Origin of the sequence: Microbacterium sp. WCS2018Hpa-23 (genome assembly GCF_031843845.1) — a bacterium.
In the GTDB taxonomy this organism is placed as follows: Bacteria; Actinomycetota; Actinomycetes; order Actinomycetales; family Microbacteriaceae; genus Microbacterium.
In genome coordinates this window covers 1-55,854 of sequence record NZ_JAVTIZ010000002.1, presented here as the reverse complement: position 1 = coordinate 55,854, position 55,854 = coordinate 1, and the positions used below count along the sequence as shown (strand labels likewise).

At 68.4% G+C, this 55,854-nt stretch carries 57 protein-coding genes (1 of these 57 only partly in view); 31 read left to right on the top strand and 26 right to left on the bottom strand.

Annotated elements, in window-relative coordinates; translation table 11 throughout:
• Positions 1–1,328, top strand: the 3' portion of a protein-coding gene (locus tag RQG77_RS03810) for an FAD-dependent oxidoreductase (RefSeq protein ID WP_311243517.1). The gene continues 55 nt to the left of window position 1, outside the view; only the last 1,328 of its 1,383 coding nucleotides appear in the window; its start codon lies beyond the left edge, outside the window; it ends in the stop codon at positions 1,326–1,328.
• A 174-nt stretch (positions 1,329–1,502) separates the two neighbouring features.
• Here RQG77_RS03810 and RQG77_RS03805 read toward each other — a convergent pair whose 3' ends face one another.
• Positions 1,503–1,814: a thioredoxin family protein gene (locus RQG77_RS03805; RefSeq protein WP_120230188.1), complete on the bottom strand. Its 312-nt coding sequence runs from the start codon at positions 1,812–1,814 to the stop codon at positions 1,503–1,505.
• Positions 1,815–1,960: 146 nt separating this feature from the next.
• Between RQG77_RS03805 and RQG77_RS03800 the strand changes: the two genes are divergently transcribed.
• Positions 1,961–2,320, top strand: coding sequence for a helix-turn-helix transcriptional regulator (locus RQG77_RS03800; RefSeq protein ID WP_201468909.1), 360 nt, complete (start codon positions 1,961–1,963; stop codon positions 2,318–2,320).
• Positions 2,317–2,964 (top strand): cation diffusion facilitator family transporter, encoded by a 648-nt coding sequence (locus RQG77_RS03795; RefSeq protein WP_120227539.1) that lies wholly within the window; start codon positions 2,317–2,319, stop codon positions 2,962–2,964. Before RQG77_RS03800 ends, RQG77_RS03795 begins: the two co-directional genes overlap by 4 nt.
• Before the next feature lie 202 nt (positions 2,965–3,166).
• Here the strand turns inward: RQG77_RS03795 and RQG77_RS03790 are convergent, their stop codons facing one another.
• Positions 3,167–3,736 (bottom strand): TetR/AcrR family transcriptional regulator, encoded by a 570-nt coding sequence (locus RQG77_RS03790; protein WP_311243516.1) that lies wholly within the window; start codon positions 3,734–3,736, stop codon positions 3,167–3,169.
• A 146-nt stretch (positions 3,737–3,882) separates the two neighbouring features.
• Between RQG77_RS03790 and RQG77_RS03785 the strand changes: the two genes are divergently transcribed.
• The 10 genes from RQG77_RS03785 (at position 3,883) to RQG77_RS03740 (ending at position 15,257) form a co-directional block, all read left to right on the top strand.
• The gene (locus RQG77_RS03785; RefSeq protein WP_311243515.1) at positions 3,883–5,541 is read left to right on the top strand and encodes a CocE/NonD family hydrolase; all 1,659 of its coding nucleotides are present in this window, start codon (positions 3,883–3,885) and stop codon (positions 5,539–5,541) included.
• The gene (locus RQG77_RS03780) at positions 5,538–5,972 is read left to right on the top strand and encodes a DUF3237 domain-containing protein (RefSeq protein WP_311243514.1); all 435 of its coding nucleotides are present in this window, start codon (positions 5,538–5,540) and stop codon (positions 5,970–5,972) included. The genes RQG77_RS03785 and RQG77_RS03780 overlap by 4 nt, the downstream gene beginning before the upstream one ends.
• A gap of 145 nt (positions 5,973–6,117) precedes the next feature.
• Positions 6,118–7,767 (top strand): ABC transporter substrate-binding protein, encoded by a 1,650-nt coding sequence (locus RQG77_RS03775; protein ID WP_311243513.1) that lies wholly within the window; start codon positions 6,118–6,120, stop codon positions 7,765–7,767.
• Between the two features lie 30 nt (positions 7,768–7,797).
• Positions 7,798–8,745: an ABC transporter permease gene (locus tag RQG77_RS03770; protein ID WP_311243512.1), complete on the top strand. Its 948-nt coding sequence runs from the start codon at positions 7,798–7,800 to the stop codon at positions 8,743–8,745.
• The gene (locus tag RQG77_RS03765) at positions 8,742–9,605 is read left to right on the top strand and encodes an ABC transporter permease (protein ID WP_311243511.1); all 864 of its coding nucleotides are present in this window, start codon (positions 8,742–8,744) and stop codon (positions 9,603–9,605) included. The genes RQG77_RS03770 and RQG77_RS03765 overlap by 4 nt, the downstream gene beginning before the upstream one ends.
• A complete protein-coding gene (gene nikE / locus RQG77_RS03760; RefSeq protein ID WP_311243510.1) occupies positions 9,602–11,302 on the top strand; it encodes an ABC transporter ATP-binding protein in 1,701 nt (566 codons plus the stop codon). Before RQG77_RS03765 ends, nikE begins: the two co-directional genes overlap by 4 nt.
• On the top strand, positions 11,299–11,766 hold the full coding sequence (locus RQG77_RS03755) for a DUF3237 domain-containing protein (protein ID WP_311243509.1): 468 nt from the start codon (positions 11,299–11,301) through the stop codon (positions 11,764–11,766). Before nikE ends, RQG77_RS03755 begins: the two co-directional genes overlap by 4 nt.
• 58 nt (positions 11,767–11,824) lie before the next feature.
• The gene (locus tag RQG77_RS03750) at positions 11,825–13,447 is read left to right on the top strand and encodes an amidohydrolase (protein WP_311243508.1); all 1,623 of its coding nucleotides are present in this window, start codon (positions 11,825–11,827) and stop codon (positions 13,445–13,447) included.
• A 71-nt stretch (positions 13,448–13,518) separates the two neighbouring features.
• Entirely contained in the window at positions 13,519–14,763 is a 1,245-nt protein-coding gene (locus RQG77_RS03745; protein ID WP_311243507.1) for a flavin-dependent oxidoreductase, read from the top strand.
• Entirely contained in the window at positions 14,760–15,257 is a 498-nt protein-coding gene (locus RQG77_RS03740; protein WP_311243506.1) for a DUF3237 domain-containing protein, read from the top strand. Before RQG77_RS03745 ends, RQG77_RS03740 begins: the two co-directional genes overlap by 4 nt.
• A 31-nt stretch (positions 15,258–15,288) precedes the next feature.
• Here RQG77_RS03740 and RQG77_RS03735 read toward each other — a convergent pair whose 3' ends face one another.
• Positions 15,289–16,755, bottom strand: coding sequence for a carboxylesterase family protein (locus RQG77_RS03735; protein WP_311243505.1), 1,467 nt, complete (start codon positions 16,753–16,755; stop codon positions 15,289–15,291).
• Positions 16,756–16,931: 176 nt separating this feature from the next.
• On the opposite strand from RQG77_RS03735, the gene RQG77_RS03730 reads away from it, so the two are divergent.
• Both RQG77_RS03730 and RQG77_RS03725 read left to right on the top strand, forming a co-directional pair.
• Positions 16,932–18,389, top strand: coding sequence for an MFS transporter (locus RQG77_RS03730; protein ID WP_311243504.1), 1,458 nt, complete (start codon positions 16,932–16,934; stop codon positions 18,387–18,389).
• Positions 18,390–18,402: 13 nt separating this feature from the next.
• Entirely contained in the window at positions 18,403–19,281 is an 879-nt protein-coding gene (locus RQG77_RS03725; protein ID WP_311243503.1) for an NAD(P)-binding domain-containing protein, read from the top strand.
• Positions 19,282–19,391: 110 nt separating this feature from the next.
• Here the strand turns inward: RQG77_RS03725 and RQG77_RS03720 are convergent, their stop codons facing one another.
• The 3 genes from RQG77_RS03720 to RQG77_RS03710 form a co-directional block, all read right to left on the bottom strand.
• Positions 19,392–19,970, bottom strand: a complete 579-nt coding sequence (locus RQG77_RS03720) for a helix-turn-helix domain-containing protein (protein WP_311243502.1) — start codon at positions 19,968–19,970, stop codon at positions 19,392–19,394.
• Positions 19,970–20,851, bottom strand: a complete 882-nt coding sequence (locus RQG77_RS03715; RefSeq protein WP_311243501.1) for an alpha/beta hydrolase — start codon at positions 20,849–20,851, stop codon at positions 19,970–19,972. Before RQG77_RS03715 ends, RQG77_RS03720 begins: the two co-directional genes overlap by 1 nt.
• Before the next feature lie 91 nt (positions 20,852–20,942).
• Entirely contained in the window at positions 20,943–21,338 is a 396-nt protein-coding gene (locus RQG77_RS03710) for a hypothetical protein (protein ID WP_311243500.1), read from the bottom strand.
• 70 nt (positions 21,339–21,408) lie between these two features.
• Here RQG77_RS03710 and RQG77_RS03705 point away from each other — a divergent pair, with 70 nt between their 5' ends.
• Both RQG77_RS03705 and RQG77_RS03700 read left to right on the top strand, forming a co-directional pair.
• Positions 21,409–21,870, top strand: coding sequence for a MarR family transcriptional regulator (locus RQG77_RS03705; protein ID WP_311243499.1), 462 nt, complete (start codon positions 21,409–21,411; stop codon positions 21,868–21,870).
• A 10-nt stretch (positions 21,871–21,880) separates the two neighbouring features.
• A complete protein-coding gene (locus RQG77_RS03700; RefSeq protein ID WP_311243498.1) occupies positions 21,881–22,426 on the top strand; it encodes a hypothetical protein in 546 nt (181 codons plus the stop codon).
• 32 nt (positions 22,427–22,458) lie between these two features.
• Here RQG77_RS03700 and RQG77_RS03695 read toward each other — a convergent pair whose 3' ends face one another.
• From RQG77_RS03695 to RQG77_RS03665, 7 genes are all read right to left on the bottom strand, one after another.
• The gene (locus RQG77_RS03695; RefSeq protein WP_311243497.1) at positions 22,459–22,803 is read right to left on the bottom strand and encodes a type II toxin-antitoxin system PemK/MazF family toxin; all 345 of its coding nucleotides are present in this window, start codon (positions 22,801–22,803) and stop codon (positions 22,459–22,461) included.
• Positions 22,800–23,045 carry a CopG family transcriptional regulator gene (locus tag RQG77_RS03690; protein WP_311243496.1) on the bottom strand — a complete coding sequence of 82 codons (246 nt, stop codon included), beginning with the start codon at positions 23,043–23,045 and terminating at the stop codon, positions 22,800–22,802. Before RQG77_RS03690 ends, RQG77_RS03695 begins: the two co-directional genes overlap by 4 nt.
• 76 nt (positions 23,046–23,121) lie before the next feature.
• Positions 23,122–24,138, bottom strand: coding sequence for a DNA-methyltransferase (locus RQG77_RS03685; RefSeq protein WP_396653385.1), 1,017 nt, complete (start codon positions 24,136–24,138; stop codon positions 23,122–23,124).
• On the bottom strand, positions 24,135–25,184 hold the full coding sequence (locus tag RQG77_RS03680) for a lipoyl protein ligase domain-containing protein (protein WP_056517615.1): 1,050 nt from the start codon (positions 25,182–25,184) through the stop codon (positions 24,135–24,137). Before RQG77_RS03680 ends, RQG77_RS03685 begins: the two co-directional genes overlap by 4 nt.
• A 50-nt stretch (positions 25,185–25,234) precedes the next feature.
• Positions 25,235–25,972, bottom strand: a complete 738-nt coding sequence (locus RQG77_RS03675; RefSeq protein WP_311243495.1) for a DUF1684 domain-containing protein — start codon at positions 25,970–25,972, stop codon at positions 25,235–25,237.
• 134 nt (positions 25,973–26,106) lie between these two features.
• Entirely contained in the window at positions 26,107–26,961 is an 855-nt protein-coding gene (locus RQG77_RS03670) for an alpha/beta hydrolase (protein ID WP_311243494.1), read from the bottom strand.
• A gap of 102 nt (positions 26,962–27,063) precedes the next feature.
• A complete protein-coding gene (locus RQG77_RS03665; RefSeq protein ID WP_311243493.1) occupies positions 27,064–27,801 on the bottom strand; it encodes a copper homeostasis protein CutC in 738 nt (245 codons plus the stop codon).
• A gap of 82 nt (positions 27,802–27,883) precedes the next feature.
• Between RQG77_RS03665 and RQG77_RS03660 the strand changes: the two genes are divergently transcribed.
• The 3 genes from RQG77_RS03660 (at position 27,884) to RQG77_RS03650 (ending at position 30,178) form a co-directional block, all read left to right on the top strand.
• Positions 27,884–28,324, top strand: coding sequence for a MarR family winged helix-turn-helix transcriptional regulator (locus RQG77_RS03660; protein ID WP_056517626.1), 441 nt, complete (start codon positions 27,884–27,886; stop codon positions 28,322–28,324).
• A 5-nt stretch (positions 28,325–28,329) separates the two neighbouring features.
• Positions 28,330–29,676, top strand: a complete 1,347-nt coding sequence (locus tag RQG77_RS03655) for an MFS transporter (protein ID WP_311243807.1) — start codon at positions 28,330–28,332, stop codon at positions 29,674–29,676.
• 73 nt (positions 29,677–29,749) lie between these two features.
• Positions 29,750–30,178, top strand: a complete 429-nt coding sequence (locus RQG77_RS03650) for a hypothetical protein (protein WP_311243492.1) — start codon at positions 29,750–29,752, stop codon at positions 30,176–30,178.
• Between the two features lie 69 nt (positions 30,179–30,247).
• Here RQG77_RS03650 and nrdF read toward each other — a convergent pair whose 3' ends face one another.
• From nrdF to nrdH, 4 genes are read right to left on the bottom strand one after another with little or no spacing between them, the layout of a single operon-like run.
• Positions 30,248–31,228: a class 1b ribonucleoside-diphosphate reductase subunit beta gene (gene nrdF, locus RQG77_RS03645; protein ID WP_311243491.1), complete on the bottom strand. Its 981-nt coding sequence runs from the start codon at positions 31,226–31,228 to the stop codon at positions 30,248–30,250.
• Between the two features lie 32 nt (positions 31,229–31,260).
• Positions 31,261–33,381, bottom strand: a complete 2,121-nt coding sequence (gene nrdE, locus RQG77_RS03640) for a class 1b ribonucleoside-diphosphate reductase subunit alpha (RefSeq protein WP_311243806.1) — start codon at positions 33,379–33,381, stop codon at positions 31,261–31,263.
• Between the two features lie 20 nt (positions 33,382–33,401).
• Entirely contained in the window at positions 33,402–33,863 is a 462-nt protein-coding gene (nrdI, locus tag RQG77_RS03635) for a class Ib ribonucleoside-diphosphate reductase assembly flavoprotein NrdI (RefSeq protein WP_056517635.1), read from the bottom strand.
• Between the two features lie 6 nt (positions 33,864–33,869).
• Complete coding sequence (gene nrdH, locus RQG77_RS03630; protein WP_042537838.1) at positions 33,870–34,103, bottom strand: glutaredoxin-like protein NrdH; 234 nt, start codon at positions 34,101–34,103, stop codon at positions 33,870–33,872.
• 389 nt (positions 34,104–34,492) lie between these two features.
• Between nrdH and RQG77_RS03625 the strand changes: the two genes are divergently transcribed.
• From RQG77_RS03625 to RQG77_RS03600, 6 genes are all read left to right on the top strand, one after another.
• Positions 34,493–35,701 (top strand): MFS transporter, encoded by a 1,209-nt coding sequence (locus RQG77_RS03625; RefSeq protein WP_311243490.1) that lies wholly within the window; start codon positions 34,493–34,495, stop codon positions 35,699–35,701.
• On the top strand, positions 35,698–36,612 hold the full coding sequence (locus RQG77_RS03620) for a sugar kinase (RefSeq protein ID WP_311243489.1): 915 nt from the start codon (positions 35,698–35,700) through the stop codon (positions 36,610–36,612). The genes RQG77_RS03625 and RQG77_RS03620 overlap by 4 nt, the downstream gene beginning before the upstream one ends.
• Positions 36,613–36,666: 54 nt before the next feature.
• Entirely contained in the window at positions 36,667–37,425 is a 759-nt protein-coding gene (locus RQG77_RS03615; RefSeq protein WP_311243488.1) for an alpha/beta hydrolase, read from the top strand.
• Positions 37,422–38,582 (top strand): acyl-CoA dehydrogenase family protein, encoded by a 1,161-nt coding sequence (locus tag RQG77_RS03610; RefSeq protein ID WP_311243487.1) that lies wholly within the window; start codon positions 37,422–37,424, stop codon positions 38,580–38,582. Before RQG77_RS03615 ends, RQG77_RS03610 begins: the two co-directional genes overlap by 4 nt.
• An 89-nt stretch (positions 38,583–38,671) precedes the next feature.
• A complete protein-coding gene (locus RQG77_RS03605; protein ID WP_311243486.1) occupies positions 38,672–39,139 on the top strand; it encodes an Lrp/AsnC family transcriptional regulator in 468 nt (155 codons plus the stop codon).
• On the top strand, positions 39,136–40,530 hold the full coding sequence (locus RQG77_RS03600; protein ID WP_311243485.1) for an aspartate aminotransferase family protein: 1,395 nt from the start codon (positions 39,136–39,138) through the stop codon (positions 40,528–40,530). The genes RQG77_RS03605 and RQG77_RS03600 overlap by 4 nt, the downstream gene beginning before the upstream one ends.
• Before the next feature lie 15 nt (positions 40,531–40,545).
• Here the strand turns inward: RQG77_RS03600 and RQG77_RS03595 are convergent, their stop codons facing one another.
• Complete coding sequence (locus RQG77_RS03595) at positions 40,546–42,084, bottom strand: PucR family transcriptional regulator ligand-binding domain-containing protein (protein ID WP_311243484.1); 1,539 nt, start codon at positions 42,082–42,084, stop codon at positions 40,546–40,548.
• A gap of 98 nt (positions 42,085–42,182) precedes the next feature.
• On the opposite strand from RQG77_RS03595, the gene RQG77_RS03590 reads away from it, so the two are divergent.
• Complete coding sequence (locus RQG77_RS03590; RefSeq protein WP_311243483.1) at positions 42,183–43,667, top strand: CoA-acylating methylmalonate-semialdehyde dehydrogenase; 1,485 nt, start codon at positions 42,183–42,185, stop codon at positions 43,665–43,667.
• A 23-nt stretch (positions 43,668–43,690) separates the two neighbouring features.
• Positions 43,691–45,079, top strand: coding sequence for an aspartate aminotransferase family protein (locus RQG77_RS03585; RefSeq protein ID WP_311243482.1), 1,389 nt, complete (start codon positions 43,691–43,693; stop codon positions 45,077–45,079).
• A 611-nt stretch (positions 45,080–45,690) separates the two neighbouring features.
• Here the strand turns inward: RQG77_RS03585 and RQG77_RS03580 are convergent.
• The 3 genes from RQG77_RS03580 to RQG77_RS03570 are packed head-to-tail and all read right to left on the bottom strand — an operon-like array spanning position 45,691 to position 46,682.
• Positions 45,691–45,963, bottom strand: coding sequence for a metal-sensitive transcriptional regulator (locus RQG77_RS03580; RefSeq protein WP_056517673.1), 273 nt, complete (start codon positions 45,961–45,963; stop codon positions 45,691–45,693).
• Positions 45,964–45,992: 29 nt separating this feature from the next.
• Positions 45,993–46,403 (bottom strand): type II toxin-antitoxin system VapC family toxin, encoded by a 411-nt coding sequence (locus RQG77_RS03575; RefSeq protein ID WP_311243481.1) that lies wholly within the window; start codon positions 46,401–46,403, stop codon positions 45,993–45,995.
• A 3-nt stretch (positions 46,404–46,406) separates the two neighbouring features.
• Positions 46,407–46,682 carry a type II toxin-antitoxin system prevent-host-death family antitoxin gene (locus RQG77_RS03570; protein ID WP_311243480.1) on the bottom strand — a complete coding sequence of 92 codons (276 nt, stop codon included), beginning with the start codon at positions 46,680–46,682 and terminating at the stop codon, positions 46,407–46,409.
• A gap of 127 nt (positions 46,683–46,809) precedes the next feature.
• Here RQG77_RS03570 and RQG77_RS03565 point away from each other — a divergent pair, with 127 nt between their 5' ends.
• Positions 46,810–48,087 carry a DUF445 family protein gene (locus tag RQG77_RS03565; RefSeq protein WP_311243479.1) on the top strand — a complete coding sequence of 426 codons (1,278 nt, stop codon included), beginning with the start codon at positions 46,810–46,812 and terminating at the stop codon, positions 48,085–48,087.
• Positions 48,088–48,232: 145 nt separating this feature from the next.
• Complete coding sequence (locus RQG77_RS03560; protein WP_311243478.1) at positions 48,233–48,892, top strand: hypothetical protein; 660 nt, start codon at positions 48,233–48,235, stop codon at positions 48,890–48,892.
• 66 nt (positions 48,893–48,958) lie between these two features.
• Here the strand turns inward: RQG77_RS03560 and RQG77_RS03555 are convergent, their stop codons facing one another.
• From RQG77_RS03555 to hutH, 5 genes are all read right to left on the bottom strand, one after another.
• On the bottom strand, positions 48,959–49,348 hold the full coding sequence (locus RQG77_RS03555; RefSeq protein ID WP_311243477.1) for a hypothetical protein: 390 nt from the start codon (positions 49,346–49,348) through the stop codon (positions 48,959–48,961).
• A 129-nt stretch (positions 49,349–49,477) separates the two neighbouring features.
• On the bottom strand, positions 49,478–50,383 hold the full coding sequence (locus RQG77_RS03550) for an arginase family protein (RefSeq protein WP_311243476.1): 906 nt from the start codon (positions 50,381–50,383) through the stop codon (positions 49,478–49,480).
• On the bottom strand, positions 50,364–51,602 hold the full coding sequence (gene hutI, locus RQG77_RS03545) for an imidazolonepropionase (RefSeq protein WP_311243475.1): 1,239 nt from the start codon (positions 51,600–51,602) through the stop codon (positions 50,364–50,366). Before hutI ends, RQG77_RS03550 begins: the two co-directional genes overlap by 20 nt.
• Complete coding sequence (gene hutU / locus RQG77_RS03540) at positions 51,599–53,299, bottom strand: urocanate hydratase (protein WP_311243474.1); 1,701 nt, start codon at positions 53,297–53,299, stop codon at positions 51,599–51,601. The genes hutI and hutU overlap by 4 nt, the downstream gene beginning before the upstream one ends.
• On the bottom strand, positions 53,292–54,833 hold the full coding sequence (gene hutH, locus RQG77_RS03535; RefSeq protein ID WP_311243473.1) for a histidine ammonia-lyase: 1,542 nt from the start codon (positions 54,831–54,833) through the stop codon (positions 53,292–53,294). The genes hutU and hutH overlap by 8 nt, the downstream gene beginning before the upstream one ends.
• Before the next feature lie 52 nt (positions 54,834–54,885).
• On the opposite strand from hutH, the gene RQG77_RS03530 reads away from it, so the two are divergent.
• On the top strand, positions 54,886–55,662 hold the full coding sequence (locus RQG77_RS03530) for an IclR family transcriptional regulator (RefSeq protein WP_396653384.1): 777 nt from the start codon (positions 54,886–54,888) through the stop codon (positions 55,660–55,662).
• Positions 55,663–55,854: the final 192 nt, after the last annotated feature.

Here is a 55,854-nt window from a genome sequence, read left to right as displayed (position 1 = left end):
CCCGTGAACTCGACCCGTCCGTCGATGTCACAGTCGTCGTGGCCGACGCCTACCCGAACTTCTCGATCTGCGGCATCCCGTACTACTTCTCCCGGGAGGTGCAGCCCTGGCAGTCGCTCGCCCACCGCACCCACGCGGATCTCGAAGCCACCGGCATGAACCTCCGGCTTGACACCCTCGCCACCAGCATCGACGTCGACAGCCGCCGGCTCACCGTCCGCGACGCCGACGGCACGGAATCGACCATCCCGTACGACGAGCTCATGGTCGGCACGGGGGCAGCGCCGTCGACAGCCGGAATATCAGGGCTTGACCAGCTCGGCCCCGACGACGGCGTGCACCTGCTGCACTCGATGGGCGACACGTTCGCGCTCGAGAAGTACCTCGACGAGCATCAGCCCGAGACGGCGATCATCGTCGGAGCTAGCTACGTCGGCCTCGAGATGGCCGAAGCCCTCACTGTGCGCGGCCTCCAGGTCACCCAACTCCAGCGCGGCCCCGAAGTCCTCTCCACCCTCGATCCCGAACTCGGTTCCCTCGTACACGACGGACTCACCCGCCACGGCGTCGACGTCCTCACCGATACCCGCGTCGAAGCTGTCACACGCGACGCAGGACGAATCACTGTTGCAGGAACCCGAGACGGTGACCCGTTCTCCCGCACCGCTGACGTGGTGCTCGTCGTCGTCGGCGTACGGCCCAACACCAGCCTTCTCACCGCAGCCGGTGCAACCACGGGCGCGGGCGGCGCTGTGGTCGTCGACGATCGGATGCGCACCGGCCTGCCGCACGTTTGGGCGGCCGGCGACGGAGTGGTCACTCATCACCGCCTCCTCGGTGTCACGTATCTCCCGCTCGGCACGACCGCCCACAAGCAAGGCCGCGTCGCGGGCGAGAACGCGATCGGCGGCGACGCGCAGTTCGCCGGGAGCCTCGGCACGCAGGTCGTGAAGGTCTTCGACCTCGTTGCAGCTCGCACGGGCCTCCGCGACCACGAAGCAGCTGCCGCAGGCTTCGCACCACACAGTCACACCGCGATCGCGGATGACCACAAGCGGTACTACCCGGGAGCGACGCCCATCAGCATCCGCATCACCGGAGACACCCGAGATGGCCGTCTGCTCGGCGCGCAGCTCGTCGGTACCCGCGGTGCGGAGATCTCGAAGCGCGTCGACACCTATGCCACAGCGCTGCATCACGGGATGACGGTCGCGGCGATGAGTGATCTCGACCTCTCCTACACCCCTCCGCTCGGCTCCCCGTGGGACGCCGTCCAGGTCGCAACCCAGGCGTGGGAGCGCGAAACTCGGACGAGCGCTTTGGTCTAAGTCGCCCTGAGGCCGGCTCCCGCGCCGAGAGCCTAGCTAGGCAGGTGGTCCCGGCGGAGGCGCAGTGCTACCCACCAACCGCATCGTCGACAGATGAAAGCACCCCCGTCGCCTAGGGCGTGCAGTTTCTTTCGTGGCAGATGCCGGCCGCAGCACGTGCAGGCGGTATTGAGTTCAGTCGACATGAGCGTCGATCGCCTCTCGGATCTGTTCAACCGTCGGCATTCCCGCTAGCCCAGTGGGTGTGCTGTAGATACGGCAGGCCAAATCGCTGCTGCGATCCGAACCCGGGAAAAGATCGTTCCCATTCAGGGTGATCGTCGGGGAGCCTGCAAACGGGACTGCTGCGGCGTCTTCTTCGGTTCGTATGAGCCGGTAATGCAGAGTTGATTCGTCGCGCCCTGTCGCTCGGAGCGCCTCCGAAACGCGACGGCCAGCCTCAACCCAACTGGGGCAATCAGCGATGTGTAGCAGCTCGATCTTCATGGTTCCAGGATCCTCTTTTTCGATGCTCAATCTCGGTAGGTAGGTGCCCCTGCTGGAAACGATGAGCATGTGTCTCCGTTCACAGGTGCCCGGCGGCTGACGAGTATGCTTTGAGCATAGGTCACTGATGACTGTATAGTCATCGTATGCTGACTATTGCCTCTCGGCTCGACGTGATGAACCGTCTCGGTCGGGCCATGGCTGATCCCACCCGTTCCCGCATCTTGATGTCGCTGCTCGATGCACCGAGCTACCCGGTGGTCTTGTCCCGGTCCCTTGAGCTGTCCCGGTCGAATGTCTCGAATCACCTGACATGCCTCCGTGATTGCGGCATCGTAGTCGCGGAGCCCGAGGGGCGGCAGACGCGCTACGAGATCGCAGACCCGCACCTTGCAGCGGCTCTGAAGGCACTGGTCGACGTAACGCTGGCCGTGGATGAGAACGCACCATGCGTTGATGCCTCTTGCGCCGTTCCCGGATGCTGCGCTGTCGGAGCAGACGCATGAGCGCGCCGATGACGGCAGCACGGCGATCGACACTGCACCGTCGGGTGCGCTTCATCGTCGGGTTCACGATCTCGTACAACGTCATTGAGGCGATCGTCGCGATCTGGGCGGGAACCCTGGCATCGTCAGCCGCGCTGATCGGCTTCGGACTCGACTCGGTTGTCGAGGTGCTATCCGCCGCGGCGATCGCTTGGCAGTTCACCCGGAAGGACCCCGAGCGCTGGGAGAAAGTCACCGTTCGAGCGATCGGACTGGCGTTCTTTGCTCTCGCTGCTTACGTCACCGTCGACGCGGTGATGAGTCTGATTAGCCAGGAAGGCCCGGAACACAGCCCCCTCGGACTGGGCATCACCGCCCTGAGCCTAATCGTCATGCCGCTGCTGGCATGGTTCGAAGTACGCACCGGACGTGAACTCGAATCCAAGAGCGTGATGGCCGACGCGAAGCAACTGATCCTGTGCATCTATCTCTCAGGCGCAGTGTTCATCGGCCTCATCCTGAACACGCTGTTCGGCTGGTGGTGGGCCGACTCCGTCGCTGCACTCGTCGTCGCCGTTCTCGCGATCCGTGAAGGCATCGAAGCATGGCGCGGGGACGTCGAGTCTCCGTTCGAGGTACTCGAAGATCTCGACAACGACGACTGACACCAGGCTGAACCTCTGCCCGCCGCAAACGATCGTTTGCGGCGCACCAGTCTGATCGGCGGTATCCCCGTGCGACACGCCGACAGTCGCCAGCCGGAACTCCCCGCCGAAACCTGATCCGCCGGAACGTCGGCATCTGCGTTTTCGGCAGGCCACCACGATCACCATCGGCAGAGAACGGCGACCACCTCGCCACCGAACCTCAGAGCGCGGCGAGCAGCGTCTCGACGGCCCGGCGCACCCGGGCGGTGCGGACCTCGTCGGGGTCGAAGTCGCCCATGAAGACGTTGCCGAGCGCGGCCGAGAGGGTGCCGTCGGCGACGAGCTCGCAGGTCGCCGCATCCGCCTTCGGGTACTCCGCGGCGGCGAGCTCGGCGAGGGTGGTTCGCGTGTGACCGTACGCCTCGGTGAGCACCTCGGCGATCGGCGGGTTGGTGCGCGAGAGCTCGACGAACCCGAGGACGACCGCGTTCTCGGTATCTGATCGGGTGAACTCCTCGCCGAACAGGTAGTCGAGCGCGTCGGTGAACGTCACCAGCGTCGACGGCAGGATCGTCAGGGTGCCCGTCTCGTCGGCGAAGACGTGCCGCGCGGTGTCGGCGAGCAGCTGATCGCGATTGCCGACGAAGTGGCGCACGTGTCCGCGCGACATTCCGGCGGCCTCCGCGATGCGGTCGAGCGAGGTGCCGGCGATGCCGTGCTCCGCCACGGTCTGCAACGTGGCCTCGATGATCTGGTCGCGGCGTTCTGCGGCCACGGTCGGACGTGCCATCGGTCCCCCTTTTCCCTGCATCAGCAGGATACATAGATGTTACAAGTTTTTAGTCTAGTCAGACTTGACTATTAACTTCCACGGACTTACGTTGTGATTCATCGAGCACCGCGGCCTCCCCGGCGCCGAGGTCCAGAAGGAGAGTCATGACCAGCTTCATCCGCATCCCCGCGGCTCCCGAGAGCGATCTGGCACGCCCCGCCCGCGTCCGGATGCGCGACGGAGTGCTGCTCGCGGCCGACGTCTACCTCCCCGCCGACGGAGGCGACGCGGCCGGCGACACCATCCTCATCCGCCTCCCCTACGACAAGAGCGGCAGCTACACCTACATCCCCCTCATCGCCGAGTACCTGATGGCGCACGGCTACCGCGTGGTCGCTCAGGACGTGCGGGGCAAGTTCCGCTCCGAGGGTGAGGCACTGCTCTTCGTGAACGAGGTGCGCGACGGCGAGGACACCCTCGACTGGATCGTGCAGCAGCCCTGGTCGAACGGCCGGGTGGCGATGTGGGGCGACAGCTACTACGGCTACACGCAGTGGGCTGCGGCCGCGACCGGCCACCCCGCGCTCAAGGCGATCGCACCCCGCGTCACGGGAACCGGCCTCGGCGAGCCCGTGCATCGCGCACCCGGCGAGCGCACCTCGAACGTCGAGTGGACCATCACCTACCTGTATCCGGTCAGCCACTTCCACGGCAACGACACCTACATGTGGGAGCCCGACTGGACGCGACGCGACTTCGCGGCACAGGTCGAGGAGTTCCTCGCCGAAGCCGGCGAGCGCTCGATCTCGTACGACCAGTGGTACCCGCGCCCGGTGCACCTGCCCCGGTTCCCCCTCGGCTCACCCTTCGCCGCGCGCTCGGTTCCGGCGCTGCACACGATCGGCTGGTGGGACAACTGCTCGCCCCTGTCGTGGGCCGACGTCGCGGACATCACGAAGAACCCGGCGTGGGCCGCGCACCATCACCTCCGCATCGAGTCGATCGATCACGAGGGCTACGAACTGCAGAGCGACCCCGCCGACCGCGTCGCCGAGCGCACCGACGAGCAGATCCGCGCCCTGCTCCCCCGCACCCTCGACCCCACGCTCGAGTTCTTCGAGGTGTACGTGCGCGGCAACGGCACCCCCGCCGACATCCCCGCCGTGCGGTGGAACCTCGCCGGCACAGACGAAGAGCGGACGGATGCGGCGTGGCCGCCCGCCGGCATCCGCACCGTCGCGCTGCAGGCGACAGCCGAGGGAGGGCTCACGACGGATGCCGCGGCGCAGCCGACCGAGGCGACGTGGACGCACGACCCCGACGACCTCGTGCCGTCGAGTGCAGAGGACGCCTTCTCGTTCCTGCTCGAGCTGCCCGACGAGGCACCGATCGGCGCCCGCGACGACGTGCTCGTCTTCACCTCCGCTGCGGTCGAGGCCGATGTCGACCTCGCCGGCCCCGTGACCGCCACCGCGACCGTCCGCTCGGACGGCCCCGTGATGGATCTGTTCGTCCGACTGCTCGATGTCTCACCAGACGGCACGGCACTGCGCATCGCCCGCGGGCAACGCCAGGTCACCGGCGCCACAGAACCCGCGGCCCTCGACCTCGATCTCGGTCAGGTCGGGTACCGGCTGCGCGCCGGACACCGCCTGCGCGTGCACGTGTCGAGCAGCGACTACCCCGAGTTCGTGCCGCAGACCGGCACGGGCGCCGACCCCTGGGCCTGGGGTCCGACGGCGACGAACCTGCAGCACCTCACGATCGGTGGATCCGACGGCCTCACGATCCACCTTCCCGTCCTGGATGGAGAACTGTCATGACTGCTCCCGCCGCTCTGCCCGAGCCGATCCTCGAGTACGCCTTCGAGATCCGCGTCGACGTCGACACCGACATCCACCTGGGTCGTGGCCCGCACGAGGTACTCGCCTTCACCCCCATCACCGGCGGCACCGTCGACGGCCCGCTGCTGCGCGGCACCGTGATCGCCGGCGGCGGCGACTGGTCGGTCGAGCGCGACGGCACCTTCCAACTCGAAGCGCGCTACCTGCTGCGAGCCGACGACGGTGCGGCGATCGACATCCTCAACCGCGGCTACTACCGCGAAGAACCAGACGGCACGTCGTACTTCCGCACCGCTCCCGTCTTCCAGACCGACGCACCGGCGCACAGCTGGCTGAGCCGCAATCAGTTCATCGGCCTGGCCCGCGACGAAGACGAGCAGATCTGCATCCGCGTCTACGTCGTCAGATGAGTCGCAGCACCCGCACTGACCGCACCACCTGCACTGCCTGAACCACCCGCACTCCCTGCACCACCCGCTCCACCAGCACTGCCTGCACCACCACTCCTGGCGGGGTCGACGACGCCCCCGCTGCACGCACCTGAGAGGACCCGACATGACCCGCACCACCCGACGCCGACTCGTCGCCGCCGCCGCCCTGGCGACAGTGACCGTTCTCGCCGCCACCGCCTGCGCTCCGCGCACCGGCACGACCGACTCCTCACCGGAGAAGATCGACGCCTCCTCCCTCGTCACCGCGCTGCCCGCAGCCACCACCGCCGTCGATGAGGTCACCTGGGCGGTCGTCGAGGGCGAGCCTCAGACGCTCGATCCCTCGTCATCGGCCAACATCATCATCCCGAACCTCTGCGACAGCCTGCTCACGGTCGAACCCGACTTCACTCTGGAGTCCGGCATCGCCGAGAAGGCCGAGTGGGTCGATCCGGTGACCTTCGAGATCACCGTCCGAGACGGCGTCACTTTCTGGGACGGCACCCCCGTCACCGCGGCGGATGTCGCCTACAGCCTCGAGCGCAACCGCACTCCCGCGTCGCAGTGGTACGCCGCCTTCGCACTGATCTCGAGCATCGAGATCTCGGGCGACGACACCGTGATCGTGCACTTCACGGCACCCGACACCACGTTCCGCGACGCGCTCGGAGGCGGAGGCGGCGCCGTCATGAGCAAGGCCTTCGGCGACACCGTCGGTCAGGATCTGGGCACCTCCGGCGGCGGCCTGATGTGCGCGGGTCCGTACCAGCTCGAAGACTGGACGCCCGGAACCGAGATCTCGGTCACGGCGAACCCGGACTACTGGAACGGTGCGCCGCTCACCGAGCGCATCCGCTTCGTCTTCGTGACCGACGGCGCCACTCTCACCTCGGCCCTCACGGCCGGAGAGATCGACGGAGCATTCAACGTGCCCCCGGGGTCGCGTCAGAGCTTCGAAGCAGAGGACGGCGAGGGTCGTCTGATCGCCGGACCCTCCACAGCCTCGTACAGCTTCGGTCCGACCTCCGCCGACAGCGCAGCCGCCGACCCGCGGGTGCGCCAGGCGCTGAGCCTCGCGATCGACCGCAGCGTCTACATCGACACCGTGCTGCAGGGCCTCGGCGAGGTGCAGAAGACGATCGTCCCGCCGTTCGTGTGGAGCGGCATGGAGGCGAAGGACACCTACCAGGATGCCTACGACGCTCTCCCCTCCCCCGAGGTCGACCTCGATGCGGCCAAGGAGCTGATCGCCGAATCCGGCATCGACACCTCGGTGCCGCTGGTGCTGGCTGTTCCTGCCGGGGCCAAGGAGTTCTCGCAGACGGCATCCATCGTCCAGAGCGCGGCGAAGGACATCGGCCTCACGATCACGATCGACGAGCGTCAGCCGGCCGACTTCGGGGCGCTCTTCTACACTCCCGAGCTGCGCGAGGGCATCGACTTCGTCGCCACCACCGGCTACCTCGAGGTTCCCGGCGTGCTCGGCTACCCGCAGCTGTTCATGCTGCCGGCCGAGATCGGCGGCATCTTCAACTGGTCCGGCTACGCGAACGACGAGGTGACGGCCGACCTCCAGGCGGCACGCACCGCGACGGATGCCACGACCGCGGCCGACGCGTTCGTGAGCGCTCAGGAGATCTTCGCCCCCGATCAGCTGCAGGTCACCCTCGCCGGGGCGTACCAGCTCACCTACCTGTCTGACGACCTCACCGGCATCACCACCTCTGTCGCGATCTACAGCTCCCCCTGGGCGCTGCACCTCGGCGGCGAGTGAGTCGTCAGAGACCACGGAACGGACCACATCATGATCAGGACGTTGCTCGGCAAGCTGGGCGGTCTCACGCTCACGCTCTTCCTCGCCAGCGTCGTCATCTTCTCGGCGCTGCTGCTCACGCCGGGAGACCCGGTGACGGCACTGGCGGGCGGAGCACGTCCGACCCCGGAGCTCATCGCGGCGATCCGCGCGGAGTACCGGCTGGATGACCCGGTGTGGCTGCAGTACGTCCACTGGCTCGGCGGCGTCATCACCGGCGACTTCGGTCGATCGTTCGTCTACAAGACCGATGTCGCCGAGCTCGTGGGCGCACGGTTCGGGGTGACGTTCCAGCTGGTGCTGCTGACCACCGCCCTCATCGCGGTGTTCGGCCTCGGCTCCGGCATCCTCGCCGCGATCAGCAGCCGCCGCACCGACATGGTGGTCTCGGTCAGCACCTCGCTCGGCATGGCCCTGCCGACGTTCATCGTCGCGATCCTGCTGATCTGGATCTTCGCCACCTCGCTCGGCTGGTTCCCCACGTTCGGCGCCGGTGAGGAAGGCCTCGATCGGCTCTGGCACCTGGTACTGCCTGCGGTCTCGCTCGCGCTGATGTTCATCGCGTACATCAGCCGGGTGACCCGCAGCGCCCTGGTCGCCCAGCTGCACTCCGAGCACGTCGAGACGGCCCGCGTCCGAGGGATCCCGTGGGGGCGGGTCTTCCGCCGGCACGTCTTCCACAACGCGGCTCCGCAGATCCTCGCGATCTCCGGCACGACGATCGCCGGCCTCTTCGCCGCCTCGGCCATCGCCGAGCAGGCCTTCGGGCTCGGCGGCATCGGATCGCTGCTCACCGAAGCTGCCGCCCGCAAGGATCTGCCGGTCGTGCAGGTCGTCTCCCTGCTGCTCGTCGCCCTGTTCGTCGTGCTCAACGCGATCGCCGACCTGTTGGCCGCCGCCATCGACCCCGACTCCGCAGGAACCAGGAGGAACGCATGAGCGTCGGTCAGCTCGCCGCGGGGCGCATCCCCGCAGCCACTCGTCGGCTCGCCCGCCGAGACCCCCTCGTGGTCGTGGCCGTCGTCGTGCTCGCCGCCGTCGCCGTGATCGCGATCGCCGGCCGATGGCTCGCCCCGTACTCACCCGACCAGCTGTATGCCGGGCCGACGAACGGCCCCGCCTCACTCGACCACCTGTTCGGCACCGACGACCTCGGCCGCGACATCCTGTCGAGGGTGCTGGTCGGCGCATCCGCGAGCGTCGTCGCCCCGGTGATCGTCGTGCTGCTGTCCACCACCCTCGGCCTCACGCTCGCCATCACCTCGGCCTGGTTCGGCGGCGTCGTGCGCGGCACGATCGCCCGGCTGATCGATGTGATCTTCGCGATCCCCGGCCTGGTGCTCGCCGTGCTCGCGGTCGCGATGTTCGGCAAGGGACTGGTCGCCCCCGTCGCCGCTCTCTCGATCGCGTACATCCCGGTCGTCGCCCGATTGGCCCAGACGGCGGCATCCCGAGAGCTCGGCCGCCCCTACATCGCCGCGCTACGGGTGCAGGGCGTCTCGAGCGCCGCGATCTGCTTCCGCCATCTGATCCCCGCGCTGATCCCGGTCGTCGCGGCTCAGGCGACCATCGGATTCGGCTACGCGATGCTCGACCTCGCGGCGATCTCGTTCCTCGGCCTCGGCGAGCAGCCGCCCGCCGCCGACTGGGGTTCGATGATCGCCGGCGGCCAGGCCGCGATCCTCGCCGGGGCACCCGAGCAGTCGCTGTTCCCCGCCCTGTTGATCGTCATCACGGTGCTCTCGGTCGGCATCATCGGCGCCCGCACCACCACCTGGGCAGAGGAGAAGGAACGATGACGACACCCGTGTTGGAACTGCAGGGTCTCGAGATCGGGATGCCGACGCCCGAAGGCCCCCGCACCCTCGTGCACGACTGCACGCTCGACGTCGCCCTCGGCGAATCGGTGGGCCTGGTCGGCGAGTCCGGCTCGGGAAAGACGCTCAGCGTGCGAGCGATCGCCGGCCTCCTGCCTGAGACCTTCACCACCGGAGGCACGATCCGCGTCGAAGGTCAGGACCTCGCGGCCCTCGATGAGAGAGGACGCCGCGAGCTGCGGGCGCTGCACATCGGCATGGCCTTCCAGACGCCGCGTGCACACCTGAATCCGCTCCGGACGATCGGCGACTTCCTCACCGAAGCGCTGGTCACGGTCGCCGGGTTCACTCCCGATGCGGCCGAGCGGCGAGCCGTCGAGCTGCTCGACGAGGTGGGAGTCCCCTCTCCCGCCCGGCGGCTGCGACAGCGACCGGCCGAGCTGTCGGGCGGACTCCTGCAGCGCGTGATGATCGCGTCGACCCTGGCGATGGACCCTCGGCTGCTGCTCGCCGACGAGATCACCACCGCCCTCGACGTCACGACGCAGGAAGAGGTCATGGCCGTGATCGGCGACCTGCGCCGCCACCGCGACCTGTCGCTGCTGTTCATCACGCACGATCTCGCTCTCGCCGGAGCGGTGTGCGATCGAGTGGTCGTCATGAAGCAGGGCCGCACGATCGAGACGCTGCGCGGATCGAGCATGCGCGCGGATGCCACCGAGGACTACACCCGCATCCTGATGTCGGCCTCGCTCGACGCCGTGCCCCTGGCGCCCCCTGCTCCCGTGGCCGAACCCGCATCCGAGCCGCTGCTGCGTGTCGACGGGCTGAAGAAGTCGTTCCGGGTGCGCGCGGCGCACGGTCGAGGGCACGACATCCTCACCGCAGTCGACGACGTGTCGTTCGCCCTCGCGGCCGGTGGGTCGCTGGGCATCGTCGGGGAGTCCGGATCGGGCAAGTCGACCACCGCCCGCGTGATCTGCGGCCTCGAGCGCGCCGACGCCGGCACCGTGCGCGTCGCCGGGCACGACTGGAGCGCACCGGCAGCATCCGGCGCCGAACGCCGCACCCGCGCGAAGACCGCCCAGATGGTGTTCCAGGATCCGTACCAGTCGCTCGATCGACGCCAGACCGTGCGGCAGTGCCTCACCGAGGCGATCCGCGTGCACCGCCGCGACGACGACCGCGCGGCACTCGCGGCACGGGTATCGGCGCTGATGGAGTCGGTGCACCTCGACACCGCCCTGCTCGATGCGCGACCCCGGTCACTCTCGGGCGGGCAGCGCCAGCGCGTCGCGATCGCGAGGGCCCTCGCCGCCGAACCGCGCATCCTCGTGCTCGATGAGGCCGTGTCGGCGCTCGACGTCACCACGCAGGTCGAGATCCTGTCGCTGCTCGAACGCATCCGTCTCGACACGGGCGTCGCCCTGCTGATGATCACCCACGACCTCACCGTCATCCGCCGCCTGTGCGACGAGGTCGTCGTCATGCGCGACGGTCGCATCGAGGAACGCGGCGATACCGGAACCGTGCTCGACGACCCCCAGGCTGAGTACACACGTCTGCTGCTGGACTCGATTCCGGGCGACGGCTGGGTACCGCAGCGGCGCATTCCCGTGCGCACGACCCCGATCCCCACGATCGGGCTCGACCGACCGACGAAGAGGAGACGGCGATGACCGACACCGAGCTGATGACCCCCGCGTTCGAGTACTGCTTCGAGCTGCAGGTCGAAGTGACCCCACCCCAGCGGATCGGCCGAGGCGAGGGCGGCGAGTTGCACTTCACCGCGATCACCGGCGGGCGACTCTCCGGACCCCGCGCCGAGGGGCGAGTGGTGCCCGGCGGCGGCGACTGGTGGGTCGATCACGGCGTGACGACCCAGCTCGACGCGCACTATCTGATCGAGATCGACGGACACCTCGTCGATGTCGTGAACCGCGGCTACTGGCGGGCGAACGAGGCGGCCATCGCCCAGTTCCAGGCCGGCGGCCAGCCCTCCGAGCAGGATCTGTACTACCGCACGGCGTTCGTCTTCCAGACGGATGCCGAGCCGCTGCGCTGGCTCGCCGAGTCGCAGTTCGTCGGCTACGCACGACCCGGAGACGACCAGGTCGTCATCCGCGTGTTCCGAGTGGTGTGACGAGATGATCGACGAGCAGGACCCGAGCGGCGAGGCCGCAACGACGAGAGGCACGACCATGACCCGCACTTCATCCGCCGACGTGTGCATCGTCGACGGCCGCGTCTTCGACGGCCGGATCGGCACCGCCGACACGGCCATCGCGATCCGCGGCGAGCGCATCATCGCGATCGGGACCGACGACGAGATCCGTGCCCTCGCAGGGCCCGACACCCGCGTGATCGACGCGGCAGGCGGCGGCATCCTGCCCGGGTTCGTCGACGCGCACATCCATGCGGCGTTCGCCGGTGTCGAGCGGCTCAGCTGCGACCTGACCTCGGCGACGAGCGTCGACGAGACGCTGTCGCTGATCGCGGCTGCGGCCGCGACGACGGATGCCGAGTGGATCACCGGCGGCGGCTGGAGCCACGAGCTGTTCCCCCACCCGACGAGGCAGATGCTCGATGCGATCGTGCCGGACCGCCCTGTGGCGCTGAGCGATGCGGGGCACCACACGCTGTGGGTCAACTCGCGCGCACTGGAGCTCGCCGGGGTCGACCGTGACACTCCCGCACCCCCGAACGGACACATCCATCACGACGAGCAGGGCGCCCCCACCGGCTACCTCAACGAGACGGCGGCAGAGCTCGTGGGGCGGATCGTGCCGCCGAGCACGGATGCCGAGATCGCGGCCGGTCTTCTCAACGCGCAGGAGTTCCTGTGGACTCTCGGAATCACCGGATGGCATGAGGCGATCCTCGGCGAGTACAACGGCAAGGCCGACTGCACGGGCGCATACCTGGCGACCATCGCCGACGGCAGTCTGCGCAGCCGCACCTCGGGTGCGCTCTGGGTGCCCCCTGGCACGACGGCCGTGCAGGTGCCGGCGCTGGTCGAGCGCTTCGTCGCGCTGCGTGCAGCGAACGCCGCGGCGGGCTTCGACACGTCGACCGCGAAGGCGATGGTCGACGGCGTGCCCCACGGCGAGACCGCGGCGCTGCTCGAGCCCTACTGCAGCCACGCGGGCAGCGGGGAGCTGCACATCGATGCCGAAGCACTCGAGGCGCTCGTCGTCTCGCTCGATGCCGAGGGCTTCGCGATGCACCTGCACATCATGGGCGACCGTGGAGTGCGCGTCGCGCTGGCCGCGGTCGAGGCTGCTCGCCGCGCCAACGGCACCGGTCAGCGCCACCACTTCGCGCACCTGTCGATGGTGCACCCCGACGACGCCCGCCGCTTCGGACCGCTCGGCATCACCGCGAACATCCAGGGACTGTGGGCAGCCGTCGATCCGGCCGTCGTGCCGATGATCGGCGATGCCCGCATGCGCGCCGGCTATCCGTTCCGCGCGATCGCCGACAGCGGGGCCGCGATCGCCATGGGATCGGACTGGCCGGTGTCGCCCGCCGACCCGTGGCTCGCGATCCACGTGGCCGTCAACCGCACGCTCCCCGGCCCCGACGGCACGCCGAGCGAACCGCTCGACGCCACCCAGCGACTCTCGCTCACCGAGGCCCTCGCCGCCTACACGAGCGGATCCGCCGAACTCGTGCTGGGCGGAGGAGGGATGCTCCGCGTCGGCGCCCGCGCCGACATCGCGGTGTCGACCGTCGACCCGTTCGCGATCCCGACCGAGGCGCTCATCAGCGTGGGCACCGCCGTCACGGTCGTCGGCGGTGACGTCGTGCACGTTCGCGACTGAGAGCCGCACCGCCCATCCACCCGCTGCGGCACACCGCCGCAGATCACACGCAGCATACACAGGAGAGATCGATGAAGATCATCATCATCGGCGCAGGGATCGGCGGACTCGCCGCAGCGATCAGCCTGCACGAGGCCGGACTGCACGACGTCACCGTCTACGAGCGCAGCACCGCGATCCGCGGACTCGGCGTGGGCATCAATCTGCTGCCGCACGCCCTGCGCGAGCTGACCGAGCTCGGCATCGCCGACACCATCGCCGAGTTGGGTGTCGAACCCCGCACGCTGGCGTACTACAACCGCTTCGGGCAGCCGATCTGGCATGAGCCGCGCGGCCTCGACGCCGGGTACCGCTGGCCGCAGCTCTCGGTGCACCGCGGCCGTCTGCAGCTCACCCTGCGCGACCTCGCCGAGGCGCGTCTCGCCGAGCCCATCCGCCTCGATCACCGCCTCGCCGGCGTCGCCGCGAACGACGACGGCACCGAGACGGCGACCTTCGAGACGTCCTCCGGCACGGTCGAGGCGACCGCCGACGTGATCATCGGCGCCGACGGCATCCACTCGGCATTGCGCGCACTGCGGTACCCGAGCGAGGGTGCGCCGCCCTGGGGCGGGCTGACGCTGTGGCGTGGAGTGACGCGCATCCCCGCGTTCCTCGACGGCCGCACCATGATCATGGCGGGCGACGCCGACCAGAAGTTCGTCGCCTACCCCCTCGCCCCGGTCGAAGCAGACGGGCAGATGCTGGTCAACTTCATCGCCGAACGCCGCGTGGAGGGCACGGGCGACGCCGACTGGAACCGGGCGAGCGATCCCGCCCCGATCGCCGAGCTGTTCCGCGAGTGGAGCTTCGACTGGCTCGACGTGCCGACAGCGATCGCCACGGCCGACGAGATCCTCGAATACCCCATGGTCGACCGCGACGCCCTGCCGCAGTGGACGTTCGGGCGCACGACACTGCTCGGCGACGCCGCGCACGCGATGTACCCGAACGGATCCAACGGCGGATCCCAGGCGATCCTCGACGCCCGCACCCTCGCCTTCCATCTGGCCAGTGCCTCCGACATCGATGAGGCGCTCGCGGGATACGAGGCCGCTCGACGCCCGGCCATGACGGCGCTGCTCGCGAGCACCAGGGCGACCGGTCCCGAACGCGTCATGCAGCTCGCGGCCGAGCGCGCTCCCGAGGGATTCGACGACATCGACGACGTGATCCCGTTCGCCGAACGCGAGCAGATCGCGACCGGGTACAAGACCGCGGCCGGCTTCCTGCCGTCGGTCCTGAACGAGCGCGCGTCGCTCACCCCGGTCGCATGAGCGTCAACGGCGTGGGCGCCTCCGACCTGCACGAGCTGCTTCCGGTGCCCACCTTCGAGTTCGCCTTCGACGTCACCGTCGACCTCGGTCCGCTCGAAGACCACGGCAGCACGAGCGTCGGCCACCGACGCGTCGTGCCGATCCTCGGTGGGCGCATCACCGGCGCCGTCGACGCCGAGATCCTCCCCGGTGGCGCCGACTGGCAGATCGTCCGCCCCGACGGCACGATCGAGATCGACGGACGCTACTCGGCACGAACAAGTGACGGCGACCTACTGCTGCTGCACGCGAAGGGGCTCCGCACCGGAACCCCCGACGTGCTCGAGCAGCTGCGCCGCGGCGAGGACGTCGGCCCCGGCTCGTACTACTTCCGCACCACGGTGCAGATCGAGACGTCGGCACCGTCGCTCGCACACCTGCAGCGTTCGCTGTTCCTCTCAGCCGCCCAGCGGCAAGCGGATGCCGTGCGCTACCGCGCCTACCGGGTGGGGTGACCCCGACCGCCTCGTCAGGCGACCACTGGGCTCAGAGCAGCGCCCGGACAGACGCATACGCCTCCGGGACATCGCGGGTGGGGCGGTCGTAGACGCGCACGACACCGGCCTCCCCCTCGTGTCTCGTCCAGCCCGGATCGCCGGCGGTGATGAACGCGACCGCCGCACCGTGCACCTCGTCGGCGAGCTCCTGCGGCGGGTTCGGTCCGGCGAGCGGCTCCATCGCCGGGCCGTCGAGGCAGTCGAAGAAGAACGGCACGTCGAGGCAGTGCTCCGCGAAGCCGAAGCGTCCGGACGGCCAGGAGAAACGGTAGAGCCAGGTGGGCGCGTCACCCCTGTCGGCCGCGATCCTCGGCACCGTGGTGCGGAACATCCGGTCGGTGAGCACGCGCCCCGCGAGGCGCGCTTTGCCGAGGCGAGCGACGTCGGCGTTCGCGGCGAGGTACTCCGCACGGCTGCTCTTCGACACCCCGAAGCGGTTGAGCAGCACCGCCTGCGGCACCCATCGGAGCGCCGTCGCCGCCTTGCCCGTGAAAGCCATCGTGAACTCGTCGTCGGTGGCGCCGATCACGAGCGGCTTGTCGGCGCCGATGCCCGCCCGCAGCGACTCCCGGGTCGGCCGCGGCAGCAGGTCGCCGTCGATGGCGGGGCCGAGCGGCAGGCCCTCGTCGATGATCGTCGTCATCGAGGACGGTCCGATCTGGGTCGCCTTCTTCTGCAGCGCGAGCAGGCGCTCCTCCGGCAGAGTCGACAGCCCGGCCATGGTCGGTGAGACTCCGCCCGAGGCGGCGAGCGCGCGTCCGAGCGTCTCAGCGCGAGCCGGCGACACATCGCCGAGCGCACCGGAGATCGCATAGACCCCGTGGAACAGGTGCTGTGCCTTCTCCATGCCGAGCAGAGTGAGCACCGCCCCGCCGCCCGCGGACTGTCCGGCGATCGTCACGCGACCGGGGTCTCCGCCGAATGCAGCGATGTTCTGCTGCACCCATTCGAGGGCCAGCAGCCAGTCGCGCACACCACGATTCGACGGGGCATCCTCGATCCAGCCGAATCCGTCGAAACCGAGCCGGTACGAGATCGACACGGTGACGACGCCGTCTCGATTGAAGTTGCGGCCGTCGTACCAGGGGCTCGCGGGCGAGCCGGCGAAGTAGCCGCCACCGTGGATCCACACGAGCACAGGGAGACCTGCCGCCGCGGGATCCGGAGTGAACACGTTGACGTTCAGCGTCGAGTCACCCTCGACGCTCGGTTCGGGAATCAGCGTCACCCCGGGGTCACCCCGCTGCGCGGTGGCGGCGAACTCGAGCGCATCGAGCACGCCCTCCCACGGCGCCTTCGGCACCGGCGCCTGGAATCGCAGTGCTCCGATCGGCGCCTCCGCGAACGGGATGCCGAGAAACGCCGCCGACCGCGGAGCTCCTCGTCCGCCCGTGGTCGGGCGCCAGCGCCCGCGAACCCGCCCCGCGGCGGTCTGCACTTCGACGTACTCGGTCATGACTCTCACACTCTCACGTGGCGACTCGGAAGGACCTCGACATGGGGATGCAGAAGCCGCCTTCGCCTCATGCTTGACCTCAAGTTAACTTGAGGTAATACCTTGACGAAAAGCCGCCCAGAACGGCGCCGCAGAGGCTTCCGCTTCTTCCTCCTCACGCCACGAAGGACCGATCCATGACGCACACCTCGCAGACGACGGCATCCCGCGGGACCTGGCGCGAGCTGCTCGGCAGCCGCTATGCCCCCATCGCCTCCGTACTTGCCGGTGGCGTTCTGCTCGAAGCGAGCAACGTGTATCTGACCACCAGCCTGCTCCCCACGATCGTCGGCGAGATCGGCGGCGCCGAGTTCTACGCGTGGACGATGATGACGTTCCTGCTGGCCTCCGTGATCAGCTCGATGCTGGTGAGCAGGATCCTCACGCAGCAGGGTGCCGTGCGCGCGTATCTGCTGGCACTGGGCCTCTTCGCCCTCGGTTCGCTGCTGTGCGCGGTGAGCCCCTGGATGTCGGCGTTGCTGTTCGGTCGGGCGGTGCAGGGACTCGGCGGTGGGCTGCTCGCCGGCCTGGGGTACGCGCTCATCCAGCGCGCTCTGCCCGAGCGGCTCTGGGCTCGCGGCGCGGCACTCGTCTCGGCGATGTGGGGCGTCGGCAACATCATCGGTCCGGTCGTGGGAGGGATCTTCGCGCAGTTGGACGCCTGGCGAGTCACTTTCGTCGGGCTGGCTGTGGTCTCCGCCCTCATCGGGATCGTCGTGGTGCGCGCGTTGCCGCGCACCACACGCGGCCGATCGAGCGAATCCCTCCCGTGGGCGTCACTCCTCCTGCTCTCCGGCGGCGTCGCCGCGGTCGGAGTCGCCAGCGTGGTCCCCGTGGGCCTCGGCACCGCGGTCGCCCTGATCGTCGGCGTGACACTGGGCATCTGGTTCCTCCGACACGAGAAGCGCGGCAGCCACGGCATCCTCCCCCGGGTGACGTTCCTGGCCGGCTCCTCTCTCGGCTGGGTGTACGTCACCGTCGCCGTGCTCGCGTTCGCGATCGGCACCGAGGCGTTCATCCCGCTCTTCGGGCAGGAGATCGGCGGACTGGCTCCCTTCATCGCCGGACTCCTCGGCGCCGCGCTCTCGCTCGGCTGGTCGATCACCCAGGTGTTCACGGCCAACGCCTCGGGCATCCGCTCCCGGCGCGCGCTCATCATCACCGGCCCGGTGGTGGTCGCCATCGGTCTCGCCGCCTACGGTCTGCTCCAGCACGAGGGGCCGTCGACCCTCGTCGTGGTGCTGTGGTTCCTCACCCTGTTCGTCGCCGGCGCAGGCATCGGCTTGGGCTTCCCACACCTGACCGTCGCTGCACTCGGCAGCACCTCGGGTGACGAGGAGGGCGCCAAGGCCGCAGCCGCGGTGAACACGGTGTTCATCATCGCCAGCGCCTTCAGCGCGGCGATGGCCGGAGTACTCGTCAACCTCGCCATGCCCGACATCGTCGCCTCGGCCCGGCTGCTGATGCTGGTGTTCGCCGGAGTCACCGTGCTGGGGGTCTTCGTCGCGCGCGGAGCCAGCTGGGGAATCGGGTTGACCTCAGACGACGAGGGCGCCACCGAGGCGTCCACCACCACCGACACGACCACGCAGTGAAGGAAGGGACGACATGAACATGAGCAGTCAGGTCACCGTGATCGGCCTCGGGAACATGGGCACGGCGATCGCGCAGGCGTTTCTCGACCACGGGTACCGCACGACCGTGTGGAACCGCACCGCGAGCAGGACGCAGGCGCTGGCCGCAGCCGGCGCCTCCGTGGCGACGACCGTGTCGGATGCCGTCGCCGCGAGCCCGCTCGTCGTCATCTGCCTGCGCGACAGCGCTGCCGTCGATGCGGTGCTCCACGGTATCGACGGCGCCGTCGATCGCGTGCTCGTGAACGTCACCAGCGGTTCACCCGCTCAGGCCCGCCGCACCGCGGAGTGGGCGCACGAGCGGGGCGCGTCGTACATCGACGGCGGACTCATGGGAGACCCGCCGTACGTCGGGTCGCCGAAGATGATGCTCTCGTTCAGCGGCGACCGCGAAGCGTGGGAGGCGCAGCGGTCGACGCTGGAGACGCTCGGCACCGCCAGCTACTACGGCGAGGACCCCGGCCTCGCCGCGGTGGAGTTCCTGGCTCAGGTGGCGGTCGGCTACGAGTTCCTCATCGGACTCCTGCACACGCTCAGACTCGTGCGTGAGGAGGGCGCCGACGTGGTCGCGTTCGCGGAGCGGGTCGCCGGTTCCATCAGCGGCTACGCGCCGCTGGTGAACGCCTTCGGCACGGCGGTCGCGAGCGGCGACTACGGGCCGGACCTCGGTTCTCTCGACGTGCAGGCGGCGCTCATGGACGACCTCATCAGCCATCGCGAGTCGCTCGGCGTCGAGGCGGTCCGCATGCGCGAGGTGAAGAGACTCATGGATCGGCGCATCGCCGACGGACACGGTGATCAGGGCTTCTCGAGCCTGTTCGAGGTGCTCGACGAAGACAGGAAAGCGGAATGACTCACGCCATCGACAGCGGATGCCGGTGGCCATCGGCATCCCGAGCATTGTCAGCAACGACCGGAGACCGAACCGCCTCACGCGGTCCGCCAGCGATCGGCGAACCTCTCCTAGACCTCGAACGCCGAGACCATCGTCGCGAGGGCGGCGAGCGCGCCCTCGAGCTGCTCGGCGTCGAGGGGTCCGAGCAGAGCGTTCGCGGAGAGCAGCCCGATTGTCGCGCTCGAGAGCGCGAGGGCCAGATGCTCGGGGTCGATGTCGGCGCGAAGCCGACCCTGATCCTGCAGCTGCACGAGCCATTCGATGACCAGCAGATGCCGTGTTCGGTAGCGGCCAACGGTGACGGCGGAGACGTGACTGCCCAGGATGCCGCGATCGTCGAGTAAGGCCGCCGTCATCAGACGATCGTCATGCAGCGCCCGCACTGCGCAGCGATAGGCCCCGCTGAGCGAGACGTCGTCGCCCAGCTCAGCATCGACGCGCGCCTGCATTCGGGCAGTCGCGCGTTGCAGCAGCGCGTCGAGGATGTCGGCTTTGCTGTCGAACTCCAGATACACCGCACCTTTGCCGATGCCCGCATGTGAGGCCACCGCCGCGACACTGGTCGCGTCGAAGCCGTGCTCGAGGACGAGCTGCTCGGCGGCGTCGAGGATCGCGGTTCGCCGGTCGTCGAGGCGCGGGCGCGGCATCAGATGCTGCTCTCGAGGAAGTCGAGAATCGCTGCGGTGACGACATCCGGACGATCCCGCTGCACCCAATGCCCCGCACCCGGCACCTCGACCAGCCTTCCGAGCGGGAGGAGATCGGCCGCTGCTCGGGCGCGAGCGATCGCGACTCCGCTGTCGCGGTCACCGTGCACCAGGAGGGCGGGCACCGAGATCTCGCCGAGGCGGTCGGTGTAGTCGGTGCGCAGGCCGAGCGGAAGCACCTGCTCTCGTTGCCACTCGCCGAACACCTCGAGAGCCGTGCCGGATGACGCCTCGTCGGTCACGGCTCGGACGAGGGCAGGGGTCCTGGACGACTCGTTGCGCACGATGGAACGCAGCCCGCGTTCGATCGCCGCGGGATTCTTCGCATACGACCTCGTGATCGCGGCGAGAAGTCCCGACCGGAGCAGTAGATACGTCGAGTAGTGCCCCAGGCTGCTGAGCGGACCGTCTGAGAGCCGGGGCATGATCCCGAAGCTCCCGAGCAGGATAAGAGCACGCGCCCGGCCCGGGCGTTCGAGAGCGTGCCCGATCGCCAGGCCGCCTCCGAGCGACAGCCCACCCACGACGTAGTCGTCGAGCTCCAAGCGGTCTACCAGTTCGCCCACGTAATCGAGCAGCGCCTGTTGTGTGAGCGGCCACGTCGCCTTCGCGCTTCGACCGAAACCGGGGTGATCCGGTGCGAGCACCCGATAGCCGGCGGATGCCAGGGCGGGACCGAGGTCGCCCCACGACAGTTCGGCGCTGTCGGTGCCCCCACCGTGCAAGAGGAGGACGGTCGGAGCGTTCGGCTGCGGCGCAGTCCACTCTGCGACAGAGACCGTGGCGCCTTCGAGATCCACCGAGAGCCGTCGAACGATCACCCCATACTCCGTTCTGACCCAGATCGCATTCTTGGTCACTACGAGTAGATCACATCCTTGCGCGGGTGCGGCCGTCGGAGGCCGGTACGGGTCAGTCGCGCAATCGCGCCTTGGCCTGCTCCAGCACGCTGTTCAACGCTCGGGCCGCAGCCTCGGCATCGGCGGAATCGACGTTCGCCCAGATCGGGCCTGTCAGCGCTCCGATCTCCGCGCCGACCTCGCCGACCAACTCCGCGCCCGCAGTACTGAGCGCCTGGCCGACCACGAGTCCGCGCCGCTCGAGGGTCGACAGCAGGTCCGCGGCATCCGCGAACTGCGCTCTGTCCCGGATGATCTCGGCGACGTCACCCGCGCCGTCGAATTGCGAGGCGAGGCGCAGGGTGACCCATTCGCGCTCGGAGAGCTGGCGGTCGACCAGCACGGTGTGCAGGAGCGCGTTCAGCGCCTTTTCCGCCTGTCCGATGAGTAGGGGGCCGAACGGAATCATGGATCCTCCTGTATGTTGGTGCCACCAACGATAACAGATCGTGGGTGTGACCAACGAGTATGGTGAGGGCATGGAACGTCTTGACGATCGAGCGACGTGGCAGGTCAGCCGGGCACACCTTCGCGCCCATTCCCTCTTGCAGGAGCTGTTCGCCGATGCCGGCGCCCGGGCGTACCACTACCGTCTCCTCGCAGCACTCGACGAGGCGGGCGCCGTCAGCCAGGCAGAACTCGGGCGCATGACAGGGCTTGACCGCAGTGACGTCTCCCTCGCAGTGAGCGCACTCCGCGAGGACGCGCTCGTCGAGCGTTCCGCACACCCCACCGACCGCCGCCGGAACGTCGTGTCGCTCACCGAGCGTGGCGGTGCCGAGCTCGCGCGCCTCGACGCCGTCGTCGAGCGGGCCCAGACCGTGTTCCTGGCACCGCTCGCAGAGGAGGAGCGTCCCGTGTTTCTCGACATGATCACGCGGCTGGGGCGCGAACCAGGACGGCCCGGAGCCGCGGGGCCGGCGTCTACGAATCACCCATAGAGTCGACATCATGGCCTACCCCCGCGTCTATTTCTCTGCGACCCAGAGCGAGGCCGAATTTCTCGCCGACTATGAGCCCTCGCTCGCGACGTGGGCCGACAAAGACGGATTGACACTGCTGATGCGGGCTCTGCGCAACGGCGACCCCGCCAGCCGGGTCGCAATCGCCACGCGACTGCTCGACGACGGTGCTGATGCCGGCGCAGCGACCGAGAGCCACGTGAACGTGTTGCACGTGTTGCTGAGCGCGACGGCCCACGATTTCATCGCCGAAGCACCTCTGCTCGCCCGCCTGCTCGACGAAGGCGCGGACATCAATGCCGACAGCGGCAGTCGGTGGGGCACCCCGCTGCAGACACTCAATCGCACGTTCAAGTTCTCCGATGAGGCTCTCGCTCCGTTCTACGACGTCCTGTTCGCCCGCCCCGAACTCGATGTCACCACCCCGAGCAGTAAGGGGAGCAGCGTCACCGAGAGCGCCCAAGCCGCCATCAGACGACGCGCCGGCCTCCTGGCTCGCTGCCACGAGCACACGAACCAGCACGGACCGCATTGACCCCCTCGGCGAGTGGTGGAAGAGCGGCCGCCTCAGACTCCCAGGACGAGACGGATGCCGGTGCCGATCTGCGCCATCAGATATGGCGCGAGGTGGCCGGCTGGGTAGGCGTCGACGAACTCTCGAGTGACCGGACCGATCTGACCGACGTTCGCCACCGAGTCGCGATCGAGTCCTGACGCGGCGGCCGGCACCAGGACATTGCCGGGAAAGCCCTCGAGAGCGATGTTCGAGGTCAGCGGCACGACGAGGACGGTATTGATGTTCGTGTCGAGCAGCCAGTCCTCTTGCACCACGACGGACGGTCGCACTTTTGCCGGCTCCGAGCCGCGCGGAATCCCGAAGTCGACCCAGACGATGTCGCCGCGGCGGATCACCAGTCGGTGCCCTCGCGCAGCCGCTGCTCGTTGCCACGCACGAACAACTCATCGTCTGCATCGGTATCGGCCTGAGCCAAGATCTGGTTCGCGATCCGGGTCAGGTCCGAAGAGCCTTCCAACTCATCGGCCAGTCGTCGCCCGGCGAGCTGGAAGAACTCCGACCGGTTCATCCCGTGTCGCGCAGCCACGCGTTCGAAACGAGCGAAGTCGCCATCGGGCACTGAGATCGCCGTCTTCATGGGAAGAGTATAACTGGTCATACTGCGAGGGTGGTCAAGGCATCCGACATTCCCGGATGCGCGGAGAAAGGCCCGCCTACTCGCCGACGCGCGTGACCTCGGCGTGCGGCATCCGCTCGGTCATCACGCGCACCGCCTCGGGGTTGTCGTCGACGAGCACCGCGTCGCGGCCGAGAGCCGAGGCGACGGCGCCGGTCGTGCCGCTGCCGGCGAAGAGGTCGAGCACGCGGTCGCCGGGGCGGCTGGATGCGCGCACGATCCGCCGCAGTATGCCCTCGGGCTTCTGCGTCGGATACCCCGTCTTCTCTCGCCCGGTCGTCGGGACGATCGTGTGCCACCACACGTCGGTGGGCAGCTTGCCGCGGGCGGCCTTCTCGGCCGTGACCAACCCCGGAGCCATGTACGGCTCGCGGTCGATGTCGTCGGCGTTGAACACGTACTCGCGCGGGTTCTTGACGTAGACGAGGATCGTGTCGTGCTTGGTGGGCCAGCGACGGCGCGACTTCGCGCCGTAGTCGTAGGCCCAGATGAGCTCGTTGAGAAAGCAGTCGCGGCCGAACACCGCATCGAGCATGACCTTGGCGTAGTGCGCCTCGCGGTAGTCGAGGTGAAGGTACAGCGTGCCGTCGTCGGCGAGCAGCCGCCACGCCTCCTCGAGCCGGGGCATCAGGAAGGCGCCGTAGTCGTCGAAGCGGTCGTCGTAGGTGCGCAGCATGCCGCGCACTCGCTCGTACGCGTGGCCGTGGAACCCGTGCCGCACCTCGGAGTGCGCCGTCACCGGTTCAGAATTCAGCACGACGGGGGCTGCGGCGGCATCCGATCCGCGGGATTCCGGGTCTTCGACACCCTCGGCCTCCGACTCCTGCTGAGTGGAGAACGTGCGACGGGCGGTGACCACCTGTCGCTCCTGCGCGCGACCCGTGTTGAACGGCGGATCGAGGTAGACGAGCGTGAAGGATGCGGACGGAAGAGTCGCCGCTGCGGCGAGATTGTCGCCCTCGAGGATCGACACATCGCCGCGGATGACGGGGGCCGGATCGACGGAAGCGGGATCCTCCGGCGCGACCTCCGGCGCAGGAGCGGGGTCGGTCACGGAACCCGCTGCAGCCACGCGTCGGTGGCGAACTTCGACTCCACCAGCGCCTCGGCGTCGGCGTACTCGTCGGCGGTGATCGCACCGTCTTCGGCGGAGGTCAGCGAGCGGAACGTGTCCTTGAAGCGCTCGATGATCTCGGCCCGCGCGAGACCGGTCTGGCTGCGCAGCGGATCGACGCGCTTCGCCGCCGACGTCGTGCCCTTGTCACTGAGCTTCTCGCGGCCGATGCGCAGCACCTCGGTCATCATCTGACCGTCGATGTCGTACGAGAGCGTCGCATGGTGCAGCACTCCCCCGTTCGCGAGGCGCTTCTGCGCGGCTCCGCCGATCTTGCCCGACGAGCTGGCGATGTCGTTGAGCGGCTGGTAGATCGCGTCGATCCCGAGCGAGCGCAGCGCCTGCAGCACCCAGTCGTCGAGGAAGGCATACGAGTCGGCGAAGGTCATGCCCTGCACGAGGGATGCCGGAACGTACAGCGAGTACGTGATGATCTGCCCCGCGGCCATGAGCATCGCGCCACCGCCCGAGATGCGGCGGACGACGTCGAAGCCATGACGAGCAGCACCCTCGGGGTCGACCTCGTTGCGGTACGACTGGAACGAGCCGATGACGACGGCCGACTGGTCCCATTCCCAGATGCGCAGTGTCGGGCGTCGGCGCCCTTCGCCCACGCGAGAGGTGAGCACCTCGTCGAGCGCGAGGTTCATGCGCGGCGAGACCGCCTTCTCGTGCACGATCTCCCAGTCGAAGTCGTTCCAGCCCGGTGCCGTCACCAGCGCACGGCGCACCGCGGTGCCGACCGCCTCGGGCGTGAAGCCGAGCAGCTGCGCACCCTCGGGTAGGGCACCTCGCACCGCCGCGGCGATGGCCGTGGCATCCGTCTCGACCGGCAGACCGGTGACCGCCCGGTCGATGTCATCGAGAGCCGTGTCGGGCTCGAGGAAGAAGTCGCCGGCGAGGTGGAAGCGAGCGATCCTGCCGTCCTCGACCTCGAGGTCGACGACGACGAGCTTTCCGCCTGGAACCTTGTATTCACCGTGCACGGTTACAGCTTAAGCCGCGGTCGTCGCACCGGCGCGGTGAACCCGCGGATTCAGCGCCCGAGTACCACCGCACGCTCTCCGGCGCGGATCGGCGCCGAGAAGCGGTTGCCGGCCGGCGGCTGCGGGCAGACGTACTGGTCCGAGAACGCGCACGGCGGCAGGTAGGCCCGGTTGAAGTCGATGACCGCGGATCCGTCTGAGGCCGGCTCCTCGATCGGCAGGAAGCGGAATCGATAGGTCTCGGTGCCGTTCGTCCCGTCGGCGAAGACCGCCGTCAGAGCGCCCTGCGGGGTGCGGGTGGCCGCGAGAGTCACGGCGACCCCGTCGAGAGCGAAGTGCAGCCGGCCCGCGAGGTCGGAATCGTGGACGTGTCCATCGATCGCCGTGACAGCGATCGTCTCCCCCGGCGTCTGCTCGAACGCCGCAGCGATCCGCCAGCCCTCCCGAGGCGGATACGCGTCGATCGCACTGAACCGTTCGCGCTCGGGGCGCCTCGGATTGAACACCCGCAGGGCGACCGTGCCGCGTCGGTCGAACACGCGCAGCTCGCGGCGTCCGAGCCTCAGCGACTCGCTGCCGCGCAGGGTGACGACCGAGCCGGAGGTACCGAGATCACTGCCGCGGATCCCGCCGTCTCCCGTGAGCGCCCAGAGCCCCGGAACCCCCTCCACGGCAGCGGGCTCGGTGATGAGCCAGTTCGTCGACTCGAGCGCGGCCGGACCGTACTCCGCGCCGGCATACCGCTCGCGCGACTCGTGCCACGCCCGCCACTCGTCTTCGAAACCCACCACGCACCTCCCTCTCGCGGCGAATCTATGCGGAGGAGAGACCGATATGTCGGGTCGGCGTCACGCGGATTCACCCGCTGTAACACCCGTTCACGGGGCGTAACACGCGGACGCGCGGGAGGGTGCGGTGCGGCTCAGCGCGCGGGGATGTGCGAGTCGAGCCACGAGAGGATGTCGGCGCGGACCTCGTCCTGCTGCAGCTCGTTGAAGATCTCGTGACGCGCATCGGGATAGACGAGCGTCGTGATGTCGGTGAGCCCAGAGCGCGTGCGGTACTCGTCGGCGAGCTTGTGCACGCTCCGGGGGCCGCCGACCGAGTCATCTCGGCCCACGAGGAGCAGCATCGGGATGTCGCGGCCGAGTTCCTTGCGGGGTCGGCCGTAGAGCTTCGCGGCCTCGATCGGGCCGAACAGCTTCAGCAGCGGAACGTCGGTGGTCAGCGGGTCCTCGTCGAACTCCTTCCACACAGCGGGGTCACGACTGAGCCACTCGAGGCCCGTGGCGTCGTCGTCGGCCCAGCGGGCGTTCAACGGTGCGGCGTTGAGCGAACCGGGCATCCGCAGGGCCGAGCCCGACAGGATCACGGCGTCCCACGCTTCGGGATGGTCGTTCACGAGCATCTGCGCGAGGAACGACCCCCACGAGTGCCCCAGCAGCACGAGCGGAGGATCAGGATGCTCGTCCTTGATGATGCCGGTGAGCTGCCAGACGGCATCCTTGGCGGCGATCAGACCGCCCTTGCCGAGTCGGCCCAGCTTCGCGGGGCCCCCGTGCTGTCGGATGCCGGTGCGACCGTGGCCGCGGTGATCGTCGGCGTAGACGTGGAAGCCCGCCTCCGTGAGAGCCGCGATCAGCGTGCCGTAGCGACCCGCGTGCTCGCCGACGCCGTGCAGCAGCTGCACGACTCCTCGCGCATCCCCCGCCGCCTGGTGGACGTCGTAGACGATGGCGATGCCGTCAGCATCCGTGAACTCACGCGTATCCGTCACGCCCCCACCCTACTGAGAGTGCGCGACGTGCGTCAGGCCCCGCGTCCGCGGCGCACGTCGGGCGCCGTCCGCGGCGCGCGTCAGGCGCCGAGCGCGGCGGGGTCAGGCGCCGAGCGCGGCGATGACGCCCTGGGCGATCGCGAGGTCGGTGACCTCGTAGCCGCCGACGCCGTCGGAGGCCGACCCCATGCGCACTCCGCCGTCTTCGTGCACGGTGCGCTTGGCCGAGAAGTGCAGGGCGTCGACGCCCGTCGCGGCGAGAGCGGCGGCGCTGGCGGCATCCACTCCGCTTCCCGCCATGATCTCGATCGCGCCCGCGGCCTCGGCGACCAGGGCGCGCAGGGTGTCGATGCCGTCGATCGCGGCCGACGCCCCTCCTGACGTGAGCACCCGGCGGAGGCCGAGCGAGCGCGCGGCGACGAGCGTGGCGATGGGGTCGGCGGTCACATCGATCGCCCGATGGAGGGTGACGGATGCTCCGCCCGCGGCGTCCCGCAGCCGGGCCATCGCGTCGAGGTCGAGGCGCCCCTCCGCATCGAGCGCACCGATCACGACGCCGTGAGCGCCGGCCTCGATCGCCGCGCGGACGTCCCGCTCGGAGAGGGCGATCTCGTCGGCGTCGTAGTGGAATCCACCGGCGCGGGGGCGGATCAGCACGTGCACCTCGGGACCCGCGGTGCGAGCGGTCTCGACCGCCCCTTCGATCGTGGCGAGCGAGGGCGTCAGGCCACCGAGCGGCAGCGCCTGCGCGAGTTCGACGCGGGCTGCGCCGACGGCTCCGGCGATGCGGACTCCGGCAGGATCCTGGACGGCGATTTCGATGGCGGGGGTTCGGGTCACCCGTCCATTCTGGCCTGTGGTTCTGGCCGGCCTCGGCATCCGACTTCCGATTCTGCCGAAAATTACTTAGACTGTCTAAGTAATGTCTGCGTCTGATGAATCCCTCCACCTCACCGCGACAGACCTGCGCATGGCGACTTTTCGACTCGCACGGCGCCTGCGATGCGCCCGAGCCGTCGACGCGATGAGCGATGCGCAGCTCGCCGTGCTCGCCACGCTGCGCATGCACGGCCGCCGCACGATCACGGCCCTCGCCGAGCGCGAGCGGGTCACCGCACCGTCGATGACGAACATGATCAACGGCCTCGAAGAGCAGGGCTACGTCGTCCGCACTCCGGATGCCGAGGATCGCCGACGCGTGCAGGTCGACATCACCGACGCGGGCACCGAGATCGTGGCACAGACCATCAAGCGTCGTGATGAGCTGCTGGCCGACATGCTCGGCGAACTCGACTTCACGGAGGAAGAACTCGCGACGCTGCGCGAAGCCAGCGCCCTGATGCGAAAGGTGGTCGACCGATGAGCGCGATGTTCCGTTCGTTCTCGAACATCAACTACCGCATCTGGTTCGCCGGCGCCCTCGTCTCGAACATCGGCGGGTGGATGCAGGCGACCGCCCAGGACTGGGTCGTGCTCACCGAGCTCACCGACAACGACGCCGCGGCCATGGGCGTCACGATGGCGCTGCAGTTCGGGCCGCCGCTCGTGCTCGTGAGCCTGACCGGCTGGGTCGCCGACCGGTTCGAGCGCCGGCGCATCCTGATGGCCACGCAATCGGCGCTGCTGCTGCTCGCGATCGCCGTGGGCGTGCTGCTGCTCAACGGCGTGATGACTCTGCCGATGATGTTCTGCTTCGCCGCGGGCTTCGGCGTCGTCAACGCGTTCGACGCACCGGCCAGGCAGGCGTTCGTCTCCGACATGGTCTCGTCGGGCGACACGTCGAACGCGGTCGCCCTGAACTCGGCATCCTTCAACCTCGCCCGCATGATCGGCCCTGCGGTCGGTGGCCTGCTGATCGTCGCGATCGGATCGGGCTGGGTGTTCATCGCGAATGCCGTCACGTTCCTCGCGATGCTGGTCGCGCTGCTCCTGCTGCGCACCGGCCAGTTGGCGCCGCGGCTCAAGAACCGCCGCCCCGGCGGGCTCGCCGAAGGCTTCCGCTATGTGTGGGGGCGCAGCGACCTGCGCGTGGTCTTCGTGACGGTGTTCCTGATCGGCGCGTTCGGCATGAACTTCCCGATCTTCGCCTCCACCATGGCGCTCGAGTTCGGGGCGGGAGCCGATGGATACGGCGTGCTGAGCTCGGTGCTCGCGATCGGCTCTCTCGCCGGCGCGCTGCTGGCCGCCCGACGCGACCGCGCCAGGGTGCGGGTCGTGATCTTCGCGGCAGGCGGCTTCGGCATCGCGGCCTTCATGTCGGCGGCGATGCCCACGTACATCTCCTATGCCGTCACGCTCACTTTCACGGGCTTCATGATCGTGACGCTGCTCACGACCGCGAACGGCTACGTGCAGATGACGACGGCACCGGCTCTCCGGGGCCGTGTGCTCGCGCTCTACATGGCAGTCATCATGGGGTCGACCCCGGTCGGAGCCCCCATCGCCGGGTGGGTCGCCGACACGTTCGGTCCTCGCAACGCGATCATGCTCGGCGGCACCGCCGGGTTCGTCGCCTGCGCGATCGGCGCGATCTGGGTCTTCACCTCCGGTCGTCTGCACCGGTCCGAGAACAGCCGCTTCCTGATGACGCTCGATGAGACCAGGCCGCTGAACGTCGTCGATGAAGCCGAGATGCTCGACAAGAAGGCGGATCCGGTCGAGTTCAGCGACGAGGCGGCCGTCACGACGCCGATCCGCACGTCGAAGAAGGACTGACCCCGTTCTGAGCGCGTGGATGCGGTTTGTCAATGCCCTCCACGCATGGCCGGGGCAGACGTACGTTCGCCGCATGGACCAGAACACAGGACGCACCCCGCACGCCGAAGAGCCCGCTGAGGGTTCGCCCGAGCAGAACCCTGAGCACAACACGGCGCCCGACGGACAGTCGACGGCCGAACGCGACGAGCTGCACGGAAACGCTCAGGGCTCAGCGCAGGGCGGTGCGATCCAGGGTGACAGCTCGCACGGCGATGCAGCCCGAGGTGCCATCCAGGGCGAGGCCGAAGACGGCAACGCTCAGGGCGCAGCCCAGGGCGGTGCGATCCAGGGCGACAGCTCGCACGGCGAATCGCCTCGCGGCGCCATCCAGGGCGACGCGAGCCCCGACCGCGATGCGGCGCTCGGCGGCGACGAGCACACCGAGGACCAGCTGACGGCCGACAACGAGGTCGAGGAAGACGCGCTGCGCTCACTCGACCCGAACGACGCTCCGGCCTGAGCGGCGGGTCTGCACGACGAAGGGGGCGGATGCCGCAGCATCCGCCCCCTTCGTGTCGTTCAGCGAGACTCAGAAGTCCCAGTCGTCGTCTTCCGTCGCCTCGGCCTTGCCGATGACGTAGGAGGAGCCCGACCCCGAGAAGAAGTCGTGGTTCTCGTCGGCGTTCGGCGAGAGCGCTGACAGGATCGCCGGGTTCACGTTCGTGACGGTCGAGGGGAACATCGCTTCGTAGCCGAGGTTCATCAGCGCCTTGTTGGCGTTGTAGTGCAGGAACTTCTTGACGTCTTCGGTCAGGCCGACGCCGTCGTAGAGGTCCTGCGTGTACTGCACCTCGTTGTCGTAGAGCTCGAACAGCAGGTTGAAGGTGTAGTCCTTCAGCTCCTGGCGACGCTCTTCGGTCTCCTTCTCGAGACCCTTCTGGAATTTGTAGCCGATGTAGTACCCGTGCACGGCCTCGTCACGGATGATGAGGCGGATGAGGTCGGCCGTGTTCGTCAGCTTCGCCTTCGACGACCAGTAGATCGGCAGGTAGAAGCCCGAGTAGAACAGGAAAGACTCGAGCAGCGTCGAGGCGATCTTGCGCTTGAGCGGGTCGTCGCCCTGGTAGTAATCCATGATGATCTGAGCCTTCTTCTGAAGGTTCGGATTCTCGGTCGACCAGCGGAACGCCTCGTCGATCTCCTTCGTCGACGCGAGCGTCGAGAAGATCGAGGAGTAGCTCTTCGCGTGCACCGACTCCATGAACGCGATGTTGGTGTACACCGCCTCTTCGTGAGGGGTGATCGCATCCGGGATCAGCGAGACGGCGCCGACCGTGCCCTGGATCGTGTCGAGCAGCGTCAGACCGGTGAAGACGCGCATCGTGAGCAGCTGCTCTTCGGGCGTCAGCGTGTTCCACGACTGGATGTCGTTCGACAGCGGCACCTTCTCGGGCAGCCAGAAGTTGTTCACCAGACGGTTCCAGACCTCGAGGTCCTTGTCGTCGATGATGCGGTTCCAGTTGATCGCCTGAACCTCGGCAACCAGCTTGATCGGGGGGTGAGGAGTCATGTCTTCGTCGTTTCTCGTGTTCAGTGACGGGATCAGAGCATGCAGGAGACGCACTCGGCCATGTCGGTGCCCTCCAGTGCCATCTGACGCAGACGGATGTAGTAGATCGTCTTGATGCCCTTGCGCCATGCGTAGATCTGCGCCTTGTTGATGTCACGCGTCGTGGCGGTGTCCTTGAAGAACAGCGTCAGCGACAGGCCTTGATCGACGTGCTGGGTGGCGGCAGCGTACGTGTCGATGACCTTCTCGTAGCCGATCTCGTATGCGTCCTGGTAGTACTCCAGGTTGTCGTTCGTCATGAACGGTGCCGGGTAGTAGACGCGGCCGAGCTTGCCTTCCTTGCGGATCTCGATCTTCGACGCGATCGGGTGGATCGACGACGTCGAGTTGTTGATGTACGAGATCGAGCCGGTCGGCGGCACCGCCTGCAGGTTCTGGTTGTAGATGCCGTGCTCCTGGATCGACGACTTCAGCGCCACCCAGTCGGCCTGCGTCGGGATGTGCTTGCCCGCGAAGAGCTCCTTGACCTTCTCGGTCTCGGGCTCCCAGGCGCGCTCGATGTACTTGTCGAAGAACTCCCCCGACGCGTACGTCGAGTCCTCGAAGCCGTCGAAGGCCTGCTTGCGCTCGATCGCGATGTTGTTCGAGGCGCGCAGCGCGTGGAACAGCACCGTGTAGAAGTAGATGTTCGTGAAGTCGATGCCCTCTTCGGAGCCGTAGTGCACGTGCTCGCGAGCGAGGAAGCCGTGCAGGTTCATCTGGCCGAGGCCGATGGCGTGCGAGCGGTCGTTTCCGTCTTCGATCGAGCGGACCGAGCGGATGTGGCTCTGGTCGCTGACCGCGCTCAGCGCACGGATGGCGGTCTCGACGGTCTGACCCAGGTCATCGGCATCCATCGACAGCGCGATGTTCATCGAGCCGAGGTTGCAGGAGATGTCCTTGCCGATCTGGTCGTACGACAGGTCGTCGTTGTACGTGGTCGGCGTGTTCACCTGCAGGATCTCGCTGCAGAGGTTGGACATGTTGATGCGGCCCTTGATCGGGTTGGCCTTGTTCACCGTGTCCTCGAACATGATGTACGGGTAGCCCGACTCGAACTGGATCTCGGCGATGGTCTGGAAGAACTCGCGCGCGTTGATCTTGGTCTTCTTGATGCGTGGGTTGTCGACCATCTCGCGGTACTTCTCGGTGACCGAGATGTCGCCGAAGGGAACGCCGTAGACCTTCTCGACGTCGTACGGCGAGAAGAGGTACATGTCCTCGCCGTTCTTCGCGAGCTCGAACGTGATGTCGGGCACGACGACGCCGAGCGAGAGCGTCTTGATGCGGATTTTCTCGTCGGCGTTCTCACGCTTGGTGTCGAGGAAGCGCATGATGTCGGGGTGGTGCGCGTTGAGGTACACGGCGCCTGCACCCTGACGGGCTCCGAGCTGGTTGGCGTAGCTGAAGCTGTCTTCGAGGAGCTTCATCACGGGGATGATGCCCGAGGACTGGTTCTCGATCTGCTTGATCGGCGCACCGGCCTCGCGGATGTTCGAGAGCAGCAGCGCCACGCCGCCGCCGCGCTTGGAGAGCTGGAGAGCGGAGTTGATGCCGCGGGCGATCGACTCCATGTTGTCTTCGATGCGCAGCAGGAAGCAGCTGACGAGCTCGCCGCGCTGGGCCTTGCCCGAGTTGAGGAAGGTCGGCGTCGCGGGCTGGAAGCGGCCGGAGATGATCTCCTCGACCAGGGCGACCGCGAGCTTCTCGTCGCCACCGGCGAGGCCGAGAGCCGTCATCACGACGCGGTCCTCGAAGCGCTCGAGGTAGCGCTTGCCGTCGAACGTCTTGAGCGTGTAGCTCGTGTAGTACTTGAAGGCGCCGAGGAAGGTCTCGAAGCGGAACTTCTTGCCGTACGCGAGGTCGTTGAGCTCCTGGATGAACTCGAGCGAATACTGCTCGATCACGGCCGGCTCGTAGTACTCCTTCTCGACGAGGTAGTCGAGGCGCTCCTTGAGCGAGTGGAAGAACACCGTGTTCTGGTTGACGTGCTGCAGGAAGTACTCGCGTGCCGCCCGCTTGTCGGCGTCGAACTGGATCTTGCCGTTCGCGTCGTACAGGTTCAGCATCGCGTTGAGGGCGTGGTAGTCCAGGCCCTCATAGGTCGGGTTCATCTTGAACGCCACCGTGTCTGTCACTGAGTCGGTTCCTGCCTGCTCGTCAACTGCGGTACCCACCGTCGCTCCAATCCGTCGCTCACGCGATCAACATCGTCTTGTGTGCCGAAGATCTCGAGCCGATACAAGTGAGGCACGTTGCACTTGCGGCTGATGATGTCACCGGCGAGACAGAACGAGTCGCCGAAGTTGGTGTTGCCCGCAGAGATGACTCCGCGGATGTGTTGCCGGTTGCGCTCGTCGTTGAGGAACCGGATGACCTGCTTGGGCACCGCGCCTCGTTCGACGCCGCGCCCCTCACCCCCGCCATAGGTGGGAGTGACCAGCACGAAGGGCTCGTCGATGACGAGTTCTTCCTGCTGTCGGAGAAGGGGAATGCGTCGGGCCGGGAGCCCGAGCTTCTCGACGAAGCGCGCGGTGTTACCCGAGGCGCTCGAGAAGTAGACCAGGAGCGGCGCGGCGGTCGCGACGGCGCTCATGGCTCATTACGCCAGACGCGAGGCGAGCTCGTCGATCTTGTCGGGGCGGAAGCCCGACCAGTGGCCCTCGTCGGTGACGACGACCGGCGCCTGCATGTAGCCCAGCGCCTTGACCTGCTCGAGCGCGGTTGCGTCTTCCGACAGGTCGAGGATTTCGTACTCGATGCCCTTGGCGTCGAGCGCGCGGTAGGTGGCGTTGCACTGAACGCAGGACGGCTTCGTGTAGACCGTGATCGACATCTTTTCGCTTCCCCTCAAATCTCTGGCCTGCATCTGAATCAGGCTGTTTTCCGGTAGACCCTCACCGGGATCTCAATACTACATATAGGTACGGACATTCAGGGTGACCACTAGGGGTAGTAGTTACATACGTGTAGTTTTCCACCGCTCTCCACTGGTACAACACAGGTTCTCCACCGTTTCTTCCACAGGCTCAGGCCCCTCGGAGGCACCTCCGAACCGCGAGAAATCGCGGCTGGGAACGACCTGTGAGAGATCCATCCACAGGTGGCACGATACGACCGGCCTCCGACATCGGATTTTCTGTGGAAAGTCCGTTTGGGCGTGTCGCGGCGTGTCGCCGAGGAGCCGCTTCGACGGCCGCCGCCGGCTCCCGGTAGCGTTGACCCGTGGCGGGATATCGGGACCTTCTTCGCACGCCCGGAGTGGCGCGCATGATCGCGGCACAGCTGACCGCTCGATTCCCCAACGGCATGAGTTCGCTCGCCATCCTGCTTCATGTGGAGCAGCAGACAGGCTCCTATGGATCGGCCGGGCTCGTGCTCGCAGCGACCAGCGTCGGACAGGCCGTCGCCGGCCCGATCACGAGCCGATGGATGGGCGCCTGGGGCATGCGCCGCGTGCTCACCCTCACCCTCAGCGTGTGCGTGGTCGCGGTGCTGGGTCTCGCGTTCCTCCCCCTGAACGTTCCCGGCTACATGATCCTCGGCATGATCGCCGGGCTCTCGACTCCGCCGGTGCAGGCTGCGGTGCGCACCATCTATCCGAAGCTCGTGAACTCCAAACAGCTCACTCCTCTCTTCTCGCTCGACGCCTCTCTGCAGGAGATCATCTGGGTGCTGGCGCCTGTCGTGATCACGCTCGTGTCGACGCAGGTGGGTACCGCAGAGGGACTGCTCCTCGTCGCCGCGGTGCTCGTCGGCGGCGGAGCGTGGTTCATCCTCTCCCCCGAAGTCGGCCGGGTACGCATCCCGCGCAGCCGCAGCGCGCTCGGCAAGGTCGTGCTCAAGCCACCGGTGCTGCTCGCCACCGTCATCGGATTCCTGCTCATCGGCGCATGCTCGGCCGTCGAGGTCGGCGTCGTCGCGACGTTCGAGCACGGCAGCCTGGCGGCCGGCCTCGTGCTCGCGGTGTTCGCCGTCGGCAGCCTCGCTGGAGGCCTCTCGTTCGGACACATCCCCATCGGGCCCTGGGCGATGGCCCGCCGCCTCACGATCGTCACGGTCGGCCTCGCCCTCACGATGTTCTCCCTCAACGAGTTCTGGCTCGGCGGCACCCTGATCGTCGCCGGCATCGGCATCGCCCCGGCGCTCGCCGTGCTGTTCGCCATCACGACCGCGAGCGTCAAGTTCAGCGAGACGGCCGAGGCGTTCGGCTGGGCGGGCACCGGGCAACTCATCGGCGCGGCCGCCGGATCCGCCGTGGCCGGCTTCCTCGTCGATGCGACGGATCCGCGTGGCGCCTACCTCGCAGCGACCCTGTTCGCGGCGGCCGGACTCGTCGTCTCGATCGTGTTCGTCCGCTCGTTCCCCGATCTGCGTCACCGCGACGCGAGCCCCCACCCCGACACCGAACCCCTGGCGGTCACCCCTTCATGAGCTCTGCCTCCTCCCCCGCATCCGCCGCCCCCGAGGTCATCTGCGTGGGCGAGTCCATGGGACTCGTCACGGCGCTCGGCGCACCGCTCGCCGAGACCGAGACGGCAGCGCTCGGGTTGGCGGGGGCAGAGGGCAACGTCGCCGTCGGGCTCGTGGCGGCGGGGCACACGGCGGCATGGGCCTCTCGTCTCGGCGACGACCCGATCGGCATCCGCATCTCCACCGAGCTCGCGCGCCGGGGTGTCGACCTCTGGGTGACGACCGATGCGGATGCTCCCACCGGCGTCATGTTCAAAGACCCGGGCGTCGAGTCCTCGTCCGTCTACTACTACCGCCGCGGATCGGCGGCCTCGCTGATGGGTCCGGGGTTCCTCGACGCCGCACAGCTCGCGGGCGTCAGGATCGTCCACACCACCGGCATCACCCCCGCACTCTCGGCGTCGTGCCGAGCGATGGTCGACCAGCTCTTCGTTGACGCCCGCGCGGCCGGCGCGCTCGTCTCGTTCGACGTCAACGACCGCCGCGCGCTGTGGACCATGCAGGACGCCGCCGAGACGCTGGCCAGACTGGCGGATGCCGCCGACATCGCGTTCGTCGGCCGCGATGAGGCCGAGCGCGTCTGGGGCACTGCAACGCCCGCCGAGATCCGCGCGCACCTGCCGCACTGCGGGCTGCTGATCGTCAAGGACGGCGATGTCGGTGCGACCGCGTTCCACGGCGACGACGAGCCGGTGTTCGTGCCGGCTCCCCGGGTCGACGTCGTCGAACCGGTCGGCGCCGGCGACGCGTTCGCCGCGGGCTTCCTCGCCGCGACCCTCGCCGGCGCCGAGCTCGCAGAGCGCCTCTCTGCAGGGCACGCCGCCGCCACCCTGGTGCTCACGACGCACGGCGATCTGCCTCCGCTGATCTGACCTCGCGTGACCGTGACCGGGCTGCCCCGCGCGACCCGGTCGTAGGCTTGCTGCATGCCCGCACCGCTCTCGCTGCCTCGCATCTCCTGGGGACACCCGGCGTCTGATCGCCGCGTCCTCCTCGTGCACGGACTCGGCTCGTCCGGCGCACTCATGTGGCGCCTCGGCACCGCTCTGGCCGATCTGGGCTGGCACGCGACCGCGATCGATCTGCGGGGCCACGGCGATGCGCCGCGCGCTCTCGACTACTCGGTCGCAGCCTACGGCGCCGACCTCGCCTCCACGCTGCCCGACGGCGGCGGACCGTGGGATGCCGTGGTCGGCCACTCTCTCGGCGGCGCCGCCAGCACGGCGGCCGCGGCATCCGCCCCCGAGTGGACTCGCCGGCTGGTGCTCCTCGACCCCGCGATCCGCGTCGGCGGCCGCGACGCCACGATCGTGCGCAAGAGCCAGGAGCGCGCGTTCGCCGACAACAGGGTCGAGCTGGTTCAGCAGGAGCATCCGCACTGGCATCCGCAGGATTGGGAGCTCAAGGTCGACGCGGTGCACCGCACGAGCGCCTGGGCGGTCGAGCAGACGAGCCGGCAGAACACTCCCTGGGACGTCACGGCGGATGCCGCGCGGCTGACCGTCCCCACGCATGTGATCGCCTCCGACCCCGCGGTCTACAGCATCTTCACCGGTGACGTCGCGGCCGGCGTGCTCGCATCGAACCCGCTCATCACGATGTCGGTGGTCGCGGGATCGGGGCACTCGCTGCATCGCGACAAGCCGGAGGAGACCATCCGACAGCTGGAAGAGGCACTCGCATGAGCACGTTCGATCCGATCGCCTTCCTCCCGGACGACCTTCTCGACCGCATCCGCGACCGGGCGCCGATCCACGACCGCGACAACACCTTCCCCGAGCAGGATCTCGACGAGCTGCGGGATGCGGGCTACCTCTCGATCCTCGTGCCGGCCGAGCGCGGCGGCGCGGGTCTGAGCCTCGCCGAGGCGGCGATCCTGCAGCAGCGCCTCGCGACGGCGGCCCCCGCGACGGCCCTCGCGATCAACATGCACCTCGTCTGGACGGGCGTCGCCAAGGTCTTCTCCGACCGCGGCGTCCCGGGCCTCGAGTTCGTGCAGGACGGCGCGGTCGCCGGCGAGGTCTTCGCATTCGGCATCAGCGAGGGCGGCAACGACCTCGTGCTGTTCGGCAGCGACACCGATGCCGCGCCCACCGCCGACGGCGGCTACGCGTTCACCGGCACGAAGATCTTCACCTCGCTCGCGCCCGTGTGGACGAAGCTCGGTCTGCACGGACTCGACACCACGAGCGCAGACGCCCCGAAGCTCATCTTCGCGTTCGTCGAGCGCACAGATGCGGTCGTCACGGGCGACGACTGGGACACCCTCGGCATGCGGGGCACCCAGAGCCGCACCACCCGACTCGACGGAGCCACCGCGGATGCCGAGCACGTGGTGCGCCGCATCGACCCGGGCCCCAACCCCGACCCCATCGTCTTCGGGATCTTCTCGGTCTTCGAGATCCTGCTCGCCTCGGTGTACACGGGCATCGCGCGCCGTGCGCTCGACCTGGCGGTGCTCACCGCGCAGAAGCGCCGCTCGAAGAAGACGGGCGCCGCCTACAGCCAGGACCCCGACATCCGCTGGCGCATCGCCGACATGGGGCTCGCATACGACGCCCTTCCTCCGCAGATCGCCGCGCTGGCCCGAGACGTCGACGAACGGGTCGACAACGGCGCCCGCTGGTTCACTCTGCTGTCGGGCGTCAAGCATCGCGCGATCACCATGTCGAAGCACGTCGTCGACCAGGCGATGCTCGTCGCGGGCGGCGGCTCGTACTTCTCGTCGAACGAGCTCTCGCGGCTCTACCGCGACGTGCTCGCTGGCGCGTTCCACCCCTCCGACCCCGAGTCGGCGCACGCGACCGCGGCGAGCGCGTGGCTCGGGCCACTCGACTCCTAAGGGGCAGTATTCTGCGGTTTCGCGCCTGACGCCACGCCGATCCTGCGGAATCGGTTGAAGGATGGTCGTTCCGGTGCGAGGATCGCATCATGACGCCGTCGAAGAAGCACCCCCCGTTGGATGACGTCGCGAAGACGATCATCGAGCTGCTCCAGGAGGACGGGCGACGCTCGTACTCCGACATCGGACGAGAGGTCGGCCTGAGCGAGGCCGCCGTCCGGCAGCGGGTCCAGCGCCTCACCGAGTCCGGCGTCATGCAGATCGTCGCGGTCACCGATCCGATGCAGTTGGGCTTCCCCCGGCAGGCGATGATCGGCATCCGTGTCTCCGGCGACACCCGGGTCGTCGCCGAGGCCATCGCCGAGGTCCCCGCGATCGACTACGTCGTGATCACGGTCGGATCCTTCGACATCCTCGCCGAGGTCGTCTGCGAAGACGACGAAGACCTGCTCGCCCTGATCAACGACCGCATCCGCCCGATCGACGGGGTGCTGTCGACCGAGACCTTCATCTACGCCAAGCTGCAGAAGCAGCTCTACAACTGGGGGACCAGATGAGCACGCACCGCACGACTCCGTCCGAGGCCGAACTCCAGGCGATGGCCAAAGACCATCTGTGGATGCACTTCACCCGTCAGTCCACGATGGAGAAGAGCGGTGTGCCGATCATCGTCAAGGGCGACGGTCACCGGATCTGGGATTCGAAGGGCAAGGAGTACTTCGATGGGCTCGCCGGCCTGTTCGTCGTGAACGCCGGGCACGGCCGCCGCCGCCTCGCCGAGGCCGCGGCGAAGCAGGCATCCGAGCTCTCCTTCTTCCCGCTCTGGTCGTACGCGCACCCCGCGGCGATCGAGCTCGCCGACCGGCTGGCCGACGAGGCCCCCGGCGACCTCAACCGCGTCTTCTTCTCGACCGGTGGCGGTGAGGCCGTCGAGACCGCGTTCAAGCTCGCAAAGCACTACTGGAAGCTGATGGGCAAGCCCACCAAGCACAAGGTGATCTCGCGATCGGTCGCCTATCACGGCACCCCGCAGGGCGCCCTCGCGATCACCGGCATCCCCGCGATGAAGTCGATGTTCGAGCCGGTCACCCCGGGCGGCTTCCGGGTGCCGAACACCAACTTCTACCGCGCGGCCGAGATGGGCGGCCCGAGCGACGAACTCGAGGCCTTCGGACGCTGGGCCGCAGACCGCATCGAAGAGATGATCCTGTTCGAGGGAGCCGACACGGTCGCCGCCGTCTTCCTCGAGCCGGTGCAGAACTCGGGCGGATGCTTCCCGCCCCCTCCCGGCTACTTCGCCCGCGTGCGTGAGATCTGCGACCGCCACGACGTGCTGCTGGTCTCCGACGAGGTCATCTGCGCGTTCGGTCGGCTCGGCCATACGTTCGCGTGCACAGGACTCGGCTACGTGCCCGACATGATCACGTGTGCCAAGGGCATGACGAGCGGCTACTCGCCGATCGGCGCCACCGTCATCAGCGACCGGATCTACGAGCCCTTCTCACAGGGCGACGTGTCGTTCCCGCACGGCTACACGTTCGGCGGCCACCCTGTCTCAGCGGCGGTCGCACTCGAGAACCTCGCGATCTTCGACGAGGAAGGCCTCAACGAGCACGTGCGCGAGAACTCGCCGCTGTTCCGCGCCGAACTCGAGACGCTGCTCGACCTGCCCATCGTCGGAGACGTGCGCGGCGACGGCTATTTCTTCGGCATCGAGCTCGTGAAGGACAAGGCGACGCGCGAGACGTTCGACGACGACGAGTCCGAGCGGCTGCTGCGCGGCTTCCTCTCCCCCGCGCTGTTCGAAGCCGGGCTCTACTGCCGGGCGGACGACCGCGGCGACCCCGTGATCCAGCTCGCGCCGCCGCTCACGGTGGGCCCTGCCGAGTTCCGCGAGATCGGGCAGATCCTGCGAAGCGTCCTCTCCGACGCCCAGTCGGTGCTCTGACCCAGCCGGATCGTCTCAGCCGGATGCCGCGGTGCGCCGCCTCGCGAGGAGTGCGAGGTGGAGCGCCGCGATCGTCTCGCCGTCGTCGAGATCGGCCCCCAGCAGGTCGCCGATCAGCGTGAGGCGCTGATAGAAGACCGACCTCGACAGGTGGCTCGCGGCCGCCGCGGCCGAACGATTGCCCGGGTGCGCGACGAGGGCTGCGAGCACGTCGAGCAGGTCACCGCGGCGCTCCTGATCGTGGCGGATGAGTGGTGCCAGCATCCGTTCGCTGTGCTCGTGCAGTCTGTGGTCGTCCCGCAACGTGGCGACGAGCCGCTCAAGCGGGCGATCATCGACGCGGCGCACTCGGGCGCCGCGCTCAGCGCGATCGCTGTCGGCCAGATCCCGCGCCGCGCGCAGTGAGCCGAGCAGACCGATCACGTCGTCGGCGGCAGGCCCCACGAAGACAGCCCGGTCGGGACCGGCGATGCGCAGCAGCATCTTGTCGGGCAGGCCGGCGGATGCAGGCACCGACAGCAGCGCCACGTCGTCGCCGTCGACGCGGGCGGCCATCACCGCGAACCCCGCCTGTCGCGCACGGTAGGCGAGCTCGCTGATCGAGCCGCTGCCCCGTGCCACGATCCCGTGGCAGTGGCGGCCGTGGAGCGCGAACCCGCCAGCGCGCAGCCGAGCGTCGATGTCCTCGGCCTTCGCGAACCGCGCGCCGAGCAGGTCGTCGATCACCCCGCGCTGAGCGAGCAGCGACCATTCGGCGTCGCCGCCGTCGGCGATGCATCCGAACGCGAGGGCCGTCGCTCCCTGTTCGAGCACCGTCACGCGACCGGCGGGGTGTGCCGGGCCCGGGAGTGCGAGGAGAGTGCCCCAGCGCACCCCGCGCGCCTGCACCGGCACCGTCTCGGCAGCATTGCGATTCTCGAGCACCTCGGCGATCGGCATCTCGAGCCCCTCGGTCGCGATCACCTCGTGCGCGAGGTTCTCGAGCACGACCGGGGCTCCGAGCGCTCGAGCGGTCTCGGAGACCACGACGTCGGCGGGCGCCCCCTGCAGGCTCAGCGCGGTGAAGAGCTCGTGCAGGTGCTGCCGCTCGCGCAGCGCCTGCGTCTGCGCGGCGATCAGCGCATGGTGCACGGCCTCGGTCACGGCGACGAACTTGACCTCGTGCGTGAGGGCAATGAGGGCCAGCCCCTCCGTGGCGCAGACGTCGACGACCGGTTGCGGCACCGCTTGCCGAGCGGTCTTCAGCTCGAACACGATGCCGGCGATGCCCGCCCGATGCAGGCTCGACGCGAAGTCCCTCAGCTCGGCGTCGCCCACAGGCCACCCGGCGCCTGTGGTCAGCAGCAGCTCACCGCCGTCGAGCAGTCGCGCGACGCCTACGCTGTCGGAGACGTGCACCCAGCGCACCGCGGCATCGAGCGCCGCACCGCCGACGAGCACGTCGGGTTCACCCTGCTGTACCGCAGCCTCGGCGAGCACATCAGCCACCGTCAGGAAGACGGCGCCCGTCGGACGATCTGTCCGATTGCCGCCGATCTCACTACGTTCTGACACCGCAGATGCTCCTTGTGCTCTGTGATCATGGGAGGAAGCCAGCGTATCGAACCCCGGTCAGAGTGTTCGATGCGGATTACGCACTGCGAGGGAGCCCCGTGGACATCGTCCGTCACATCATCAATGGAGCAGAGACCGCCGACGCGGCACGCACGGGCCAGGTCTTCGACCCCGCCACCGGCGAGGTGACGAAGCAGGTCGCTTTCGCCTCGACGGCCGAGGTCGACGAGGCGATCGCCGCCGCGGCATCCGCTCTGCCCGCCTGGCGCGAGACGAGTCTCATCAAGCGCGCCGACGTGTTCTTCCGTCTGCGCCAGCTGCTCAAGGAGCGCACGCCCGAGCTCGCCGCGATCGTCACCTCGGAGCACGGCAAGATGCTCTCGGATGCCGCGGGCGAGGTCTCGCGCGGCATCGAGAACGTCGAGTTCGCCGCCGGCCTCGTGCACCTGCTCAAGGGCGAGCGCAGCGAACAGGTCTCGCGCGGGGTCGACGTGCACTCGGTCAAGCAGCCCGTCGGTGTCGTCGCCGCGATCACGCCGTTCAACTTCCCCGTGATGGTGCCGCTCTGGATGGTCGCCTCGGCGATCGCGTGCGGCAACACGGTCGTGCTCAAGCCGAGCGAGAAGGACCCGTCGGCGGCCGTCTGGATCGCGAAGCTCTTCCAGGAGGCGGGCCTTCCCGACGGCGTGCTCAACGTCGTGCACGGCGACAAGGAGGCCGTCGACGCTCTGCTCGAATCGCCGCGTGTGAACGCGATCAGCTTCGTCGGCTCGACCCCCATCGCCCGCTCGATCTACCAGCGCGCCGCGAACGCGGGCAAGCGCGTCCAGGCTCTCGGTGGAGCGAAGAACCACATGGTCGTGATGCCGGATGCCGACATCGACGCCGCTGCCGACGCCGCGATCTCGGCCGCCTACGGCTCGGCCGGTGAGCGCTGCATGGCGGTCTCGGTGCTCGTCGCAGTGGGCGACATCGCCGACGACCTGGTGGCCGCCATCGCCTCGCGCATCGGCGGCCTCACGATCGGCGCGGGCACGGATGCCGCGAGCGAGATGGGTCCGCTCATCACCCGCGAGCACCGCGATCGCGTCGCCTCGTACGTAAAGGGAGCCGCCGACGAGGGTGCGACGGTCGTGGTCGACGGCACGACGACGCAGTTCGACTCGGAGGGCTTCTTCATCGGAGTCAGCCTGATCGACCAGGTCGCCCCCGGCATGAAGGTGTACGACGACGAGATCTTCGGTCCGGTGCTCTCGGTCGTGCGCGTCGAGACCTACTCCGAGGCCGTCGAGCTCGTCAACGCGAACGCCTACGGCAACGGCACGGCGATCTTCACGCGCGACGGCGGCACCGCCCGCCAGTACGAGTTCGACATCGAGGTCGGCATGGTCGGCGTGAACGTGCCGATCCCCGTGCCGATCGGCGCCTACTCTTTCGGCGGTTGGAAGGACTCGCTGTTCGGCGACTCGCACATCTACGGCCCCGAGTCGGTGCACTTCTACACTCGGTCCAAGGTGGTCACCACTCGTTGGCCCGACCACACGCCCTCGCAGATCGACCTGGGCTTCCCGAGCAACCACTGAACGCTCAGAGAGAGACACGAGACATGACGAACTTCACCGACCGCCATGGCGCATCGCACCCGCTGCCTGCCCCCGAGGCCGAGGCGCAGGTGCGCGCGGACGACCGCGGCCACGTCTTCCACTCCTGGAGCGCCCAGGGCCTGATCGATCCGCTCCCCGTCGCCGCGGGAGAGGGCTCGACGTTCTGGGACTACGCCGGCAACGCCTACCTCGACTTCTCGAGCCAGCTGGTGAATCTGAACCTCGGGCACCAGCATCCCGATCTGGTCGCAGCGATCCAGCAGCAGGCCGGGCGTCTGTCGACGATCCAGCCCGCGATGGCCAACGACGTGCGGGGCGAGCTCGCCCGACTCATCGTCGAGGTCGCGCCCGAGGGCTTCGAGAAGGTCTTCTTCACGAACGGCGGCGCCGAGGCCAACGAGTACGCGGTACGCATGGCGCGTCAGTCGACGGGTCGCCACAAGGTGCTCTCGATGTACCGGAGCTACCACGGGTCGACCTCGACCGCGATCTCGCTGACGGGCGACCCCCGCCGGTGGGCGAACGGCTCACCGGACTCGGGCGCCGTGCGGTTCTTCGGCCCCTACCTCTATCGCTCGCCGTTCCACGCCGAGACTCCCGAGCAGGAGTCCGAGCGCGCACTCGCCCACCTCGAGCAGACGATCCAGCTCGAGGGCCCGCAGACCATCGCAGCGATCATCATCGAGACCGTGGTCGGCACGAACGGCGTGCTCGTGCCGCCGCCCGGCTACCTGCCGGGCGTCCGCGAGCTGTGCGACCGCTACGGCATCGTCTACATCGCCGACGAGGTCATGGTCGGCTTCGGCCGTCTCGGCGAGTGGTTCGGCATCGACGCCTACGACGGCCGCCCGGACCTCATCACCTTCGCCAAGGGCGTGAACTCGGGCTACGTGCCGCTCGGCGGCGTCGTGATCTCGGAGCGCATCGCGAAGGCGTTCGCCACCACGCCCTTCGCCGGCGGACTGACGTATTCGGGCCACCCGCTCGCGTGCGCGGCGGGTGTCGCGACCTTCGAGGTGTTCCGCCGCGACGGCATCCTCGAGCGCGTGCGCGACCTGGGCGAGCGCATCGTCGAGCCGACGCTGCGCCGCTGGGTCGACACCCACCCGAGCGTCGGCGAGGTGCGCGGCCGCGGCCTGTTCTGGGCGGTCGAGCTCGTGCGCGATAAAGAGACGCGCGAGCCGCTCGTGCCGTTCAACGCGAGCGGAGCGGATGCTGCGCCGGTCGCCGCCTTCGCCGCCGCTGCGAAGAAAGCCGGCGTCTGGCCGTTCACGCACTTCAACCGCATGCACGTGGCGCCGCCGCTCGTGATCACCGAAGACGAGCTCGTGCGCGGTCTCGCTGTACTCGACGAGGCTCTCGCCGTCGCGGACGAGGCAGCAGCGAACTGACATCGGGTGCTGCTCCGAGTCCGCGGTATCTCAGCATCCAATTCGGCATAGTGCTGACGGCTGAGACTCAGGCAGGGGCATACTGATCGCGTGTTGACGACGGCGTCAACCGTTGAGAACGGAGAAACGATGTCTTACTCAATGAGAACCAAAGCCTTGTCGGGAAGACTCAGCCGACGCGTTGGTCGAGCTGTGGTCGCCATCGGTGCTGTACTCGCCCTCAGCGGCGGCACACTCGTTGGAACCGCTTCCGAAGCGCAGGCCGCAGGCTGCACGGCCGGAGTGATCTGCGGCTGGGTGTATAACAGCAGCGCCTCAACAGCGAGCATCAGAGTAGGTACTGACTGGAACGGGTCGACAGTGACTGGGTCCACCGCATATGTCGGACGAGGATCATTCTCGACGGCCGGAACTGATTGGGACGCGTTCTATGTGCCAGCCGGGTACTGCGCCAGGGCATTTCGCCCCGCGGGCAAAGGAGCGGTTCAGCTCGGCACCACTAACCGAATCGGCCTCACAGGAAAATGGGTCAAGGTTGACAATCTCGGCGCCCACGTGGTTCTGAAGAGCGGCGTCTGCGGTTAAACAAGAAGAGCGCGACGGGACCTGCCCTACTTGCGGTCGAAGTCGAACGCCTTGAGCAGCTCGGCGACAGCCTTGTCGCGCTCCTCCCCGCCCTCGTCGAACATGTGCGTCACGTGCGTGCGCAGATGATTCTCGAGCAGCAGGCGGTTCAACGACTCCAGTGAGCGCTGGATCGCGCGGGACTGCGTGATGATGTCCATGCAGTACTCCTCGTTCTCGATCATCCGCGCGACGCCGCGCATCTGACCTTCGAGGATGCTGGTGCGGTGCAGGGCGCGCTTCTTGATGTCTTCGATCACGCTTCGAGGGTACTCGGATCCTGCCTCGGTCAGCCCGAGAACGGGTTGAGGACGGCGAGTCCCGGGATGTCGAAGTCCTTCTCGTTTCGGGTGACGAGCGTCAGTCCGTGGTGCAGCGCGGTGGCCGCGATGAGCGAGTCGGCCCACGGACGACGATCCGGAACGTTGAGAGCGGCGCACGTGCGCGCGATCTGCGGAGAGATCGGAAGGATGCGAGAGCCGAGCCCGAGGCGGAGCGCGTCCAGCCACCGCCGGAGCGCGCCCGCCTGACGCGGATCCCGTCGCTGAAGTCCGAGCACACCGACTTCGAGCTCGTAGTCCGTGATGACGCTCATATGGAGCGCCTCCGGCGCCCCGCTCTCCATCCACGTCAGCGCGGCGACGCCGAGCCCGGTTCCGCGCCTCGCTTCGGAGAACGTGTTCGTGTCGATCAAGTACATCAGTCAGAACTCGATCGGAGGACGACCGAAATCGTTCTTCCGGTCTGCGACGATCTGGTCGATGATGCGGTCGAACTCGCCGTCGTCCCCCGCGAGGTCATCCGCCGGCATCGCAAGGAACTCGAGAATCGATCGGGGTCGATTCGGGGCGAGCCGGGTGTATTCCTCGATCGAGAGCAGCACGTAGGCGGGCTCGCCCCGCTTCGTGATCATCACGGGCTGGTCCTCGGCGACGCGCTGCGCGCGTGCGACGGATTGATTGAACTCTCGAGCGGTCATGGTGAACACGATGCACCTCACTTCGGAATGTAGTGAGAGTACTACACAAGCGCAGGCTCTCGAAAGGACGGCGGACTCGGCGGCGCAGGCCGACCCGAGTGAGAACTCCCCGTGAAAGGATGACGTCATGCCGCGAACCCCGATGGCGCTCCTGTCGCCCGCAGACCAGGTACGACTTCGCGCTCTCCGACGGATGAAGGCGGTGGCTCTCGGAGCCCTGATCTTCATGGCGATCGCGTTCGTCATCGCGTTCGCGTTCCAGGAGCGGCAGCCGTGGCTGGGCTACGTGCGTGCCGCCGCCGAGGGCGGCATGGTCGGCGCTCTCGCCGACTGGTTCGCCGTGACGGCGCTCTTCCGCAGGCCGTTGGGTCTGCCGATTCCGCACACCGCGATCATCCCGAACCGCAAGGACGAGATCGGCCGCACGCTGGGTGAGTTCGTCGAGACGAACTTCCTCGAGGCGAGCGTCGTGCGCACCAAGCTCGCCAGCACCGCGATCGCGAAGCGGGCCGGCGAGTGGCTGCGTGAGCCGACCCACGCCGAGCGCGTGGGCGCGGAGGGCGCGACGATCGCGACCGCCGTGCTCAACGCCCTGAGCGACGACGACGTGCGCGACCTCATCACCGACCTCGCCCGCGAGCACCTCGTCTCGCCCGAATGGGGTCCGCCTGCTGGAGCCTGGCTCGAGAAGATCGTCGAGGCGGATGCCCACCACGGAGCCGTCGACCTCGCCGCCGACAGCATCGCCCGGTGGCTGGACGCCAACGCCGAGTCGTTCTCGGGGCTCATCTCGCGAAGGCTGCCGGGGTGGGTGCCGAAGCTCGCGCACCGCTTCGTCGACGACACCGCCTACAACGAGGCCGTCAAGTTCGTGCGCGCCGTGCAGGCCGATCCGAAGCATCCGGCCCGCATCGCCGTCGACGGGTACCTCGCCCGCCTCGCCGACAGCCTGCAGAACGACCCGGAGACCAGGGCGAAGCTCGAGAACGCGAAGTCGTCGCTGTTCGACAGCCCACGGGTCGGCGCCCTCGCGGCCGAGGCTTGGAACACGGCCAAGAACGGACTGCTCGCCGCCCTCGCCGACCCCGAGAGCGGGCTGCGGGTGCGCGCGGCTCAGGCTCTGCAGGAGATCGGCGAGCGACTGACGACGGATGCCGCGCTGCAGCACCGCGTCGACACGTGGGTGTCGGATGCCGCCGTGTTCCTCGTCGACCGCTACCGCCACGACATCGCATCGATCATCACCGACACCGTCGAGCGCTGGGATCCGGTCGAGACGACCGAGAAGATCGAGCTCATGGTCGGCCGCGACCTGCAGTACATCCGCCTGAACGGCACGTTCGTCGGCGCCCTCGCGGGCCTCGCGATCTTCACGATCGCCCATCTGCTGATCCCCGGGGTCTGATCGGGCGACACCCGTCGGACGGATGCTCCCGATCCAGGTGCAGTTGCTAGGGTCCTCACCTATGGCCGCCGACGACGCATCCACCGCTTCACATCGCAGGCACGCTGGCGGGGGCTCGTGGCAGCGAATAGTCGCAACGCTCTCCGTGGCGGTCAGCGGCATCATCGCCTTCGTCCTCGCCGGCTCCGCCCTGGATCTCGTGCGGGAACAGTTGCACCACAACTGCGGGATGCAGCCGCCGGGCTCCGAGGGAGCGGGCACCTGGATCTGCAGCGACGGGATCGGATACCTCGGCATCGCAGGCATCCTCGGTATGGGGTGGCTCGCTGTCGTGCTCTCCGGCTGCGTCATCGCCCTGCTCGTCCGCCCCTCTCGACAGGCGCGTCCGACGCTCGTGATCCTCGCAGCAGTGTCCACCGCGTGGGTCCTCGGGCTGACCTGGTACGGGTCGACGACGCAGGTTCAGGATCAGTACGCACCGATGACGGGCGCCGAGTACTGGCTGGAGGCGGTCGGCCCTGCGGCCGTCGTCAGCGTGCTCGGCATCGCGGCGGGACTGCTCAGCCTTGTGCCGACGGGGCCCCTCTCGTGGATTCTGGGGGTCGTCGCGACAATCCTGCTGATCGTCGCGACTGTGCTGCAACCAGGGCTGAGCCTCAACCTCATCCCACCCGTGGGGCTACTTGCCGCAGCGAGCATCCGCGCGATCGGCGTCGACACCATCGCAGGCCAGCGGTCTCGACGGCCTCGACGAACAGGAGCCATGCGCGGGGGAACCGGCGCCATTCGACCCGACCGGAAGTAGGACCCGAGCGTCGACGAGACGGCACCCGCCCGCGAGCGGGAACGTTCGCCCGACCTGACGCTCCGGTCAGAGGAACAGGGGCAGCAAGGATCCGACGAGGCCGATCGCGCCCACGCCGACGAAGACGCTCCCCAACGTCATGATGACCCGGCGCAGATGCGGCGGATCCCCCACACGAGCGCGCGCGGGATCGTTCGCACTGACGACTCCCGCGGCCCAGCCCTCATCCGGGGTCGCGAACTCGTCACGCCGCAACGGCCTCTCGTGAAAGTCGCCTGCGGCGAACCAGCGGGCGAACACAAAGCCGTCGCGCTCGACGATCGCGATCTCGATGCTGCGCCACGGTCCTTCGATCGCGCGGATCAGCATGGCCAGCAGGAGCAGCGGCAACCCGAGCCCCAACCCGACCCATGACAGCACCTCGCCGACGAGAGCGAGGGTGTCCAGAGCATCCATGGCTCCATCGTAGAGTCGTCGATCTCCTGGGCCTGGCCGGTCTCCTGACCTTCATGGTGATGGAGTCGCGACGGCGCAGAGCGTCGTGGAGGCTGCGCGACCAGCAGCCGCGGTCTGCGCGCCGCGAGATCAGCGGGTAGTGAGGCCCGCGAGCATCTCGAGCACGCAGAGCGCCGCGAGCCTGACGGTGCGCATGTCGTCGGTGTCGGCGGTCGCGTCGACCTCGGCGATGTCCGCACTGACGACGCGCGGATCCGTGACGATCGAGCGGACGAGCATGCGCAGCTCCCACGCCGCGAAACCGCCGGGAACGCTCGCCGGGCACCCGGGCGCTGCGGCCCGATCGGCGGCGTCGACGTCGACATCGAGATGGATGCGAGCGGCGGCGCCGGCTCCCGCGATGCTCGTCGCCTCGGCGACGACGTCGTCGATGCCCCGGCGCCTGACCTCGTCGAGCGTGATCACCCGGATGCCCCACTCCGCGGCGCGCGTAGCGTAGGCGGCGGAGTTCGCGAAGTCCGCGATTCCGATCTGGACGATCCGTGTCGGGTCGATCCGCTCGCCGTCCGGGGCATCCTCGATCAATCGCCGCACAGGCGACCCGTTCGAGACACCGTCGCGCAGGTCGAAGTGCGCATCGATCGTGATCAGCCCGGTGGCACCAGCCCCTCGCGCGACCGGGTAGGTCAGCGCGTTGTCGCCTCCGAGCGCGATCACGAGACGCACGGATTCGGCGAGCTCATGCACGCGCGCGACGCTCGCCGCGATGCCGGCCTCGCCGTCGGGCTCGGCCACATCCCCGGCGTCGAGCACGCGCAGCGCCTCGCCGAGATCGACGACCGGCGGCCCCATGAGCGTCGCGCTGTAGCGGGTCAGCGCCTCCCGGATCGCCGAGGGCGTCGCATGCGCGCCGGTCGGCGACAGCGAGGTGCGCCAGGTGGGGACGCCGACCAGCACGGCATCCGCGTCGTCTCCCGCGGCGAAGGCAGGCCAGGAACCGGCGCGCGGCCAGAGGTCATCGTGCGAGAGAGCCATGGTTCTCCGTTCCTGAAATGGTCGCGGGCGCCGCGAGGACCGCGACCGCGACGCCGTCCTTCCACACCTGATCGACGAGCGGCACTCCCGGTCGATACGCGAGATGGATGCGCGTGGGTGCGCTCAACAGCACGAGGTCTGCGCGCGCTCCCACCGCGATCACGCCGACGTCGTCGCGTCGCAGCGCCCGCGCTCCTCCGGCGGTCGCCGCCCACACGGCCTCGGCGGGGGTCATGCCCATGTCGCGCACCGCGATCGCGATGCAGAACGGTATGGAGGACGTGAAACTCGAACCAGGGTTCGTGTCGCAGGCGAGTGCCACCGTGACACCTGCATCGATCAGTCGTCGCGCGTCGGGATACGGCTGCCTGGTCGAGAACTCGACGCCCGGCAGCAGCGTGAGCACCGTGTCCGAGACGGCCAGCGCCTCGATGTCGTCGTCGGTCAAGTAGGTGCCGTGATCGATGGAGGCGGCGCCGAGCTCGACGGCGAGGCGCACCCCGTCGCCCGGCCCCAGCTGGCTCGCGTGTACTCGGGGCATGAGGCCCTTCGCGACGCCGGCCTCGAGCACGCGCCGCGACTGCTCAACCGAGAAGGCGCCGGTCTCGCAGAACACGTCGATCCATCTCGAATGTGGGGCACAGGCGTCGAGCATTGGACCCGTCACCAGATCGACGTACTCGTCGGCACGGTCGGCGTATTCGGCCGGAACGACGTGCGCCCCGAGGAACGTGACCTCCGGCGTGACCTCGGCGGCAAGTGTCACGAGCCGCTCTTCATCCGTGACGCTGAGCCCGTATCCGCTCTTGATCTCGACCGTCGTCGTGCCCTGCGCGAGCAGCTCGCGCATGAAGCCGCGCAGGCGCTCGCGCAGTTCATCGTCGCTCGCCGCTCGCGTCGCGGCGACGGTCGAGCGGATGCCACCCGCGGCGTACTTCTGCCCCGCCATCCGCGCCTCGAATTCGGCGGCACGGTCTCCACCGAACACGAGGTGGCTGTGGCTGTCGACGAACCCGGGAATGACCGCGCGACCACCGGCGTCGATGATGTCGTCGGCTTCCCGCGCAGCATCCGGTGCATCGGCAGCGAAGCCGACCCAGGCGATCCGCCCGCCGTCGATCAGCACGGCCGCATCGTGCAGCGTGCCCAAGCAGTCTCCGTCCGGTGAGCCGACGTTGGTCGTCAGCTCTCCGATGTTTGTGATCAGTGAGGTGCTCACAGCATCGGCACCTTCAGGCCGCGCTCGCGGGCGATGTCGCGGGCGTGCTCGTATCCGGCGTCGACGTGGCGCATGACTCCGGTGCCCGGGTCGTTGGTCAGCACGCGTTCGAGCTTCTCGGCGGCCAGCGCCGACCCGTCCGCGACGCTGACCTGGCCGGCGTGGATCGAACGCCCGATGCCGACTCCGCCGCCGTGGTGCAGAGACACCCACGAGGCGCCGGATGCCGTGTTGAGCAGCGCGTTCAGCAGCGGCCAGTCGGCGATGGCGTCCGATCCGTCTTTCATGGCCTCGGTCTCGCGGTAGGGCGACGCGACGGATCCGGAGTCGAGGTGATCTCGGCCGATCACGATCGGCGCCGACAGCTCACCGGACGCCACCATCTCGTTGAACTTGAGGCCGGCGAGGTGGCGCTCCTTGTATCCGAGCCAGCAGATACGCGCGGGCAGCCCTTCGAAGTGCACTTTCTCGCCCGCCTTCTCGAGCCATCGGTGCAGGGCCTTGTCGTCGGGGAAGAGCTCGGCGATCGCGCGATCGGTCTTGTAGATGTCCTCGGGGTCGCCCGAGAGAGCCGCCCAGCGGAAGGGCCCACGGCCCTCTTCGAACTGCGGGCGGATGTACGCAGGCACGAAGCCGGGGAACTCGAACGCCCGGTCGAAACCGCCCAGCTTCGCCTCGGCCCGGATCGAGTTGCCGTAGTCGAAGACCGCGGCCCCGGCATCCTGGAACGCGACCATCGCCGCCACGTGCTGTGCCATCGATTCGCGAGAGCGGCGGGTGAACGCCTCGGCATCCCGCTCGGCCTCAGCCTTCCAGTCGGCCACCGAGATGCCCACCGGCAGGTAGGCGAGCGGATCGTGAGCGCTGGTCTGGTCGGTGACGATGTCGATCGGCACGCCCCGGCGCAGCAGCTCGGGGAAGACCTCTGCCGCGTTGCCGACGACGCCGACCGAGAGCGCCTCGCCGGCCTGCTTGGCTGCGACGACCCTGGCGACGGCCGCATCGAGGTCGGTCGTGTACTCGTCGAGGTATCCGTGCTGCACCCGGCGCGCGAGGCGCGACTCGTCGACATCGACGATCAACACGGCCCCGTCGTTGAGGGTGACGGCGAGCGGCTGCGCACCGCCCATGCCTCCGGCGCCGCCGGTGAGGGTCAGCGTGCCCTTGAGCGAGTCCCGGCCGAGCGAGCGGGCGACGGCCGAGAAGGTCTCATAGGTGCCCTGCAGAATGCCCTGGGTTCCGATGTAGATCCACGACCCGGCGGTCATCTGGCCGTACATGATCAGACCGAGCTCTTCGAGCTTGCGGAACTCGGGCCAGGTCGCCCAATCGCCAACGAGGTTCGAGTTGGCGATCAGCACGCGGGGTGCCCACTCGTGCGTGCGGAAGACGCCGACGGGCTTTCCCGACTGCACGAGCAGGGTCTCGTCGGGCTCGAGCTCGTCGAGGGTGCGGACGATCGCGTCGTACGCCTCCCAGCTGCGAGCAGCCTTTCCGGTGCCGCCGTACACGACGAGATCTTCGGGGTGCTCGGCGACCTCGGGATCGAGGTTGTTCATGAGCATCCGCTTGGCCGCTTCCGCACCCCAGCTCTTGGCGGTGCGCTGGTTGCCGCGGGCAGCGCGGACCGTGCGGGATCCGCCGGGCGTCGCGGATTCGGGGGCCGTGGTCGATTCGGGGGTCGTGGTGTCAGTCATTCGCGTGCTCCTTTGCGATGCGGGCGACGGCGCCGGACTGCACGAGTGCGGTCACGGCCTCCATGTCTGGTGAGAGGAAGCGGTCGGGTCCGGGACCCGCCGCGACGGTGCGGACGAGATCGCGCACGGCGCCGGTCGCAGGGCCCGCCTGCAACGGCGCGCGCAGGTCGAGGGCGCGGGCGCCGGTGAGGATCTCGATCGCGAGCACGCGGCCCAGTCCGTCGATCGCGCGGCAGAGCTTGCGAGCCGCCGACCACCCCATCGACACATGGTCCTCCTGCATGGCCGACGACGGGATGGAGTCGACGGATGCCGGAACGGCGAGGCGCTTGAGCTCCGACACGATCCCCGCCGCAGCGTACTGCGCGATCATCAGGCCCGAGTCGACACCGACCTCATCCGCGAGGAAAGGCGGCAAGCCGTGACTGCGCGCGGGGTCGAGGGCGCGGTCGGTGCGACGCTCCGAGATCGAGGCGACATCGGCGACCGAGATCGCGAGGAAGTCGAGGACAGCAGCGACCGGTGCTCCGTGGAAGTTGCCGTTCGACTCGATGCGGCCGTCGACGGTGATCACGGGGTTGTCGATCACGCTCGCGAGTTCACGGTCGGCGATCATCGCCGCGTAGCTCATGGTGTCGCGCGCGGTTCCGTGCACCTGCGGCGAGCAGCGCAGTGAGTAGGCGTCTTGCACACGGCCGTCCTCCGGGCCCTTGTGGCTGTGCACGATCGGCGAGTCGCCGAGGAACGACCGCAGGTGGGCGGCGGATACAGCTTGCCCTGCCTGGGGGCGGAGCGCCATGAGGTCGGCCGCGAACACGGCATCCGTGCCGAGCTGCGATTCGACCGACATCGCCGCCGCCATGTCGGCGGTGAGCAGCAGCGTCTCGAGATCGTGCAGCGCCAGAACGAGCATCCCGAGCATCCCGTCGGTGCCGTTGATGAGGGCGAGCCCCTCCTTCTCGACGAGAGTGAGGGGTTCGATGCCGGCGGCGGCCAGAGCATCGGATGCCGGGATGAGCGTGCCCTCGGCGTCGCGGACTTCGCCCTCTCCCATCGTCGCGAGTGCGATGTGGGCAAGAGGGGCGAGGTCGCCGGAGCAACCGAGCGAGCCGTACTCGCGCACGACCGGGGTGATCCCCGCGTTGAGCAGCCCCGCGTATGTCTCGACCACGATGGGGCGGACGCCCGTGCGGCCCGAGGAGAGCGTCTGCAGCCGAAGCAGCTGCAGACCGCGAACGACCTCGCGCTCGACCTCGGCGCCGGTGCCGGCGGCGTGCGAGCGGATGAGGCTCGCCTGCAGCTGCAGGCGGCGGTCGGGCGCGATGAAGGTCGTGGCGAGTGCGCCGAAACCGGTGGACACCCCGTAATGCGGGTGCGGGTCGGCCGCGAGTCCGTCGATGACCCGCCGGGTCTCGGCCACCCGGACGAGGGCCTCGGGGCTGATGGTGACCATGGCGCCGTGGCGGGCGACCGCGACGACATCGGCGTGGCTCAGGGGGGCATCGCCGACGAAGACGGAAGGCAGTTCGCTCATGTGTCGATTCCACACCCGACGGGTCGCGCGCGACAGGCGATCGTGGGATCCTGTGTCTGTGATCCCAGACAATGCGGAGACCGCCGCCCAGGTGCCTGCGGCCCAGAACACCCTGCGGATCCTCAGCTATCTGGCGGGGCGACCCGCACCCGTCGCTGCGTCGGCGATCGCGCGCGAGCTCGAGCTGCCCCGGTCGACCGTCTACCACCTGCTCACCACCCTCGCGGCGCACGGCTTCGTGCTGCACATGAAAGAGGATCGGCGCTGGGGTCTGGGCACCTCGGCCTTCGAGCTCGCTGGCGGATATGCGCGGCAGCAGCCGCTCGCGCGGATCGGGCGGCCCCTCGTCGCCGGTCTTTCAGATCGTCTTGGCGAGAGCACGCACCTCGCGGTGATGAGCGGCGGCGACGTGCTCTACATCGTCGAGGAGCGCGCGCCGCGGAGGCAGGCTCTCGTCACGGATGTCGGCGTCCGCCTCCCCGCGCATCTGACCGCCTCGGGGCGGGCCATGCTCGCGGCGCTGCCTCGAGAGCAGGTGCGGGCGCTATATCCGAGTGCGTCCGCATTCCCGGATCGCACGGGACTCGGTCCGCGAAAGCCGGGCGAGCTGCGTGAGCTGCTGCGCATCGTGAGGGAGCGCGGCTATGCGACCGAGGACAGCGAGGTAGCCGATGGACTGCGCAGTGTGGGCGCCGTCGTCCGCGATCACGCCGGTTGGCCGGTCGCCGCGGTCGCAGTGACCTGGGCGGGCGGTGAGCTCGATGAGGCAACTCTTGCAGGTGCGGTGATCGAGACCGCCGCAGTGCTCGAGTCCCGCCTGAAACGCTGAGGTGAAGGTCGGCCTGCGGTGTGTGCAGCCATCACGAATACACATCGTCGTTCGGATGCGGTTGCGGTTGCGGTTGCGGTTGCGTGGAAACGCACGTTAACGCAGAAAAGCCACCCAACATTGGGTGGCTTTTCTGTTTAAAAGAAGTCCGGCGGTGTCCTACTCTCCCACAGGGTCCCCCCTGCAGTACCA

Excerpts from the sequence above, each read along its gene's own strand:
- RQG77_RS03805 (WP_120230188.1), bottom strand. The coding sequence starts at position 1,814 with ATGAAGATCGAGCTGCTACACATCGCTGATTGCCCCAGTTGGGTTGAG.
- RQG77_RS03800 (WP_201468909.1), top strand. The coding sequence starts at position 1,961 with ATGCTGACTATTGCCTCTCGGCTCGACGTGATGAACCGTCTCGGTCGG.
- RQG77_RS03795 (WP_120227539.1), top strand. The coding sequence starts at position 2,317 with ATGAGCGCGCCGATGACGGCAGCACGGCGATCGACACTGCACCGTCGG.
- RQG77_RS03790 (WP_311243516.1), bottom strand. The coding sequence starts at position 3,736 with ATGGCACGTCCGACCGTGGCCGCAGAACGCCGCGACCAGATCATCGAG.
- RQG77_RS03785 (WP_311243515.1), top strand. The coding sequence starts at position 3,883 with ATGACCAGCTTCATCCGCATCCCCGCGGCTCCCGAGAGCGATCTGGCA.
- RQG77_RS03780 (WP_311243514.1), top strand. The coding sequence starts at position 5,538 with ATGACTGCTCCCGCCGCTCTGCCCGAGCCGATCCTCGAGTACGCCTTC.
- RQG77_RS03775 (WP_311243513.1), top strand. The coding sequence starts at position 6,118 with ATGACCCGCACCACCCGACGCCGACTCGTCGCCGCCGCCGCCCTGGCG.
- RQG77_RS03770 (WP_311243512.1), top strand. The coding sequence starts at position 7,798 with ATGATCAGGACGTTGCTCGGCAAGCTGGGCGGTCTCACGCTCACGCTC.
- RQG77_RS03765 (WP_311243511.1), top strand. The coding sequence starts at position 8,742 with ATGAGCGTCGGTCAGCTCGCCGCGGGGCGCATCCCCGCAGCCACTCGT.
- nikE (WP_311243510.1), top strand. The coding sequence starts at position 9,602 with ATGACGACACCCGTGTTGGAACTGCAGGGTCTCGAGATCGGGATGCCG.
- RQG77_RS03755 (WP_311243509.1), top strand. The coding sequence starts at position 11,299 with ATGACCGACACCGAGCTGATGACCCCCGCGTTCGAGTACTGCTTCGAG.
- RQG77_RS03750 (WP_311243508.1), top strand. The coding sequence starts at position 11,825 with ATGACCCGCACTTCATCCGCCGACGTGTGCATCGTCGACGGCCGCGTC.
- RQG77_RS03745 (WP_311243507.1), top strand. The coding sequence starts at position 13,519 with ATGAAGATCATCATCATCGGCGCAGGGATCGGCGGACTCGCCGCAGCG.
- RQG77_RS03740 (WP_311243506.1), top strand. The coding sequence starts at position 14,760 with ATGAGCGTCAACGGCGTGGGCGCCTCCGACCTGCACGAGCTGCTTCCG.
- RQG77_RS03735 (WP_311243505.1), bottom strand. The coding sequence starts at position 16,755 with ATGACCGAGTACGTCGAAGTGCAGACCGCCGCGGGGCGGGTTCGCGGG.
- RQG77_RS03730 (WP_311243504.1), top strand. The coding sequence starts at position 16,932 with ATGACGCACACCTCGCAGACGACGGCATCCCGCGGGACCTGGCGCGAG.
- RQG77_RS03725 (WP_311243503.1), top strand. The coding sequence starts at position 18,403 with ATGAACATGAGCAGTCAGGTCACCGTGATCGGCCTCGGGAACATGGGC.
- RQG77_RS03720 (WP_311243502.1), bottom strand. The coding sequence starts at position 19,970 with ATGCCGCGCCCGCGCCTCGACGACCGGCGAACCGCGATCCTCGACGCC.
- RQG77_RS03710 (WP_311243500.1), bottom strand. The coding sequence starts at position 21,338 with ATGATTCCGTTCGGCCCCCTACTCATCGGACAGGCGGAAAAGGCGCTG.
- RQG77_RS03705 (WP_311243499.1), top strand. The coding sequence starts at position 21,409 with ATGGAACGTCTTGACGATCGAGCGACGTGGCAGGTCAGCCGGGCACAC.
- RQG77_RS03700 (WP_311243498.1), top strand. The coding sequence starts at position 21,881 with ATGGCCTACCCCCGCGTCTATTTCTCTGCGACCCAGAGCGAGGCCGAA.
- RQG77_RS03690 (WP_311243496.1), bottom strand. The coding sequence starts at position 23,045 with ATGAAGACGGCGATCTCAGTGCCCGATGGCGACTTCGCTCGTTTCGAA.
- RQG77_RS03660 (WP_056517626.1), top strand. The coding sequence starts at position 27,884 with ATGTCTGCGTCTGATGAATCCCTCCACCTCACCGCGACAGACCTGCGC.
- RQG77_RS03655 (WP_311243807.1), top strand. The coding sequence starts at position 28,330 with ATGTTCCGTTCGTTCTCGAACATCAACTACCGCATCTGGTTCGCCGGC.
- RQG77_RS03650 (WP_311243492.1), top strand. The coding sequence starts at position 29,750 with ATGGACCAGAACACAGGACGCACCCCGCACGCCGAAGAGCCCGCTGAG.
- nrdF (WP_311243491.1), bottom strand. The coding sequence starts at position 31,228 with ATGACTCCTCACCCCCCGATCAAGCTGGTTGCCGAGGTTCAGGCGATC.
- nrdE (WP_311243806.1), bottom strand. The coding sequence starts at position 33,381 with ATGAACCCGACCTATGAGGGCCTGGACTACCACGCCCTCAACGCGATG.
- nrdI (WP_056517635.1), bottom strand. The coding sequence starts at position 33,863 with ATGAGCGCCGTCGCGACCGCCGCGCCGCTCCTGGTCTACTTCTCGAGC.
- nrdH (WP_042537838.1), bottom strand. The coding sequence starts at position 34,103 with ATGTCGATCACGGTCTACACGAAGCCGTCCTGCGTTCAGTGCAACGCC.
- RQG77_RS03620 (WP_311243489.1), top strand. The coding sequence starts at position 35,698 with ATGAGCTCTGCCTCCTCCCCCGCATCCGCCGCCCCCGAGGTCATCTGC.
- RQG77_RS03615 (WP_311243488.1), top strand. The coding sequence starts at position 36,667 with ATGCCCGCACCGCTCTCGCTGCCTCGCATCTCCTGGGGACACCCGGCG.
- RQG77_RS03610 (WP_311243487.1), top strand. The coding sequence starts at position 37,422 with ATGAGCACGTTCGATCCGATCGCCTTCCTCCCGGACGACCTTCTCGAC.
- RQG77_RS03605 (WP_311243486.1), top strand. The coding sequence starts at position 38,672 with ATGACGCCGTCGAAGAAGCACCCCCCGTTGGATGACGTCGCGAAGACG.
- RQG77_RS03600 (WP_311243485.1), top strand. The coding sequence starts at position 39,136 with ATGAGCACGCACCGCACGACTCCGTCCGAGGCCGAACTCCAGGCGATG.
- RQG77_RS03585 (WP_311243482.1), top strand. The coding sequence starts at position 43,691 with ATGACGAACTTCACCGACCGCCATGGCGCATCGCACCCGCTGCCTGCC.
- RQG77_RS03575 (WP_311243481.1), bottom strand. The coding sequence starts at position 46,403 with ATGTACTTGATCGACACGAACACGTTCTCCGAAGCGAGGCGCGGAACC.
- RQG77_RS03570 (WP_311243480.1), bottom strand. The coding sequence starts at position 46,682 with ATGACCGCTCGAGAGTTCAATCAATCCGTCGCACGCGCGCAGCGCGTC.
- RQG77_RS03565 (WP_311243479.1), top strand. The coding sequence starts at position 46,810 with ATGCCGCGAACCCCGATGGCGCTCCTGTCGCCCGCAGACCAGGTACGA.
- RQG77_RS03555 (WP_311243477.1), bottom strand. The coding sequence starts at position 49,348 with ATGGATGCTCTGGACACCCTCGCTCTCGTCGGCGAGGTGCTGTCATGG.
- RQG77_RS03550 (WP_311243476.1), bottom strand. The coding sequence starts at position 50,383 with ATGGCTCTCTCGCACGATGACCTCTGGCCGCGCGCCGGTTCCTGGCCT.
- hutU (WP_311243474.1), bottom strand. The coding sequence starts at position 53,299 with ATGACTGACACCACGACCCCCGAATCGACCACGGCCCCCGAATCCGCG.
- hutH (WP_311243473.1), bottom strand. The coding sequence starts at position 54,833 with ATGAGCGAACTGCCTTCCGTCTTCGTCGGCGATGCCCCCCTGAGCCAC.